The sequence below is a fragment of the Deltaproteobacteria bacterium genome (genome assembly GCA_019912665.1).
Lineage (GTDB): Bacteria > Desulfobacterota > GWC2-55-46 > GWC2-55-46 > GWC2-55-46 > UBA5799.
In genome coordinates, this window is sequence record JAIOIE010000021.1 from 400,293 (window position 1) to 457,963 (window position 57,671).

Consider the following 57,671-nt stretch of genomic DNA (forward strand, 5'->3'; position numbering starts at 1 on the left):
TCATGATGCCCATCACTATGCCGGGGCTAAGAGCGTTAAACCCCGCAAGGCCCGGGATCACCTTCTGCAGGAGCGGAGTCACGAAAAGGAGCGCAAAATAGCCGTAGACCACGGTTGGCACCGCCGCGAGCACCTCAAGGGCCGGCTTGACCGCGGACCTCAGCCTCTCGGGGGCGTATTCGCTCAGGTATACCGCGCTCACAAGCCCGAAAGGCAGCGCCACAAGTATAGCTATGGCCGTGGTCAGGAGTGTGCCCGCAAAAAGTGGCAGTATGCCGAAGTGCTTCTCGGCGAAAAGCGGCGTCCATTGGGTGCCGGTAAAGAACTCCAGTATCGAGACTTCCCTGAAAAAATTGTAGGTCTCGAATATTAGGACCAGGACTATGCCTGCGGTTATGAGGACGGAGAAGAGGGCGCTAAGGAACAGCGCCCTCTCTATCAGCACCTCTTTTATGCGGTTCAGCTTCAATTCAATGCAACTCCGTCTTCCTTATTTTTTCAGGATGTCTTCTATCTTCACACCGACCTGTGCGCCTTTGCCGCCGAATACCGAACCGAGCATCGGCTTCTCGAACCTTTTAAGCGCGAGCTCATACGCCTTTGCCGGCAGCGCGATATAGCCCACTTCCTTCGAAAGCTCGGCGCCTTTTTTCATGTAGAAGGTCACGAAACGCTTGACCTCTGGCTTCTTCGCCGATTCCTTGCTCACGTAGATGAAGATCGGCCTCGCCAGGGGCTGGTATGTGCTCTCAAGAACATTCTCGTAGGTGGGGAGGATTGGGCCCTTGCCGTTAGAGTCGTTCTCGTCGTCTATGGCCACGAGCTTGAGTTTGTCTGCGTTGTGCTCGTAGTAGGCCACCCCGAAAAAGCCGAGCGCGAGCGGGTCGGTCGCTATGCCCTGCACCAGTACGTTATCGTCCTCGCTCGCGGTGAAGTCCCCGCGGCTCGACTGCGACTTTCCGACTATCGCCTCGGTAAAGTAGTCGAATGTGCCCGAATCGACGCCCGGGCCGTAAAGGCGGATCTCCTTGTCAGGCCAGTTCGGGCGCACCTGGCTCCATCTCGTGACCTTTCCCTGGGCCGCAGGCTCCCATATCTTCTTAAGCTCGGCCGGTGTCATGTAGTCGACCCAATCGTTCTTCGGATTGACCATAACGGCCAGACCGTCGTAGGCAACGGGAAGCTCTATGTACTCTATGCCGTTCTTCTTGCAGAGCTCGACCTCGGAGGGCTTTATGGGCCTCGACGCGTCGCTTATGTCGGTCTCGCCGGCGCAGAACTTCTTGAAGCCCCCGCCTGTGCCCGATATCCCGACGGTCACCCTTACCGCGCCCTTTTCTACTTTCTGGAACTCCTCGGCGACCGCCTCGGTTATCGGGTAGACCGTCGACGATCCGTCTACCTTGATCGTCGAGGCCGCGTTGCCTGCCGTGGCTGTGGATATCAATATCGCCGACATCAAAAAAACCGCCATCTTCATTCTTTTCATGACTTTCTCCGTTCTCTTTTTTGTCTTTGTATATTTTATTAACAGTTCTTTTTACTTATTTGCGCCAAATTGGCGTAAATAAGCCGTTAGACAAGAAGGGCGGGAGGGTGGACGCTCCCGCCCTGCCGGATGAAGAGCCCGCTGCTTACGCGGGTATTTACAGGGTGTCTGCGGCCCTGTAAACGCTTTAATTTTTTAGAAGTACATCTGCGCCTGCACCTGGAAGAGGTCCTTGGAATCGGCGTTCGTAAGCTTGCCGCTCGCGTTCTTGTCGAACTCGTGGCGCACCCAGTTCGCCCCCACCTTGAGGCTGTGCCCCTTCCCGTACCAGTTGACGCCTAAGGTCGTTATCTTCTCCTCCTTGTCCGCGGCGTTCGAGTCCTGGTCGTAGACCTCGTACCTGGCCACGGGCTCGATGTTCGGGCCGTCTATGAAGTAGCCTGCCTGCGCGTACCAGCCCCTGGGCTTGGTGGCGCCGACCGCCGGGTCGGACGAGTCGACCTCCCAGGCGTTATACTCGAACTGGGCGGTAAGCCCGTTCAGGTGCCCTGAGATATCGAAGCCCAGGAGGGTTCTGTCCTCCTCGAACCCGTTTTCCTTGTATTCTATGCCGTCCTGGTTGACGATGTTCGCGCCGAGGGTAAGGTGCTGCCCCTTGCCGAGGTGGGCATCGCTCTTGGACTTCTCGACCCATCCTGGTGGGGAGAGCTCGACCCTTGCCGCGTAGAGCGGGGCCGCCTTGAATACCGTCCTGCCGGTCTGTACCGCCTCCCCATTCTGCCATCCGTCGGCCACGGCCACCTCATAGGCGAAGATGCCCTCGACTAGCTTTCCCGATGCCGCGAGCTTCGGCTGGTAGTAGGCGTCGGTCTTACCGAATACCTTCTTTGCGGCCTCTGTGGAGACCGGCCTTTCTATGACGAGCTGCTTGGACGAAGAAACAAGCGATACCCTTGAAAACGGGAGCTTCTCCTTACCGGCAGTCAGGGTGAGGGCGTCATCGGCATTCCATTTGAGGTAAGCGTACTGTATGCCGACCTCGTTGGAGTTTCCGGCCTTGTCCCACTTGTCTGCGGTGAGGGTGACATTGTAGGTCAGGGTCTTCGCGAGGAGGCTTCCGCCGAGCTCAAGCCGCACCCTTCTCAGGTACAGGTCGCTCTGCGACGCGTACGAGCTTCCGTCCTTTGATTTTATGGTGTCGCCGAAGTCGAGCCTGGGCTGGAGCCTGAGCCTAATGGTCATGTCGGACTCGTTCTGTGATAACTTCACGCCCTTTGTCTCGTCGCCGAACACAAAACCTGCGTGGGCCGGGGCCGCGGAGCCTGATACCATACAGGCGCCGAGAGTTGCGAAAGCGAGTGCCAGGATGAGTTTCCTCTTCATCTGTTTGTACGTCCTCCTTTTAGTATGTCCACTCGGGACTTGTTAAGCTATCCTCTTTACGCATTCTTTCCTTCTGCCCGACCTGAGCACATGGCTCACGAGCATCGGGCAGCGGTAGTGGTCTTCGGTGCTGCACCAGGCCTTCTCCTCTTCGATTGAGGGCACCATCATGGTTATTGACGCGCCGCACATGGCCACCCTCCCCTTTTCCAGATACGGACATTCCATCTCTTTTTCTCCTCGTTTTTAAAAAGAGTATAGACGGCCATTGTCAAGGGAGTGTGACGGGAGTGTTATAGTTCCGTTTCCTGGCCCTCCCTTAAGCAGGCGCTCCACCCTGGTGAAAAGCTCCTCGAGGCCGAATGGCTTGGTCATGTAATCGTCTGCGCCCGTCTCCAAGCCCTTTGCCATGTCTCCGGGCAGGCCCTTGGCCGTCAAGATGAGCACACGGACCCCGGCCCTTTCCTTTTTGATGCGCCTGCAGAGCTCCCACCCGTCGATGCCGGGAAGCATGAGATCCAGTATCACCAGCTCCGGCGAGAACGACCTTGCGAGGATTAACCCTTCGCTTCCGTCGAGAGCGCCGCGAGTCGTGTAGCCCTTTCGTGTGAGGTTAAAGTCCACGAGGTCCAGAAGATCCAGCTCGTCCTCGATTATCAGTATCCTTTCCTTTCCCATCCTTTCTCCTTTTTTCGCTTTTTTCTTTTATTATGGAGAAGTCAGGTAAAGCCTGGGTTACGGGCGCGTTAAGGTTTTGCGATCAGGAGAAAAAATGAGGGATCATTGCGAGGGAGGCGGAGCGGGAGATGGGTCTCCGAATCCGGCAGTGTGGAACGCCGCCGTCCGGCTTGAAAAAAAAGCCCGGCGGTTTTGCCGCCGGGCTTTTTCGCTTCCAGTCGATGGATTTTTCTTAGGCAACTTCTAAAAATTCGAAATTTTTAGAGATTGCTGCCCTTATTGGCCTTGCAGTCCCTTAAGATAATCGGCCAGCTGGTTCACCTCGTCCTGTGAAAGCTTCTGCGGGGGCATTCCGGTCGGGAACTGCTGCGGGTATTTCCTGTCAGCGCCCTGGCGGCCCTGGGTTATGGTCTGGGCAATTTCCTCCTTGGAGGCGTCCCGTACGAACTGGTTACTGGCCAGGTTCGGCGCTATGGCCGTGCCCTTTGCCTCCGGGCCGTGGCAGGGCTGGCACCTGGACTTGAAAAGCGACCCCGCGTCAGCCGCCAGGGCCGCTCCTGGAACGGCCAGCGCCAGGGTGAAAACCGCACAGGAAATGGTCCTTTTCATAAGGCCTCCTTTTGGTTTAAAAACAATAAATAAAAGCATATCCGTAAGACTTGCATATTTCAAGTGCGTTTGGGAAAATCATGCAAAGTCCGGCGAGGACTTAAAACCGGTCAGGAGGAGATACCATGTCGGTTCTTCTTGAATTCAGCATGACTCCCATCGGCAGGGGCGAGAGCGTAAGCAAATATGTCGCACGGTCGCTTGAAATCATCGACCGGAGCGGGCTCCCGTACAGGCTCAACCCGATGGGAACTGTCATCGAGGGCGATTGGGACGAGGTCTTCGGGGTCGTGAAAAAGTGCTTTGAGCGGATGAGGAAGGATTGCGGACGAGTCTCGGTCTCCATAAAGGTCGATTACAGGAAAGGGAAGAAGGGGAGGATATCCGCGAAGGTCGAGTCTGTTGAGAAGAGGCTTAAGAAGGAGCTACGGAAATAGCGCCCGCGGCCTCGGCGTAGAGGTCGTAGTCTTCGGCTCCGGTCACAACTGCGGATATTATATCTCCGGGCGCGGCAAAGGTTGCCTTCATGTATACAGCTCCGTCCACGTCCGGCGCCTGGGAAGAGGCCCTGCCCTTAAGCGAGTACATCTCGCCCGGGCCCTCCTCAACGAGCACCTTTATCGTCTTGCCGACAAGCTCCTTGTTCTTCCGGAGTGAAATCTCCCGCTGCGCGCTCATGAGCGCGTCCATTCTCCCGGCCTTTACTTTGGTCGGGACCTGCTTTTTGAAATTGTATGCAGGGGTGCCTTCCTCCCTCGAGTACATGAAAACGCCGAGCCTGTCGAATTGGACGGCCTCGATGAAATCAAGGAGCTCCTCGAAGTCCCTGTCCGTCTCACCGGGGAAGCCTGTTATGATGGAAGTCCTCAAGGTCAGGGCCGGGAGCCTTGAGCGGAGCTTCTCGATAAGCCCCTCCACCTCGGCCCTCGTGTACTGCCTGTTCATTGCCTTCAAGACCGGCGGGCTTATGTGCTGGAGAGGAAGGTCTATGTAGCTTAATACCTTTTTCTCGGCTTCCATTATGGATATGAGCCCGTCGGATATCCTACCGGGATAGAGATAAAGGAGCCGTATCCACTCTATCCCCTTAATGGGGACGAGATTTTTAAGCAGCCCTTCGAGACCCGCGCCCCTGTCCTTCCCGAAGGAGGTAGTGTCCTGCGCGATGAGATTTATCTCCCTTATGCCCTGTTCCGCGAGGGAGGCCGCCTCCCTCACGACCGACTCGACGCTCCTGCTTCTGAAGCCGCCCCTTATGGAAGGGATGCTGCAGTAGCTGCAGTGGTTCGAGCACCCCTCCGCCACCTTTACGTATGCGTAGCGGCCCGGGGTCGAGACGATCCGCGGGGTCGTGTAATCGTGTATGTATGTAGGAAGGCCTACGAGCACCCTCTCCCTGAAGTCCTCCCGTATCACTTCTGCAATCCTGTGGTATTCGCCTGTCCCGATGAAGCAGTCTACCTCAGGGAGGCTATCCGCGAGCTCTTCTTTATAGCGCTGGGTGAGGCACCCCGCGACTATGAGCCTCCTGCACCTTCCGTTCTTCTTCCGCTCGGCAAGGGCCAGGATGGCGTCGATCGACTCCTCCTTCGCGTCCCCGATAAAGCCGCAAGTGTTAACGACGATCACGTCCGCTAGCGCTTCATCTGTCGTAAGCTCAGCCCCTGCCTCCCTGAGGATGCCTAGCATCACCTCGGAATCAACGAGGTTCTTGGGGCAGCCGAGGCTTACGAGGCATACCTTTTCCGCTGTCTTTTGCATAATGGGATATTTTAACTTGAATGAACGGGGGCGAGCAAGGCTAAACGCGCCGTAGGCATGGAATTTATTAAAAGACCGCTCCTTCCGGAATGCTCCGGACGGCGTGGGATGAGATATCGATACCGACCTTGGGTACTAAACAGCTTTCTTGAAGAGCTCCGTGTGTTCGCCCTTCTCCTTATGCGCCTGGAACACCGGGCAGCTCGAATGGAGAAGGGAGTTGCAGAGCGCGTCATAGTCGAAGAGGCTCGGGACCATGCTGCTCAAAGAGGCCTTGCATACGGCCCCGGCGAGATGGATGCACCTGGTTTCCATGCTTTTCCTCCTTTATCTTTCGGACCTGTCACGCCCGTTTACCCTTCTCATCGGAGGCATGGAAGGAAACTTGAATGATTTAAAGAAAATAATAAAAGGATTCGGAATTCAAAATTGAACCGCATGAAATGAAAAAAGCCCTCGCCGGTCGCGGCGAGGGCTTTTGATTTCTTCCGGATAGTTTAACCGAGGAGCATGGATTCGAGCCTCTTTACCCTCTCCTCTATCGGCGGGTGCGTGCTGAAGAGCTTGAAGAAAGCGCCGCCCGAGAGCGGGCTCACGATGAACATATGCGAGGTAGCGGGGCTTGCCTCCATCGGTATCCTCTGCGAGGCCATGTGGAGCTTCCTGAGGGCGTTAGCGAGGTACAGAGGGTTGCCGGCTATCGTTGCCCCGCCCTCGTCCGCCTTGTATTCCCTGGACCTCGATATGGCCATCTGCACGAGCATGGCCGCGAGGGGCCCCACTATCATCATGACGATCGCCGCGATGGGGCTTCCGCCGTCCCTGTCATTGGACCTGCCGCCGAATATCATGGCCCACTGGGCCATCTGAGCGAGATAGCTTATGGCCCCGGCAAAGGAGGCGGCTATAGTGCCGACGAGTATGTCCCTGTGCTTTATGTGCGCGAGCTCGTGCGCGATGACCCCCTCAAGCTCCTCGCGGGAGAGGATCTTCATAAGGCCCGTGGTCACGGCTACCACGCCGTGGGCCGGGTTCCTTCCGGTCGCGAAGGCGTTCGGCTGGGGCTGTTCCATTATGTAGACCCTGGGCATCGGGAGCCCGGCAGCACTTGAAAGCCTTGCCACTATCGAGTAGAGCTCCGGCGCCTCCGCTTCCGAAACCGGCTTTGCGCCGTACATCCTGAGTATAATCTTGTGGCTGAACCAGTAACTGAAGAAGTTCATGCCGAAGGCAAGGACGAGCGCGATGGTCATGCCGCTCTGCCCGCCTATGACCGCCCCGACCGCGACCAGCATGAGCGTTAGCGTCAGCATGAGAACTCCGGTCTTAAGCCCGTTCATTGTAGTTCGCCTCCGTATCCTTTCTGGTTGTTAGGTAACCTAATAAATAAAAAAAACCTTATACCGCGGGAAGCCAAAAGCCCTCCCAAGCGCGGTAAAGGTCTCGCTGTTAGCTCCGCTAACCAATGGCGCCGGGCCGGGTGGCCGTGCTGGCGGCGTTCATTGCAAGCTACTCCCCTTTACGGCAAAAATCTTAACAGAAATAGCCTGCGTTGTCAAGGTAAACGGGGTGCCTTTAATAGAGGGGCGTTCCCGTCCTTTGTCCGGGAACGCCCTTTCCGGCTTTTAGGCAGCCTCTAAAAATTAGAGATATTTCCCGCTTTTCCCGTAACTACCCAGAGTCCGGGGAAAAGACCAATTTTTAGAGGTTGCCTTTATTTCATCGCGTTTATCCTGTACCGGACAGCCGAATCAGCGGACTCGAAATATATCGCCTCGCCCCCCGGTCCTTCGAGTATCACTGCCCGGGCCTTGTCTACCTCCTTGCCGGTGACAGGGTCTACGGCATATCTTACGGTCCGGTCCGACTTGAGCCTTTCAACGCAGCCTGCGCAGCACCCGTAATAAGTCTTCCCCTCAAAGTCGACGGGTATCTGGGGCCTGCCCATCACGGCGTCGTTCACCATGCAGACCCTGTCGGGTTCCGCTTCCTTTATCCCCGCCCTCATGGCTTCGGCTTCCGAATAGGCATGGAGCATCAGTATGCCCAGCACTATGAAAAGGCTTATCTTCAAATGGCTTCCGATACGGGATAGCATAGTAATAAAAATCCTCCCATGGAGTTTTGGATTAAGTCCAGGCCCCATAATATTCTACTGTAAGTAGAATGTCAACCTCTTTTTCTGGAAAATCGTTAAAAATCGTACTCTTATGGGTTTACAACGGAACACGAAATGATTCTGGTTGAGGAAGGGATGGCATGTCGCGCAGGCTAAAGAAGTGAAAGTTCATTCCTGAGCCTCTCAGTAAGACTGGCGAGCGGCTCCATGCAGATTCCGGGAAAGCTCCTTACGACTTCCTCAAGCGGCCTGCCTGAGGGGGTCATTGCGTGCGGGGCAAGCTCATATAGGGGAATTCCGATGAAGGGGCGGGCCTCTATCTCCGGGTCCGGGAGGACAAGGCCACCTTCTTCAATCCTTATATCCTCATAGGAGATGAGGTCCAGGTCGATGGGCCTCGGGGCGTACCTGTCATCTGTGCGCACCCGCCCGAGCGAGGCCTCGATATTCTTGAGCTCGGCCTTGAGCTCAATCGGAAGTCTTGCCGTCCTGAGCCCGGCTACGCAATTAAGGAATTTGGGCTGCTCAGGCCTCTCAAGGGGCTCGGTCCGGTATATGGTCGAGAGGGCGAAGAGCCCCTCTCCTGAAAGGAGCCGCAAGGCCTTCCTGAGGTTCTCTTCAGGGTCCAGGTTCGAGCCGATACCCACGAAGGCCGAAGGCACTAACGCCCCCTTGTTATCTCAACGCCCACGGTCCTTGCGAACCTCAAGGCCGAGGGCTTATCCACCCTCACCCTTACCCTTTGAACGGACGGGTGCTCAAGGCAGAGCCTTGCTATGCCCTCTGCCAGCGCCTCGATAAGATGGAAACTCGAGGACTCGACGAACCCTAAGACCTTTTTCTTGATGTCCCTGTAGTTGACGGCGTCCGCGATATCGTCCGATATGCCAGGGGCCTTCAGGTCGGCATGGAGGTCTATATATATCACGACGTCCTGCCTTTCCCTCCGCTCGTCATGGTTTATGCCGATAATGCAGCGGGCCGAAAGCCCTTCAATCAGGATGCGGTCCCCTGTCGTACTCAATAAGGTGCCTCCCTCCGTCAACGTATATGACCTCTCCGGCCAGGAACTCGGATTTAAGCAGGTAGATTGCCGCCGCCGCTATCTCCTCGGGGTTTCCGCGCTTTTTGAGCGGCACGGTCTTCTTAAGCCTTTCTATATATTCAATGCCTTTTCCGGGCGGCGGAAGTATGAGGCCCGGGGACACCGCGTTTATTACGAGCCCGGGCGCGTACTCGACGGCAGCCATCTTCGTAATCACGGAAAGGAGGTGCTTGCTCAGAATGTACTCCGCGTGGGTCCAGTCGTAGCCCGAAAGTCTCGAATCAAGGAGGTTCACCACCTTTGCATTTTCCGAAAGCCTCGCAAGGTCGCGTATGAGGACAAACGGGGCCCAGGCGTTTACGCGTATGTTCGATGAGAGCCCTTCGAGTGTCATGTCCTGAAGGGTCGATTGCGGAAAGATGGACGCGTTGTTTACGAGGATGTCGACTCCGCCCGTCTCTTTGACGGCCCTTTCGATGAGGCCCTCATACCCCTTCTTGTCGAAATCGGCCTGTACGAGCCAGGACTTTACGCCAATGGACTCAAGGGCGGCTTTAACCCCTTTTGCCTCGGCCTCGGAGCTGCTGTAGTGGATGCATACGTTTGCGCCCTCTTTCGCAAGCGCGATCGCTATTTCCCTTCCTATGCGCTTCGCCCCGCCGGTAACAAGCGCGTTCCTTCCCTTCAATTCCCAGGCCATCCGGCTTCTTCTCCGATTTTATCAGGTAAATCCGACCTTATATTCACCCCGCCTCGCAATCGAGGCTCAATGCGCCTTCATCTCGTCTATCTTGGCCGCGAGTATGAAGTCGTTCCTCGAAAGCCCCCCTATCTTGTGGGTTTCGAGATGCAGGCCGACCTTGTTGTACATGATCGAGATGTCAGGATGATGGTCCTCTGAGGCCGCTAGCCCCGCGACACCGTTAACGAATTCCATTGCTTCGCTGAAGTCCTTGAATTTGAACTCCCTCTCTATCGCCGAGTTCCGCTGCGCCCAACCCGGCACCTCCCTTGTGAGCTCCTGAATCTCGCTCCCGGAAAGGGGGCTCTCCCCCTTCTCAATAGGACGGCAGTTCTCTTCTGAAAGCTTCATGGCTTATCCTCCCTGTTTTCCGCAGGACGCCGACGAAGAGAGACAACCTTTAAATTAGAGATTTTTCCCGCAATCAAGGAAGGCCAGGAATAAAAAGCGGAGCATATATGACAATATGTGAGCATTTTATTCACGGCCTGACGCAGAGTCCGGGGAAAAGACCAATTTTTAGAGGTCGCCTCTATTTTATCCTTCCCTTAAGGTCCGAGTGCGTAAAATGCTTCCCTTTTTTTATGAGCTCCCTCGCCTCGTCAACCTTCTCCCAGATGTTGCAGAGCATTACTCCCCTCACGCGGCCGTCCCTTAAGTAGTATACGACCCCTTTCATGTTCTCTTCCTGCCAGTCGGCGAAGGTCTCAAGAGACGAGCTCACCTCGCCCACTGCCTCGTACCCGAGATCAAAGAGGTCCGAGAAGAAATACGGCATGTGATGGTACGGCTCAGCTCCCCCTGCCATATTGGCGCCCGCGAGCTCCCCCTGCGAGAGGGCGTTGTCCCAGTGCTCCACCCTCATCCTTTTCCCGAGCTCCTTATACGGGAAGTTGGCCACGTCCCCTGCCGCGTATATGTCCGGCCCGGAGGTCATCATGAATTCGTTCACGATTATGCCGTCCTCGACCTTAAGCCCCGCGCCCCTTGCAAGGTCGGTAGCGGGGACTATCCCCGCGCCCACTATAACGGCATCGGCCTGGAAGACCATCTCGCCGGTCGTCCTTACTACCATCTTACCGCCTGACCCTCCGAACGAGGCAGGCGATTCGCTCGCGAATACCTTTATCCCCCTTTTACCGAATTCCGCCTGGACAGCCCTTCCAAGCCCCTCCGGAAAGACCTTGTGGCAGATATAGGGGGAGGGGAAGACCATTGTTACGTCCACCCCGTTCATGTTGAGAGAGGCGGCTATCTCGGAGCCGATGAACCCGCCCCCGACGACGACCGCTGAAGCGCCCTTCCCGGCCCTCTCCCTTAACCGGGTGTAGTCGCCGAGGTCCCTGTAATAGATGACTTCGCCGAGCTCGCCTCCGGGGATGCCGAGCTTTCTCGGGATTCCGCCTGTCGCGATCAAAAGCTTCTCATATCCGAATTCGGCCCCCGTATCGTCGGTTACGGTCTTCTCAACGGGGTCGAGCTTCACCGCCTTTTTCCCGAGGCGGAGTTCCACCCCGTTATCGCCGTAATAGCCGGGCTCGTGGATGAATATGTCCTCGACCTTTTTCTTGCCGAACCAGAGCTTTTTGGTGAGCGGGGGCCTGTCATAGGGCCTCTCGCTCTCCGCTCCGATGAGAAGGACCCCGCCCTTCTTATCGCGCTCCCTTATTCCCTTTATTGCCGAGGCCCCCGCAAGACCGCCCCCGACGATAACGTACTTAAAACCCCTTTTCATTCGGCCTCCGCTGAAAATACGCAAAGACAGTACAGATTCATTTTAGCATATAACAAAAACACCCGCTGATGCCTGCCCCACGCCCTTGCGGGCGGCATAAGGCTTATTCCGTCATTTCTGCTTTCTTCTGGATTTTTTCAGCTGGTTTTTGATGGCCTCGCCGTCCCTTACGAGGTCGGCCATGGTCTTTCCGTCCAGCACCTCCGAAAGCCTCCTCTGCGCTTCCTGCCATACCGGGTGGACCGGGCAGAAGTCGTCCCTGTGGCACTCGCCCTTCCTGATGAGACAGATGTTAAGGTGTATCGGTCCCTCGACAGCCTCGATGGTCTCCTTGAGCGTTATGGTCTCAGCAGACCTTGCGAGGGTAAAGCCGCCGTTAATGCCCCGGCGGGACCTCACGAGCCCCGCGCGCACAAGGTGCTGCATTATCTTCGAGAGATAGCTCTTCGGCACCTCCTGCGATTCGGAAATCTCGGTTATGAGTGCGGGCTTGCCCGGCGGCTGGGATGCGAGGTAAAGGACGGCCCTGACCGCGTATTCGCCGTTCCTGGTGAGTTGAAGCACAAGTCTACTCCTTAAAAAAAGACATTAAGGATGATTTTAGTCCTATTTGGGTCAATGTCAAGCTAAATATGGCTGTTTCCCTGGGGAGGTGGCAATATGCCGCGGATTCAAAGGGGGCCGGCGGCTTACGGCCGGCATCCGCCGGGTCAGTTCTCTATCGCGTTCCGTATTGACCTCAGGAGGTCAGTGACCTCGTAAGGCTTCTGGAGGAAATTGAACCCCCGGTCCCTTATCACCGGCCACTGCGACTCCACGTTCAGGTACCCGCTTGTGATGAGCGCCTTGAAGGCGGAGTTTCTTGCCCGGAGGTCGTCCACGAGGCGCACCCCGTCCTTGTCCTCCAGGACCATGTCGCTGAAGACGAGGTCGAAGAGGCCCTTCTCTTTCTCGAACAGCTCAATAGCCTCCTTTGCCGAGGAGGCCTCGAAGACCCTGTATCCGTTCCGGGCGAGCACAACCGCAACGCTCTTCCGGAGGAGCTTCTCGTCCTCGACGACGAGCACCCTTTCGCCCCTGCCGAGAAGCGGTCCCTTGGGGGGCCGCTTTGCCTCCGCCTCTTCCATCCATTCCATGGCCGGGAGGTAGACTTCGAACCTAGCGCCCGCGCCGGGCTTGCTCTCGACGTCTATCCAGCCCTTGAGCTCTTTCACTATGCCGTGCACGACCGCGAGGCCGAGGCCGGTGCCGCGCGGCCCCTTGGTAGTGAAGAACGGCTCGAAGATGCGCCTTATGACGCCGCCCTCTATCCCGACCCCGTCGTCCTCCACCGTGAGCCGTGCGTATGCGCCGGCCGATAGCGAGGCTGTCCTGGCCGAATCGCTCCCGGAGACCTCGACGTTGTCGGTCCTTATGGTTATGGTCCCGCCCCTCGGTAGCGCGTCCCTCGCGTTTATGACCAGGTTCATTACGATCTGCTCGATATTCACCTTGTCGGCGCGTATCTTCTTTATATGGGAATCGAAAAAGGTCCTTATGCGTATATTCTCCCCTATGAGGCGCTTAAGTATCTTGAGCATGTTGTCGACCTTGGCGTTCAAATTAAGGGGCCTCATCTGGGTGGGCTGCTTGCGGCTGAATATGAGGAGCTGCCTCGTAAGGTTCTCGGCCCTCTCCGAGGCTATGCCTATCTGCTCAAGGAAGGCCCTTATGTCGCCTTTCTGCTGCTCCCGTTTAAGGGCAAGCTCGGCATTGAGCTTTATGACGACCATGAGGTTATTGAAATCGTGGGCTATGCCTCCGGCAAGGGCGCCTATGGCCTCCATCTTCTGCGACTGTATGAGCTGGTCCTGTATCCTGCCCCGTTCCTCTTCCTCGGCCTTCCTCGGCGTTATGTCCCTGTCGACGCCCCTGTACCCGAGGAGGCTGCCGTTGGGGTCCAGTATGGGCGCGCCGCTCGTTTCGATGACGACCGTTCTTCCGTCTTTCCTTACCTTCCGGATCTCTATGAGCGAGAAGGGCTTTTTAATATCGGCAATCTCGTTGAACGCGGCCCTCATGCTTTGCGCCTCGTCCGCTGCCATGAAATCGAACCTGTTTCTCCCGACTACCTCCTCCGGCCTGTAGCCGAGTATTTCGAGTATTTTCGGGCTCGCGTATGTATACACGCCCTCTGAGTCTATCTCCCAGACCCAGTCGCTAGTCGTCTCGACAAGAGCCCTGAAGCGCTCCTCGCTCGCCCTGTGCCTCGAGATCAGCTCCTTGAGCTCACGGGTACTTTCCTCCACCCTGGCATCGAGCTCCCTGCCGGCCTCCTTAGTGAGAGAAAGGTCCTTAAGCACCCGCCATGCGCCGACAAGGACGCCTGAGGGGTCCATTATGGGCAGAATCCTCTGGCTTACCGGGATAATCGAGCCGTCCTTCCGGAGGTACTCGCACTCGCACTCGACGGGCAAGGTTTCCTCCGAGGCTCGCCCTTTCGGCGGCCCGGCTATGCCGGAGATCGAGAGCATCTTCAACTCGTCTCTTGAGTAGCCGAGCATCTCCAGGCAGGCCTGGTTGCAATCGAGGATCGCGCCGTCAAGCGAGGTCTCGATTATCCCTTCGCTTATGGACCCGAAAAGCCCCCTGTGCTTCCTTTCGGAGTCCCTTAGCTTCTCCTCTGCCCTTTTCCTGCGGGTTATGTCCTTGCCGCGCCCGATTACCCCCCTTATTATCCTGGTCCCCTCGTAATATTCAGGCAGAGCATAGAGCTTGAGCCAGCGGACCCCCGAGTCCCTGGAAATGTACCTGACCTCAGAATCAGACTGCCTGCCGGACAATACCGACGCGAGCATGTCCCGGTACTCCCGCGCATCCTCCGGGTGGATGAGCTTCTCAAGGCTCTCTGAGGAGGATATCTCCCAGTTGCCGTACCCCGAGACGTTCTCGAAGGCCTCGGTTATCCACTCCAGGTCCAGCCCGCCGTCCGGCCTTATGGACATCCTGAAGACGATATCCGATGTGAACTCCGTAAGAAGCCTGTAGCGGCGCTCGCTCTCTTTGAGCGCGCTGTCAGAGGCCTTATGCCCGAAGCCCTCTATCGACTTCCATTGCCCGTTGCACTTTATTATCGCGGGCCTGTGGCTCGCGGCCGCTTCCAAAAGCTCGGCGGCCCCGCACCCTTTGACCGGATAGGTGCAGAGAGCGAGCATATTGAGCTTCCGTATTGCGCCGTTGACCGCCTCTTCGTATTCCATGAAGCTCTTCCAGAGCTTCTTTTCGAGCCAGAGCGTGTTGCCTACGATTCTCAGCCCCTCAAAGCCGGCCTTTAATGCCCTGTCGTGCATCTCGGCCCAACCCCGAAGCACCTTTTCGGGCTGGAAGGAGCCCCCGCTCAAGTACCATTCGTCATGGCACAGGAACTCGATATCGCCCCTTGATATGCGCCGATCGAGGTCGTGGACGGCCCCTCCGAGCGCCTTCAGGGCATTTTCATGCTGCTCTCTCCCTGAGGTTATTACCATGCAGCGCTCGTTAGACCTGAGCCCCGCGGCTATGAACGGGACGACCACTTCCATGTGGTCGTCTTCCGTGCCGTAGAACTGGCAGAGATGCGTGCCCCAGGATACCTGCCCGACAAAGTCGATTCCAGAATCCCTGCTCCCCATTCCCTTCACCTCCAAGCGGGGTTTCCGAGCCTTCCCAAATATAACAAGTCTCGTTGAGCTTTTAAATATCTTATTGCGGTCAGCCTAAATGGAAGATTGACCCCCCATAAAGGGCATTGCCTTTATTAAACGGTGCCGATATGGGATTTCCAACGAGGTATTATAGCCTGGATCCGTGCCATCTGCAGGGTTCAGCTCATTTTTTGCTTCCGGACGGAAGGCCCGCTTATCCTTGACAGGGGGCCGTCGCTCTGTTACGTTCAGATTAAAAGGACCGTTTTTTTGCCGGGCCGGCTTACACCGGCACAAAAGGTGGACACATGGCAGAAGAGAGGACATTCAGGTTTTACGAGTGCTTCGCGCTCACGACTCTTACTGGCCGCAAGGCCGCGGACATACTCGACCTCCTCGATATAATGAAAGACGTAAGCCGCGAGTCCATCTTCCACCACATGCACCAGTATTTCCTGAAACCCCATGCGGTCGAGCCCGAGTTCCCGAACGACTTCGCGGTCTGGGTATCGGAATCGCTTGGCGAGCCGCTCCTTGCTGAAGCGCTCGCGAACGTGAACCCGTTCGAATTCGCGAAAATAGAGGACCTCCGCTCCGAACTCATGCGGATAATACACGAGTACCTCGATAATTATCCTCCGCCGAGGCCGGTCCTGCCCGGGCGCGAGTTCATGTTCAACGAAGGGATAACCATCGTGCTGCCGACCTCCATGGAATCCGGACCGCAGCTACATGATTTTCTGCAGAAGCTCCGGGAGGTCGACTTCTCGAGCATATATTTCCATTTCTATGAATCAAGGCTCAGGCTTGGCCGCCCGATAGACGATTTCAGCGAATACCTCTCCACCTCGCTCGGCCGCCCGGGCATAGCGGCCAGGATAAAATCGCTCGATCCTTACATGTATTCGACCGAGGTGCTCCGGGACAAGATAGCCGCGCTTATCGAGGAGGCGCTGTGAGCCTCAAGGACTACGAAGGCATAGCCGAGCCGGGGGACCTCCGCGCAATAGAGAGGATGGCCTCGGTCCTCGCCGGCAGGAAGATGCTTCACGTGAACTCGACCGCGGCCGGGGGCGGGGTGGCGGAGCTCCTCACCAGGATGGTGCCCCTTTTCAAGGACATCGGCCTGGACGTAAGGTGGGAGGTCATGCAGGCGGACCGGCCCTTTTTCGAGGTCACGAAGAACATCCATAATTCCCTGCAGGGCAGAGGCAGGCCCCTCACGAAGGAGATGTGGGAGGAATACGCCAGGGTGAACAGGGAGAACGCGGAACGGATAGACCTTGACGCGGACTTCGTAGTAATCCACGACCCCCAGCCCGCCATGTTCATCGACTACAAAAAAAGGGGCACCTGGATTTGGAGGTGCCATATAGACATCTCCTCGCCTGACAGGGCAGCCTGGCACCAGTTGAAGGACATAGTCGAAAAGTACGACGGCTCCATATTCTCGGTCGCGAACTTCGCCCAGTCGCTCCCCATCCACCAATTTCTCATACAGCCCACGATAGACCCCCTTGCCGAGAAGAACGCCCACATCGAGGACGAGGAGGTGCGTGGCATATACGAACGGCTCGGCGTGCCGCTCGATAAGCCGGTGCTCCTCCAGGTATCGAGGTTCGACCCGTTCAAGGACCCGCTGGGCGTCATAGAGGCGTACAAGCTCGCGAAAAAATACCACGACTGCAGGCTGGTGCTTGCCGGAGGCACCGCAACAGACGACCCCGAGGGCGAAAGGGTGCTCGCGGAGGTCGAGGAAAAGGCGGCAGGCGACCCGGACATACACATATTGCTTCTCCCGCCCTTTAGCGACCGGGAAGTGAACGCGCTCCAGAGGGGGGCCGACATAGTGCTTCAAAAATCGACCCGCGAGGGCTTCGGCCTGGTCGTTGCAGAGGCGCTCTGGAAGAAAAAGCCCGTGATAGCCGGGGACGCGGGCGGCATACCGCTCCAGGTCATAGAAGGCGTCACGGGGTTCCTGGTCCATTCGGTCGAAGGGACCGCGTACAGAATACGGCAGCTCCTTGAAGACCCGGAGCGGGCAGAGAGGATGGGCGAGGCGGGGAGGGAACATATAAGGAGGAACTTCCTTACGACCCGTAATATCAGAAACTACCTCGGGATATGGACAGCCCTTGAAAGAAGGGATGAGAAGGTAATCTATATCTGACGCCCCTTTACCCCGCGAGCCTACCTCCTAACCTCCTGTTTTAGCTTCATAAAGTTTATTAAGGGTTGCATTCCTGCACTTAACAGCTAAAATAGATGCTGGCCTGCTCTCGTGTCCGGGGCAGGCAAAAAGACGCTTATGGAAGGATTCGCCCAAAAAAAAATAATCATCGTCTCGAACCGGGAGCCCTACAGCCTGAAAAAGGGCAGTTTCCAGAAGACAGTGGGCGGGCTGGTTTCCGCTCTCGACCCGCTGATGCAGGCATCAAGGGGCGTCTGGATAGCATCGGCCCCCAAGGGGGACCAGAGAGACGGGCCGCTAAGGGTCCAGGTGCCCCCGGACTCCCCTTCCTATACCCTCCGCCTCGTCCCCTTAAGCTCCAGCGATATCGAAGGCTACTACAACGGCTACTCCAACCGGTTCCTGTGGCCGCTCTGCCATATAACGCTCGACAGGATTTACCTCACCCGCTCTTATTGGCGGAGCTATGCGCGGGTCAACAGCCTCTTTGCAAAGGCCGTTGCCGAGGAGGCCCCCGAAGATTCCATCATATGGCTGCAGGACTACCACCTGGCGCTCGCCGCGGCGGAGATACGGGCGCTACGGCCTGAAGTCTTCATCTCGCTCTTCTGGCACATACCATGGCCGCCTCACGCGGTTTTCAGGATCTGCCCTCAGAAAAAGGAGATCCTCGAAGGGCTCCTCGCGAACGACCTCCTTGGGTTTCAGCTCCCGAGCTTCATGCAGAATTTCATGACCTGCGCTGAAAGGGAATTGGGCGCCGAGGTAGACCCGGTCGAAGGCGCAATAAGGCATAAGGGACGGCTTACGCGCCTCCGGACCTTTCCCATAAGCGTCGACTTCGGCTGGTTCGAGGACGCGGCAGCCTCTCCAGAAGCGGAATCCTTCATAACGAAGTTCCTGAGAAAACGGGAGCTTGGGCATCTCAAGCTGGGCCTTAGCGTAAACAGGCTCGACTACACCAAGGGCGTCATAAAGTGCCTCGAGGCGGTTGAGCTCTTTTTCACCAAATACCCAAAATACAAGAGAAAGTTCACGTTCATAAAAGTGGCAGTCCCCACCCGTAAGGTCGAGCCCTTCTTAAGCTACATGGAACGGGTCGAGCGGAAAGTGGAATCAATTAACAGGCGGTTCGGAAGCGGCGGCTGGAGGCCGATAGAGTACATCACCTCGAACCTTTCCCACACCGAGCTTGCGGCCCTTTACAGGAGGGCCGACCTCGCGGTAATAAGCTCTGTCTACGACGGCATGAACCTCGTTGCCAAGGAGTTCCTCGCCTCTCAGCTCGACCTCTCCGGTAGCATCCTCATAAGCGAGTTCGCTGGCGCCTCGGAGGAGATACCCGGCGTGACGGTCATTAACCCCTATGACACCGAGGCCTGCGTGGACGCTATGAAGGCGGCCCTGGAAACGGACCCCGAGGAAAGGAAGAACAGGCTCTTGAAGGCCAGGGCGCATATCAGAAAGCACGACATCTATCACTGGGTGGAAGACATTTTTTCAACGATGAAAAGGATACAGGATGAGCAGATACCTTCTGAAGTCCGCGGACGAGGCGCGGTCGTGCTTAAAAGGTAGGGACATCTCCCTTTTCCTCGACTACGACGGCACGCTTACCCCCGTGGCCGGCAGGCCCGAGGACGCACGCCTCTCCTTCCATATGAAAGAGCTCGTTAGGATGCTCGCCGGGTCCATGCCCTTGGCCATAGTCTCAGGACGGGGCCTTTCGGACATAGAGTCGCTCGTCGGGGTCGACGGGCTCGCGTACGCCGGGAACCACGGCCTGGAGGCCGCCGCTCCCGATTTCACCATGACATACGACATAGGACGCGCCGCGAGGGAAGAGCTAAACGGGCTCGAGCCAGCGCTCCTCCGCCTTCAGGAGAGGTGGAAGGGCGTGATATTCGAAAACAAGGGCGTCTCGCACACCGTCCATTACAGGCTCCTCGGCTCGCGGCATTTCCCTCTTTTCAAGGAGGAGTTCGACACGACGGTCGCACCTGCCCTTTCACGGGGCCTGGTCCGCCTCACCCAGAGCAAGAGGGCTTTCGAGATACGGGCCAGCGTCAAATGGGATAAGGGCCGGGCAATACTATGGATGCTCGAAAGAAACCGCTTCAGGGGCACGATGCCCGTCTTTATCGGGGACGACGAGACCGACAAGGACGCCTACAGGGCGCTCGGCCCTAAAGGGCTCTCGGTGCATGTGGGGTGCGAGGCCGACGAGGCGGCCTTCCATCTCATCGCGCAGGACGAGGTCAAGGTGTTCCTCAAGCTCATCCTCGATACAAAATTAGGCGGCGTCCTTAATAGTTAACAAAAGCCTTTTGAGGTTCGATTAAAATCGTTCTCTTTTGAAAAGACCTTTCACGCGCTGCCGCGCTTTTCGGCATAAATGCCTATCAGAATTCAAATTGCGTCCTCCAAATATGCTACTCCCGCAAATCCCTTATCTTCCTCAATTCCCGCACTCGTTCGGCCACTGGCGGGTGCGAGTAATGAAACGCGGCATAAAGCGGGTGCGGGTGCAGGTTCGATAGGTTGTCCCTGGATAGCTTTATGAGCGCGGACGCCATCGAAGAAGGATCATTGCTTATCTCGGCTGCGAACCGGTCGGCCCTTTTCTCGCGCCGCCTTGAAAGCCAGGCGAAGAGTGGGCCGAAGGGGACGCCCACCATGGAAGCGAGAAAGCCCAGCAGCACCATGAGCGCGTAAAACGATGCGCCCTCAAAACCGAACGCCCTCTCAAGAAGGCCGCTTTCAATTATCCTGTAGGAGATATAAAGGGCCGCAAGGCTAAGTAGCTCCATGGCCACGAGGCCCTTGAGGAGATGCCTTCCCTTCCAGTGTCCTGCCTCGTGTGCGAGGACCGATATTATCTCCTCCTTCCCGAGCTTCTTTAGAAGCGTGTCGTAGAGCACTATCCTCTTTACGCTTCCTATCCCGGTGAAATAGGCGTTCGTATGCAAGGTGCGCCTGGACGCGTCCACCTTAAGGACCTTCCCCACCCGTATGCCTGCTTTTTTCAGGACCTCCTTTATACCGTCCCGGAGGCCGGGGTCGTCGACCTCATCGAACCTGTTGAAAAGCGGCTCTATAAGGTAAGGCGAGACGTACATCATGAATATCGTAAACCCGAGGAACAGGAGCCATATCCAGAGCCACCATAGCCCGGGGCTTAAGGTGATTATCCAGAGCCCGGCCGATATCAGGAAAAGCGCCAGTACCGACGAGATGGCAAGGGACTTGGCGAAGTCGGCGGCCCATAGCCCCGGGGTCATGGCGCTGAACCCGAACTTCCTCTCTATCCTGAAGACGCGCCAGAAAGCGAACAGCGCACTGACGAGCGTCTCCGCAACGATGAGGAGCATGAAAAAGAGCGCTCCCGAGGCTATGAAGCCGCCCCCGATGGAAGCTATCCACCTGTCATAGGGCTTAAGGAGAAACAGCACGAAAACCAGCACTGTCAATGACCCGGCGAGCTTCTCAATTATTCCGTGCCTTGCGTTCTCGACCGTATAGTCCCTTGAACGCGCCAGGAAATCCCGGTCGATGTGCCCCTCGAAGCCGGGCGGCACCTCGCCCCACCTCTCTTCCAGGTGTCTGATGTTCAGCAATTCGAGCGCCAGCCTGTACCCGGCCGCGGCCAAGTACAGTCCGAGTATGATGACAAGGGCTGGCGAAAGGTCCATTATCGGATTCTACACCGGATTTCCGGGCAGCGGAAAGGGGTATACGTCAGCGCTTCTCCCTTGACAGACAGCCGGGGCCGTGCTAAGGATGACATGTCCCAATCTATCCTGAAACCTGAACGAAAAACGGGCATCCGGCTGCCGGGCCCGTATTCGTATTTTTCAATCCGGAGAAAGGGAGCGGGCCCGTATTTCACTTTGCGCCGCCCGAACGCTGAAGTCGCGCATGGGAGTTCTTTCCAGGTCTATCACTGGCCTTTTCGCGGTCCTTTCCTTTTCGGGCCACGCTTACGGCGACGCCATGTGCAACCACGCGGATGTCGAGAGGCTAGGCCTATACCTGAACAAGGGGCAGGTTGCCGAGAAGGCGGGCCGCACGCTCGATGCGCTCCTTTTTTTCAGGGCAGCGGATTCGTTCTGCGGAAACCGCGCCGAGGCCATGAAGGGCCTTCAGCGCATCGGCGCCAGGATGGGGTCTGCTGCCGAAAAAGAGGGACGGTTATTCTCAGGGAAAAACATACTTTCAAGGGTTCCTGACGAGGACTGCCGGAGATGGGCCCGACACACATCTATATTGCCGAACCCGTACGAGCCGGCCGTGCCGGGGCTGTGCGTGGCCTCCTCCGGCGGAATGAGAGTGGAGATCGAGCGCTCCGCCGGCGCATACGAATGGTACGAGGCCACATATAATTACAGGGAATCCGACTCGCTTGTGATGAAGGGCGTGAAATCCAATTCTTCGGACCTGGGCGCAGCCGATAGGGCCTTCAGGCACTTCAAATCGAGGGAGCGCCTGAATTTCCCAGGCTACTCCATCGACCCGGCCCATCTGGCCCTGCTGAGGGGCGCCTCATCCTCGAACCTGGATTCCATACTGTCAAAAGAGGAGCGGTCGTATGCCGAGACGAGGAACTGCAGGGAGTCCCTCGGTATCCTCGATTCGGCTATGAAATGGGCTGTCCTGATAGGGGAGTCCGGCACGGCGCGGGTCTTCTCCCGCGCGGCGCTCAGGGCCGAGGAGGCGCTTAAGGGGACCTCCGTAAGGGAACTGCACGACGCGATAGAATTCTATGCCTTTGCCGGCGAATCAGAGCCCTTCGCAAAGGTCGCGAGGAGGGCGGATGAGCTCGGGCTTGCCGCAATGAAGGAGAACGAGCCGGAAAAGGCCCTCAATTTCTTCAAACTCTCGCGGAACGAGCAGCTTATCAAAAAAGCGGAATCGCTCGCCGAAAAGGTGCGGAAAGCAAGGTCAAAGGGAAAGAAGAACGAAGGCCCGGCCCGCTCCCTGTAGAGGCGTAGACCGGCCTCTCCCCGCTTGCATCGGCCTCGCCCGGGTCTTTTGTCTTGCCGCCGTACGGCTCAATCCTCCGTATCCTCTCGACCGGGTCCTCCCCCGCAAGCCTCAGGAATTCGGCATAGCTCCTCAATACCCTTTTCGAATAGGCCCTTGTCTCTTCATAGGGAATAGATTCCACGAACTCATCGAGCTCGAATGGCAGGGTCCTGCCCCACCTCTCGGCCGCCTTCGGCCCGGCGTTATAGCCGGATATCGCTAGCGCAAGGTCGCCGTTAAACCTCTCCAGCAGATGCCCCAGGTACCATGACCCGAATCTTATGCTGGTGGCGGGCTCGAAAAGGCTCCCTTCCGCGAAGCTTTCACCGAGCCTGGCCGCTATGCCCTTCCCGGTCGACGGCATTATCTGCATCATCCCGAGCGCGCCCACAGGCGAGACCGCGCCGGGGTTGAAATGGCTCTCTTCGCGCGCGACCGCCGCCACAAGGAACGGGTCGACGGGAATTCCGGATTTCTCCCTGACGGACTCGACAATCCAGAGCGGGAACCCGAGGTGCAGTAGCTCCCTCTCCGCCGAGAGGTGGAGCCTGTATATCCTGAAAGCCCTGTAATAGTCACCGGCCTCATAAAGGAGCATTGCGAGCTCGGCAAGGTCAGCCCGCTTGCCAGAGTGAGCCGACGCAATCCTCTCAAGCTCATTGGCGGCCTCTTCACGTAAGCCCAACGTAAGTAGCTCCCTTGCCGCCCTGTAGCCGGGCTCTCCAGAGAAAACGCTTTCGCCCTGCAATCCTTCCAGGGGAGGCCGCGGGTTTGATTTCAATGCGCTTGCCGGGACCGCCCTCGCATCCGACAGCGCCGATACAGTTTCGTTTTCGAGCCCTCTGGCCCTCGAAGCGGCCATGAGGCAATAGAAGGTATCGGGAGCCTTGGCGCAAACCTCCCCGTAGCCCCCGGCCGCCTCCCCGGCCCTTCCGAGGTTCTCAGCGCTCCTTGCCTTCCAGTAGCGAGACCTTGTGGTGTCCCTGCCGCCGGGCTTCGCTACGAGATAGTGCGAAAAGCCTTCGTAGGCTTCTTCATACCTGCCGGAAGCGTACGAGCCCCATGCAAGGTTCCAGAACGCGTCGTCCGAGACGGGGCTGTTGGCGAAATTCGAGAGTACCTTCTTATAGAGCTTCATCGCACCCTCGGGGTCTTTGTCTTCCTTGAGCTGGCCGAGGAGCATCAATACCCTTACATGCTCGTCGCTTGCCGGAAATTTCACCGAAAGCCTCTTAAGGGCCTCTTCCGCCCCGCCCACACCACCCTGCCTTACCGAGGAGAGCGCGTACCAGTAGAGCGCTTCCGCCTCCATGGCCGGCCTCTCGGCTGAAAGATGCTCTTTAAGGAGCTTCTCGGCCTGGGCATACTTCTTCTGCCTTGAGAGCGCGACCGCGGTCTTGACGGACGCCTTACCTTTGAATTCGGACGAGCCGCTTAAGCTTTTATACTCCTCAATGGCGGCCTCGAAGGAGGCGGATCTTAAAAGCCCCTCTGCCCTCCTGAACCTCTCCTCCGGCGTTAATTTTGCGCCACTCACCCCGGCTGAATCGAGTTCAGCGAGCTTCTTATGGGCCTTTTGGCCGATGGCGGCCGCGGGCTGCCCGATTGCCAGTCCCTTAAGGTGCACGACGGCCTTTTCCGGTGCGCCTGATTTTATGTAGGATTCGGAAAGCAAAAGGGTCGCATCAGTGGAAAGGTGGCTCCGTGGATGCTTTTTAATGAATTTCTCGAATGTTTCAGCTGACTTCTGGAAATCCGCACCCTCGAAAAAGGCAGCGGCGCTGAGATACCCGGCCTTTTCGGCGAGCAAATATGACGGATAGGATAGTATAATGGATTCATAGGCGGTTGCAGCCTCCGCATGGAGGCCCTGCGCGGAAAGGGCCCTGGCCCTGTAAAAAAGCAGATAATCGTCTATGCCTGAAAGGCCTGCGGATTCTTCAAGGAAGGTAAGCGCGCCGGGATCCCCCTCCTCGATTGCAAGGAGGGCCTGTAGAAATGCCGCTCTCGGGGCCCATTCCGAGTCCGGAAAGAGCCTTCGGACCTCCGCAAAGGACCTCCTGGCTTCGGCCCTGTTTCCCTCGTCCTTCATCCTCTGCGCGAACCTGAAAAGCGGCTCAGGCTCGGCCTTACGATATTGGGATTGAGCGGCCTCCGGGGCCGTTACCTGACTGGTTTTTATGAAAAAAGCGTGAGCGGGTCCGGTAAAAAAGAGCTGGAGCGAGAGCGCGGAAACCAGGGCCGGTATATGAAGGCTCCTTTTAATCGAAGCCATCGGGCACCTCCATCGCCGCATTATACCACAAGCCCGCTCTCATTCAAGAGCGGGACCGTATGAACGAGACCCGGAAAAGCTGTAATAAATGCAGGTCCTGGTGTATAATTGCGGTCAATCAAATGTATTTCTATAATATCGGCCGTCAGAATTAAAAAATTAAAAAAGGTTTTATTCTGGCCGGCAGGTGTGAAAGCGGATTTAAGACACTCTTATATATTTTTCAGGGGAACTCATGTCATTACTAGAGGAGCTTACAGCAGAGTCAAAAATAGCCTACTTCTCCATGGAGGTAGGCTTTCGGAACGAAATACCCACTTACAGCGGCGGCCTGGGCGTGCTTGCCGGAGACACAATAAAATCGGCGGCAGACCTCAACCTGCCAATGGTGGCGGTGACGCTCATACACCGGAAGGGGTATTTCAGGCAGGAGCTTGAGGACGGAAAGCAGATAGAGCACCCGGAAAAATGGAACCCGGCCGAGCACATGCAGCTTCTGCCCCAGAGGATACGGGTGACCATAGAGGGGCGGGCGGTCGCTGTCCAGGCCTGGGTCTACTCGATAACGAGCCTTGTCACGCAGTGGAAGGTGCCAATCTTCTTTCTCGATACCGATCTCCCTGAGAACACCCCGGAGGACAGGGCCATAACCGACCACCTCTACGGCGGCGACGACCGCTACAGGCTCAAGCAGGAGGTCGTGCTCGGCCTGGGCGGCGTTCTGATGCTCCGGGCCCTCGGCTTCAGCATAAAAAAATACCACATGAACGAAGGCCATGCGGCGCTTCTTACGCTCGAACTCCTCCAGAGATACAAGCGCGACATCGAGGCTGTCTGGGACGAGCGCGAGGTCTGGGACATAGAGCGCGTCAAGAACCTTTGCGTATTCACAACCCATACCCCGGTCGAGGCCGGGCACGACAAGTTTCCGTACGACCTCGTGCGGGAGGTCCTCGGCGAGGACGTGCCTTTCGACGTCTTGAAGGAGCTTGGCGGCACGAACAAGCTGAACATGACGCTCCTTGCCATGAACCTGAGCCAGTACATGAACGGTGTCGCAAAGAAGCACAGCGAGGTCTCGAAGGTCCTCTTTCCCGGCTACAAGATACAGGCCATCACCAACGGCGTCCATACCTTCACCTGGGTCTCGGACCCCTTCGCGCGCCTCTATGACAAGTACCTGCCCGGCTGGGCTAACGAACCCGAGCTTTTCGTGAGGATAGCCAGGATACCCGAAGAGGAGCTCTGGGGCGCCCACATGGAGGCGAAGAGGAAGCTCATAGACTTCGTGAACCGGGAGACCGGCGTCGGAATGGATTATGACACCCTCACCATAGGATTCGCCCGGAGGGCCACCGCCTACAAGAGGTCGAACCTGCTTCTCTGGGACATCGAGCGCCTCAGGAAAATAGGCAGGAAAAAGGTGCAGGTGATCTTCGCGGGCAAGGCCCACCCCAAGGATACCGAGGGGAAGAGGAATATAGAATACATCGTAAAGACCGCCCGCGAGCTCGCGGACGACATAAAGATAGTTTACCTCAAGAACTACGACATGGACCTCGCCCTCAAGATGGTATCGGGCGTGGACGTGTGGCTCAATACCCCGATGCGGCCCAGGGAGGCCTCGGGCACGAGCGGAATGAAGGCCGCCCATAACGGGGTCTTGAACTTCAGCATCCTTGACGGCTGGTGGATAGAGGGGCACATAGAGGCGTATACCGGATGGTCCATAGGCCCCCAGCCCACGGAAAGCTCGCTTGCGCTCTCGACCGACGAGGCTGACGCCGACGACCTCTACAGGAAGCTCGAAAAGGAGGTCATCCCGACCTTCTACGACAACCGCCGGATATGGATAAAGATGATGGAGAACTCCATAGGCAAGGTCGCCTACTACTTCAACTCGCACAGGATGATGAGGAGGTACGTGACCGAGGCGTATATAAGGTAGGCTTTTACGCTCCCGCGCGTTCTCCCGCCTGCGTTTCAGACAGCTGATTCAGCCGGTGCCCTTCCGAAAAGGCCCAGTTTCTTCCAGCCCACGCTTGCTTGACACAATGGGCAATAGCTGATAGATTTCCATCGTTATTTTCATTTTTTTCTGAGCTGCCGAGTGGCGGGGCGGATAGAATCATGCTCAAGGAGTTCAAGGCGTTCGCGTTAAGAGGGAACGCCATCGACATGGCTGTTGGCATCATCATCGGGGTGGCGTTCAGCGGCATCGTCAACTCCCTTGTAGCCGACATTCTCATGCCTCCAATGGGCCTTCTGGTCGGCTATGATTTCTCCAACCTCTTCATAACGCTCAAGAGCGGGACTGTTGTCGGCCCCTACCCCACGCTCGCCGAAGCCAAAATGGCCGCAGCGGTCACGCTCAATTACGGAATGTTCATAAATACGGTCGTCAATTTCCTGATCGTCGCCTTCTCTATGTTCCTCCTGATAAAAGGCGTAAAGAGCCTCTGGGTTGAAGCCCCGCCGCCGCCCCCTCCGGCGACCAAGGAATGCTCGTATTGCTTTTCCGTTGTGCCCTTAAAGGCCACCCGCTGCCCCAACTGCACCTCCGGCATCGGTTGATAGCCGCTCAGGGTCATTCTTTGCACACATGACCTTCTCTTTTTTTAAGTAGATCACCCTCGAAGCTCTCGAATATAGTGGAGTACGACAGCGAACCATCAGCGGGAGTCAAGTCAACCGACCTGTTCTGGATTCTTGCGCTGCAGTACTCTTTCTGAAGGGGCACAATCCTGATTGACGAAGGCGTATCGAAATGCTCTATTCCCGTAAAGACCTTTGAGGGGCTGTAGGGGGGGGTGGAGATGAAAACATCCGATATATGCGAGGAGTAATTGAAAAGGGCTTTCGGCTACGGCACCCTCCCGCTCTTGAGATAAACCCTGCACTCCTCGCTCCCTATCCAGTCTATCTTCATCATGTTGGTCGCGCCCCTCATGCCGACCTTGCTCCCGGAGACGACCACTATCGTATCCCCGAAATCCGCAAGCCCCCGGTCGAGTAGCGCGGCCTCTCCCCTGCATATCATCTCGTCGGTGTGCTCGCCGAATTCAACGGTGAAGGGAGTGACGCCCCAAAGGAGGGCGGCCCTCCTCCGGATGGCCTCCTGGTTCGTGAACGCGATTACGGGCGTTATCGGCCTGAGCTTTGAAAGGAGCCTTGCGGTCTCCCCGGTCTGGGTAAATACCACGATGGCTTTGGGCCCGACCTCGTCTGAAGCCGCGTGCGCGGCATGGGCCACCGCTTGGGCGAACGAGAACGAGCCTGCCGGCGCCTTCCTCCGCCTTAAAAGGTGCTTGTGCGCGAGCGCGGCCTCCTCGGCCTCTGTCGCTATCCTCACCATTATCTCGACGGCCTTTACGGGCCACCCGCCGACTGCCGTTTCCCCGGAGAGCATTAGCGCGTCAGTGCCGTCGAAGACGGCGTTCGCTACATCCGACGCCTCGGCCCTGGTGGGCCTCGGGTTCTCTATCATCGACTCCATCATCTGCGTGGCGGTTATGACGATCTTCCCGGCCTCGTTTGCCCTGGTTATGAGCTTTTTCTGGAGAACGGGTATCTCTTCGGTCGAGAGCTCCACGCCGAGGTCGCCGCGCGCTATCATGATGCCGTCGGACTCTTCCAGTATGGCGTCGAGGTCCTCGATTGCCTCGGCCTTCTCTATCTTGGCTATCACCGGAATGTCGGCTGAAGCTCCGCCTATTATCCCCTTTATGCGGGCTATGTCGGAGGCGCTCCTTACGAATGAGAGCGCGATATAATCGACCTCATTCTCGATGCCGAAGGCCAGGTCGGCCAGGTCTTTTTCCGAAAGGCAGGGAGCGCTCACGGCGACCCCAGGGAGGTTCATGCCCTTGTTCTCCTTGAGCACCCCTCCGTAGACGACCCTGGCGCGTATTTCATCCCCTTCCACCCCCATTACCGACGCTTCGATCAGGCCATCGTCCATCAATATCCTGTCCCCTGGCTTTACGTCCTTGTAAAGGTCTGCGTAGGTGGTGGATATCATCCTCTCGTCGCCGTCAGGCTCGCTCGCGGATATGGATATCTCCTGGCCTGGGACAAGCTCTACGAAGGGTTTTCTTAACCGGCCCACCCGTATTTTCGGGCCCTGGAGGTCGAGGAGTATGGCTACGGGGAGGTCGAGCTTTCGGGAGACAGCGCGGATCGAGGAGATGACTTTGCCGTGCACCTCCCTTGTGCCGTGGGAAAGGTTAAGCCTCAATACGTCCGCGCCCGCGAGCATGAGTTTTTCAATTACCTCAGGCGAGCTCGATGAGGGACCTATGGTTGCGATAATCCTTGTCTTTCTTTCTGGTATGGGCATCTTTTTCCGTCACGTGCATTATCCCACTCCAAAAGGCCCGAGTCAACAGGTTGCGGCCCTCCTTGACAATCCGCTTCCCGGAGTTTAAATTGGCACCCTGAGGATTCAGACCAGAAATCATTCGGAGCTGAATGGAATTCGGCGGTTTCAGGATATTCTCCTTAAGCGACGGGTCTTTCAGGCTCGACGGCGGCGCCATGTTCGGCGTGGCCCCGAAAGCCATGTGGGAACCCCTCTGCCCTCCGGACGAGAAAAACCGCATACCCCTTTCGATAAGGCCGCTCCTCATACAGACCGGGAGCGAAAATATCCTCGTCGATACCGGCATAGGGGACAAGGGAGATGCGCGCTTCAAATCCATTTACGCGGTGGACAGGGGCCGCACGCTCTCCGGGTCCCTTGAAGCCGTCGGGCTCTCCCCTTCGGATATCGACATCGTCATCAATACGCACCTCCATTTCGACCACGCAGGCGGCAATACGGTTAAGGAGGGCGGTGTCTTGCGGCCCGCATTCCCGAATGCGCGCTATATCGTCCAGCGCGGGGAATGGGAAGCCGCCCTCAACCCGAACGAGAGGACCAGAGGAAGCTATTGTCCTGACGAATTCCTGCCCCTCATGGTGGCCGGGCAACTGGAGCTTATCGAAGGCGGCGGTGAGGTCGTAAGCGGAGTATCCGTCATAAGGACAGGCGGGCACAACCGGGATAACCAGATCGTAAGCGTCTGCTCGGAGGGCTTGACCGCTGTTTTCACGGGAGACCTGATACCGACCACGAGGCATCTCCGCATCCCCTTCATAACAGCCTACGACCTTTTCCCTCTCGACACCCTGAAAGCCAAAAAGGAAATCCTCTCCGAGGCTGCCGAGAAGAGGTGGCTGCTAATATTCGAGCACGATCCGGAGACTGAAATGGGATATGTGCGATTTATGGGCAAGGACCCGGTGCTTGAAAAATTGAACAAACCGGAGCTTAGGTAATTGCCTGAATAGGGCAGGTGCGAATCCACCCGTTCCCCTCCTGGCCTGCTTTTTTCATCTCCTGTGAACCTGATAGCCGGAGGATTTGCGCCATAAAGCAGCACTCCACATCGCGGTCCGCTTATGATATATTCCTTTTCGAGTGGTCCACGGATAGCGGTAACGAAAGCTTATGAAAAAATCCATCGTCATTATTAGCTTTCTTGTGTTCGCGTCTCTTCTTTCGATGATGGCGCGGGACTCGAGCGCGTCGGATGATGCCCTCCGGATAATCAAGCTGGGCGTCGGCTTTGATCTAAGCGTAGGCGACTACGGCGGACGCGAGGCTAGCGACATAGTGCAGGTGCCGGCCACCGCCTCGTACGAAAGCGGCCCGCTCAGATTGAAGCTTATCATTCCCTTCAGGCAGGTAATCGGCCCCGGAAATGTGGTGCCTGCGGGGGTGAACGCAATTCCTGTGGTGGGCAGAAGGTCTGGCAAGCGCCGGAGCGTTTCCGGCCTGGGCGACATGGTCGCCGGGGCGGCTTATAACGTGATGTACCTTCCGGAGCGTCAACTCCTCATCGACCTCGCCGTGAACGTGAAATTCCCGACTGCGGACGAGGCAACGGGCCTCGGCACGGGCGAAACCGATTACTCACTTCAGGTAGACGCGTCAACAGTGCAGAACGAATTATCACTTTTCGGCGCCATCGGATATGAGGCGTTCGGAAGCCCCGATGCCTTCACCTTGAAGAACGCTATTTTCATGAGGGCGGGCGGCAGCTATCCTTTGGCCGCTGATTCGGTCGTTGGCTTGATATTAGAGTGGCGGCAGTCCGCCTCGCCCGGACTCCCCTCGCCCCTGGAGACGACCGTATCCGTGAGACGCAGGCTGTCCCCTGTGTTTGACCTGCACGGATACATCCTGAAAGGATGGTCCAAAGGCAGCCCCGACCTCGGGTTCGGCGTAAGTATCTCGCGTAGGATGTAGAAGAGCACGCGGCAGGCCTGCAATCCCTGGCGAAACTCCGGCCCTGCAGCCCGCCTTCACACGATTCCGCCCCTTCCTCTGGCTTCTTTTTTCTGGTCATGCTCCCCTCCTATGAGCTATAATTAGTAGTTAAATCAAGCTTAAAGACGGCTATAAAGGCATGGCGAGAAAAAAGACAGGGAAGGCCGAGGCCATCTCCTTCGAGGCCCCGCTCCCCCTTGACAGGGACGAGCTGGTGATTGAGGGGCTGAAGCAGAACAATCTCAAGAACATCTCGGTCCGCATCCCGCATAACCTCATAACGACCATAGTTGGCCCGAGCGGGTCCGGGAAGTCCTCGCTCGCCTTCGATACCCTTTTCGCGGAGGGGCGCTGGAGGTTCATAGAATCGCTCTCCACATATACGAGGCTCTTCCTCGAAAGGATGGACAGGCCGGACGTGGACGCCATAAGGAACATCCGGCCCGCGATCGCGGTCGAACAGAAAAACCCTGTCCGCGGAAGCCGCTCGACAGTCGGCACATCGACCGAGCTTAACGACTACCTGCGCCTCCTTTTTTCCAGGGCCGGCAGGCTCCACTGCCCCATCTGCGGGCATCCTGTCAGCCCAGGCGGCCCGGGCCATGCCGCTGACGAGCTCCTTTCCAAATACGAAGGCGAGCGCGCCTACATAGGTTTCAACCTCCCCCTGAACGGCAGGACGCCCGAGGAGGCCGCCTCCATGCTCCTCCAGAAGGGCTTCATACGCGTTAGAACGGGCTCGGAGATAATCGACATATCCGAAGGGATTCCAGGCGGGCTCAAGGGCCGCCTGGGGGTGGTGGCGGACAGGCTCGTACTTAAGGAAGCCGAGAGGCAAAGGCTCACCGAGGCCCTTGAGACCGCCTTCAGGGAAGGAAACGGCTCTGCCTGGGCCCTTTTGCCTGAAAAAGGCGAGGAGGCGTTTTCAAAAGAGCCTTGCTGCCGTAACTGCGGGGCCAGGGTGGAGAGGCCCACGCCCATCTCCCTCTCCTTCAACCACCCGGTGGGCGCCTGCCCGGAGTGCAAGGGCTTCGGAAATGTGCTCCGCTTTGACGAGGCCAAGGTCGTGCCTGATAAGTCCCTTACGCTCCGCGAAGGCGCTATCGAGCCCTGGACAAAGCCGTCATACAGGTGGTGGCACGAGGAGCTTATAAAGCACGCGCCGCGCCACGGTGTCGATATCGACAAGCCTTTCGGGAAGCTTACGGCCGGGGAGCGGGATATCGTCTTTGGCGGCGCGACAGGCTTCGAGGGGATAGAGGAGTTCTTTGATTACCTGGAGAGCAAGAAATACAAGCTCCACATAAAGGTCTTCAGCTCCCGCTACAAGGGGCAGGTCACCTGTTCCGCCTGCAAGGGAACGAGGCTCAAGAAAGAGGCGCTCTCATTGAAGGTCGGGGGGCTCGACATTGCGGAGGCGAGCGCCCTGACCATAAAGGAAGCCCTCTCGTTCTTTTCATCCCTCGAGCTTGCCCCCTTCGAGGCGTCGGTCTCGGAGGAGGTCCTAAGGCAGATACGGACCAAGCTCGAATTCCTCAGCCAGACCGGGCTCGGCTACATAACCCTGGACAGGCTCACCAAGACCCTCTCCGGCGGGGAGGCGCAGAGGGTTACCATCGCTACCCAGCTCGCATCCTCGCTCTCCGGGGTCCTTTACATACTCGACGAGCCATCCATAGGGCTCCACCCGGTCGACATAGACCTGCTTACAAATCAGTTGAAGCGGCTTTCCTCGATGGGGAATACCGTCGTCACGGTCGAGCACGACCCATCTATGATAATAAAATCCGACCATATAATAGAGCTCGGCCCCGGCGCGGGCGAAAAAGGCGGGCGCGTGGTCTGGGCCGGCCCCACGGGAGAATTCCTCAAAGAGGCGCGCACCCTTACAGCCGATTACCTCTCGGGCCGGGAGACCATACATGTGCCCAGATGGAGGAGGAAGGGGAGCGGCAGGTCGCTCGTCATCAGGGGCGCATCGGGCAATAACCTGAAATCCGTTGACCTCACAATGCCTCTAAAGACCCTGACCTGCGTTACCGGGGTTTCAGGCTCAGGAAAGAGCACGCTCATAGTGGACACGCTCTACGCGGTGCTCGCCGCGCACTTCGGCGAGAAGTCAGAGCCGCCGCTACCGTACTCGTCCGTGCAGGGCCTCGACAGGATTTCGGGCGTTAAGCTCATCGACCAGAGCCCCATAGGGAGGACCCCGCGCTCGAACCCTCTCACCTACATCGGGGGCTTCGACGATATACGTAAGATATTCGCCGGCCTCTCCTCTGCCCGCGCAATGGGCCTTTCACCCGGCGACTTCTCCTTCAACGTCCCCGGCGGCAGGTGCGAATCGTGCAAGGGAGAGGGGGTGGAAAAGCTTGAGATGTACTTCCTCCCTGACGTATACGTGAAATGCGCGGTATGCCGGGGCAGGAGGTACAAGGGCCACGTCCTCGATGTGAAATACAGGGGAAAAAGCATATACGATGTACTTGAGGCCACGTTCGAAGACGCTATGGGCCTTTTCCCGAACGAGCCCGCGCTCCAGAGGAAGTTTTCGGTCCTGAAGGAAGTGGGGCTCGGATACCTGAAGCTCGGCCAGAGCGCGACCACCCTTTCCGGAGGCGAGGCCCAGCGACTGAAAATCGCCAGGGAGCTTGTAGAGGAGTCCTCGGGTGACGTCCTTTACATCCTGGATGAGCCGACCACCGGCCTCCATATGGACGATGTGAAGAAGCTCCTTGCCGTGCTCGGAAGGCTCGTGGATTCCGGAAACTCCGTCCTCATGATAGAGCATAATCTCGACTGCATGAAGACGGCCGACCATATAATTGACCTCGGTCCGGCAGGAGGAGAGGCAGGGGGCCAGGTAGTGGCTGCCGGCTCGCCCGAGGAGGTCGCAATTCAATCCCGTAGCATCACAGCGAAATACCTGAGAAAGGCCCTGCAGAAGAACGCACCCTTTTAAAGCCCGTGCGGCTCAAGTCCGTCCCGAAAATTCCGATGTAAAACAAGGCCCCCGGTTTCGTTTCCATATTCATCCGGAATCCGTGCCTCAACTCACATACTCCTTTCACAAATGTGCGTATGCTGTTATTCCGAAAGGGGTGGCAGATTCGGCCAGAGCAGCCGGATTTTTCTGCAAAAACCGGGAATTCAGGCGTTTTTCAGAGGCGAGCCGGGCAGGCATTTTCCTTGACAGTGCGATTGTACGCGGGTAAGATGAATGGCATTCATGTGGAAAAGGACTACTTCTAATGCGAAAAATCGTCTTCATCGAGCCTAACCCGCCGGATTTCCACATTTTTACGAGAATGCCCCTTCCGAGGCTAGGCACGGTGCTCCTCGGTACCAGGCTCCGGCAAAGCGGCTATGAGGTGAAAAGCTACGTCGAATCCGTCGGAGAGCTCGATCTCAAGGACGTCCTGAGCGCCGACCTGGTCTGTATTTCCACCATCACTTCGACATCCAGCAGGTCTTACGAAATAGCCAAGCTCGTGAGGAAAGCCGGGATACCCGTTGCCATGGGCGGCCCCCATGTCACATACCTCCCGGAGGAGGCCCTCCAGTACGCTGATTACGTGCTCCGCGGCGAGGCTGACGACGTCATAGTTGACTTCATAAAGGCGCTCGAGACCGGAAAAGGGCTCGACAAGATAGCCGGGCTTTCGTATTACAAGGACGGCGCCATAAAGCACAACTCTACCGCGCCCTTCTGCAAGGACCTCGACACGCTCCCTGCCCCGGACTTCAGCCTCATAAGCGGCATGGAGACGGAGAACATAAGGAAGCTCACCATAGCGCCGATCATGACTTCGAGGGGTTGCCCTTATGATTGCAGCTTCTGCTCGGTCACCGGCATGTTCGGCCAGAAATACAGGTTCAGGAGCAAGGAACGGGTCATAGAGGAGCTCGAGAACCACAGGAAGTACGGCGGGAACTGGGTCTTCTTCTACGACGACAACTTCTGCGCCCACAAGAAGAGGACCAAGGAACTCCTCTCGACTATGATCGAAAAAAGACTCACGCCCAATTGGACGGCCCAGGTGCGTGTGGAGATAGCGAAGGACCAGGAGCTACTGGACCTCATGCGGAAATCGAAATGCCACACCGTCTACATAGGGCTCGAGTCCATAAACCCGCAGACCCTCAAGCTCTACAATAAGCAGCAGTCGGTCGAGGACATTACGAACTGCATAAGGACGCTCCACAAGAACGGCATAAGGATACACGGCATGTTCGTCTTCGGCTCGGACCAGGACACGACCGACACCATCGCCGAGACAGTGAGGTTCGCGAAGAAGAACGACCTCGAATCGGTCCAGTTCCTTATACTTACGCCGCTACCCGGCACTAAATGCTACAGGGATCTCGAGAGCGAGGGGCGCATCATCAGCAAGGACTGGAGCCTCTATGACGCGCACCACGTTGTCTTCGAGCCCAAGCTCATGAGCTACTACGAGCTTCAGACCGAGACCATGAGGGCGACGAAGGAATTCTATTCGCTCTGGCAGATAGCGAGGAGGGCCGCGCGTTTCGACCTCTTCAACGTCGGCATAAAGACCTACGGCCACAGCCTCACCAAGAAGTGGATAAAGAACAACCAGTACTTCGTCGAGTACACCAGGGCCCTCACCAGCGCGGGCAAGAAGATAGAGCTTGCGGCCAAAAAGACCGCAGAGGACGTAAAAGAGAAGTTCCGGCAGATAGAGCTTGCCGGCGGCGTCCCCGGACAGAGCGCCGGGTCCCCGTACAACCGCTGAAGGTGCCATGATAAGACCGACTCTCCTTGCCGCCGCGCTCTCGTTGACGTTCTTCGCCGCCCCCTCGTCGGCTTCGACCCCGGACGCAGGCTTGCAGGCCGTGACCGAAGGGGAATCGCAATTCGCTTCCCTTATCCAGGATACATCCCAGCCGCTCTCAAATGAGGCGCTCTCCGCGCGCGCCGGGCAGAATTTCCAGAGCATCGCCCCCTTAAGGTATGCTTACGCGCTGCCCTCTTGCGGCACCGGCTCTGAAGCAGGGATAATCCATTATGATTACACCGATTCCGCGCCCGAGGTGAAAGCGCCCTCTTGCCAGGCGGCCGGCCCGGTTGCCGCCGGCCACGCCCTGCCCCCGTTCCTCGTGGCCGAGGCCTCGATAGAGGAGGCGATGGAAGCCGGAGAAGTGCCCGGCCTTCCGGAAATCCCCATCGTGGTCAACAAGAACGTCGAATCCTTCATAAGATACTTTCAGACGAACGGGCGGAAGCACTTTGAAAAATGGCTCGACCGGAGCGCGGAGTACATGCACATGCTCCAGGGGATACTCCGCGAGAACGGCCTCCCCGAAGACCTCTCCTACATAGCATTGATAGAGAGCGGGCTAAACCCGACCGTAAGGTCCCACGCGAACGCCGTGGGCATGTGGCAGTTCATAAAGGGCACGGCCGTAAGGTACGGCCTCAGGGTGGACTGGTGGATAGACGAGAGGAGGGACCCTGAGAAGGCCACATACGCGGCGGCCAGCTATCTTAAGAACCTTTACGGTATGTTCGGCTCGTGGTACCTCGCGGCTGCAAGCTACAATGCCGGAGAGGGAAGGGTCGCCAGGGCCATAAAGAAGCAGGGCACAGAAGACTTCTGGGAGCTCGCCAGCAGGAAAAAGGCCCTTCACAGGGAGACGAGGGAATACGTGCCCAAGTACCTTGCCGCCCTTACGATAGCCAAGGACCCGGAACTCTACGGCTTCAGCCCGGTCGTCTTCACGGAAGGGCTCCGTTATGACAAGGTCCCGGTGAAACAGGCAACCGACCTCCGTGTAATCGCCTCAGCGGCCGGCACGACTGTCGAGGAGATAAGGGAGCTGAACCCCGAGCTTCTACGCTGGTTCACCCCGCCCGACTACCCCGGCTACCAGGTAAAGATACCTGCGGGCAGTGCCGAGATGTTCATGGAGAACATGAAGAAGGTCCCGCCTGCCAAGAGGGTCTCTTTCGTACGGCATAAGATAAAGCGCGGCGAAACGCTTGGCAGGATAGCAGCCAAATACAGGACCGAGATAAAGCCCATAATTCACCTTAACGAGAACCTCAACCCAAAGAGGCTCAGGCCCGGCACAGTTATAATGATACCGGTCAGGGCCGACCGCAGCGCGTCGATTGACAGCCCCTTTGCGGCAATCGAAGCGGTAACCGTTACGGAGCCGCAGGGCTGATTTTCGTTCCCGGCCTTTCGTGAGTCAACCGAAGCGCTCTCTTCTCCCTTCAGACAGGTTATATCTTCACACTTCCGCACCTCTTCCCCATTTACATGAAAGCCTTATGGTGATATGTTTTACACTATAATAAAGTTGAGGCAACCTCTAAAAATTAGAGATTTTTTCCCGCGATCAAGGAAGGCCGGGGAAAAGATCAATTTTTAGAGATTGCCTTGAAAGGGTGTATCATGATCTCCGTAAGAGAAGCCCTCGAAACCATACTCAGGGAAATAAGGCCGCTCGGAGTTGAGAGCGTCCCGGTTGAGCAGGCGCTCGGCAGGGTGCTCGGTGAGGACATCAAGGCCAGGGGCGGCAACCCTCCCTGGGACAACTCCGCCATGGACGGCTACGCGCTACGCGCTGCCGACACTGCCGGCGCTTCGCCGGAAAAGCCGGTCAGGCTTAAGGTGCTCTACGACCTGCCGGCAGGCCAGACGCCCAGGGGGCCTGTCGCGGGAGGGGCCGCTGTCCGCATCATGACCGGCGCGCCCGTGCCACAGGGGGCCGATTCGGTTGTAATGGTCGAGAGGACCCAGCCGGGCGACGGATTCGTGCTCGTAAAGGCGCAGGCGAGGCCAGGCGATAACATAAGACGCCAGGGCGAGGACTTCAAGGCTGGCGAGACAGTAATGGGGAAAGGCGCGCTCATACGCCCCTCAGAGGTGAGCATGCTCGCTACGGTCGGCGTGCCGTTCGTCTTCGTGCACAAAAGGCCCCGCGTAGCCGTCATATCTACCGGCGACGAGCTCTCGGACATATTCGAGGCCCCGGGCTTCGGAAAGATAACTAACAGCAACGGCTACGCGCTCTCCGCGCTCGTGACGGCTGTCGGCGCCGCGCCTGTACAACTTGGCATTGCGAGGGACACGAGGGAAAGCCTCCGCGAAAAGCTCGAGCTCGCGATGGCTGCCGACTGCATCGTATCCTCGGGCGGCGTTTCGGTCGGCGACTACGATTTCGTGAAGGACGTACTCAAGGAAATGGGCTCGTCAATGATCTTCTGGAAGGTGGCCATGAAGCCCGGGAAACCCCTCGCCTTCGGCGTTATCGGCGGAAAGCCCGCGTTCGGCCTTCCGGGTAATCCTGTATCCTCGATGGTGGCTTTCGAGCAGTTCGTAAGGCCGTCGTTACTCAAGATGTGCGGAAGGAAGGACCTCTTCAGGCGGGCGTTCGAGGCGCGCATAACAAAAGACCTGAAGATCAAGCCCGGCAGGATGAACTTCATAAGGGCCGAGCTATCCCTCGAGGACGGAGCCTTTATTGCCACCCCGCTTGACGGCCAGGGCTCGGGCATGATATCCACCATGGTCAGGGCCAACTCCTTCATAATAGTGCCTGAGGGCTCCGAGGGATTCAGGGCCGGAGAGACTGTAAAGGTACAGCCCTTTGACGAGGCCGTCCTCGGAAGCGCGCTCCCCGCCTGTTGATACAACAGATTACATGGAACTCAAATCACATTCAGGCTGCTTAAAAAGCTCAAGATGCAAGGAGTCGAAAAACGAGGAATGAGGCGTACTTTTATTGTACGCCGGAGTGTCCAATTTTGAAGACGACGCAGCAGATTGGGTTTTTTCATCCGCCTGCATACGGAGAATGAGATGTTCAAGACAGTGGAATGGAAGGACAATACCGTGGTGATGATTGACCAGCGGCTCCTGCCCGGAAAAGAGGTCTACAGGAGGTACCGGTCGCATAAGGACGTGGCCGGGGCCATAAAGGACATGGTAGTCCGGGGCGCCCCCGCGATAGGCGTTGCCGCAGCAATGGGTGCGGCCCTCGGTGCCCTCAGGATAAAGGCCAGGGACTCGAAGGCCTTCAGGAAGGAGTTCGACAAGGTAACCGCGCTTATAGCCTCGGCCCGGCCCACGGCCGTTAACCTCTTCTGGGCTGTCGAGCGGATGAGGGGGGTCGTCGAATCCTCCCCAGGCCTCGATATTCCCGCCCTTAAGAAGAAGCTCGTCGGCGAGGCCTTGAGGATGCACAAGGAGGATATAGAGATAAACCGCCTTATCGGCAAGCACGGGGGGAAGCTCTTAAAGAGCGGCTCGGCCGTCCTTACGCACTGCAATGCCGGGGCGCTGGCCACCGCCGGATATGGAACCGCGCTCGGCGTCATAAGGGGCGCGATCGAGCAGAAGAAAAGGATTAAGGTCTATGCGGACGAGACCAGGCCTTTTCTGCAGGGCGCAAGACTCACGGCATGGGAGCTTAAGAAGGACGGGATAGACGTGACCCTCATAACCGACAACATGGCAGGCTACATGATGAAAAAGGGGCTCATAGGCTCGGTCGTGGTCGGCGCTGACAGGATCGCGGCGAACGGGGATGTGGCAAACAAAATAGGAACCTATACGGTCGCTGTCCTCGCGAGGGAGCACGGGATCCCGTTCTATGTGGCGGCCCCGCTCTCTACAATTGACCTCAAGACACCGCACGGCGACCTCATCCCCATCGAGGAGAGGGACCCTTCGGAGGTAACGCACATACAGAAGAGGCGGATAGCCCCCAAGGGCGTAGGCGTAAGGAACCCGGCCTTCGACGTCACGCCCGCAAGGCTCGTGACCGGCATAATAACCGAGAAGGGAGTCGTGCGGGCCCCTTATAAAAAGGGCCTCAAGGCGCTCTTCAAAAAATGAAAGGCCGTTTATGTCGATAACCGGTTTTATGATAACGGTAGGCGTGGTCGTCGCCATGATACTCGTCTACAAGTACGCCGACCGGTTGGTGAAGAAGATGGACCCGGGTACGGTCAAGACCCTCAACTGGATAGGTTTCATAGTTGGCGTGGCGGGCGGCATACTATGGTATGCCACTTCAAACGGCATATTCATGTTCATAACCCTCGCCGGGGTCCTGGCCTATTTCCTTTTTTACGGATATGACAGCATGGAAGAGAAGGAAAAACACGGCAATCCGTAAGCACTCCCCTTGACGCCCTCCGATGCTGGTATATACTTTTTTATATGCGGCATAAAAACCAGCAACTTAAAAAGAGGGGGGCAGAAATGAGGAAAAGCAACTTCTTCCGACTGGCTGCAGCTTTTGGCTTGTTATTCGCCGTTGCCGCACCTTCCGCCTATGCTGCCGGCGAGAGGACCGGCGCAGGAGCGGACGTCGAGAAGTTCAAGACGCAGATACAGGAAGATACCGATCTCTCCCAGTCCGATATCGACGCGATAGAGCCTCAGCTCAACGAGTTCGCCCAGCGCGATGCGGACCCCCAGGCGGTATCCGACCTGGCCAAGACGGCCGTTGACAACGACTGCACCGGCCCCTGCCTGAGGGACGTGCTCGCCAGCATGAGCTCCGCGATGCAAAGAGGGCTCTCTGACAGCGACGCTCATGACATGGTCTCACAGACGCTCCGCGACCAGGTACAGGCCCGCGAGGGCGAGGTGACCGACCCTGCCGACCTCGGCAGTGACATACGCGCGAGCGTGGATTCGCAGCTTGCTGGCATGCCCGGCGGTGAGCCCGGCGCCGGTGCGATGGGCGGCGGCACCACTGGCGGAGGCACCATGAGCGGCGATGCCGGACAGACCGGCCAGGCTTACTGACCGGCAGGACGGATTATCTATCCGTAGTGCGGACTGCGAGACCGAAAGGGCCGGAAACGGGCTGATCGAAATATGCGGTAACCCATTGCGGAAAGGCGGCATCGGGACCTTTCCGCGCACCGCTAAGCGAGCGCCTCGGAAGGACTAATTGGAACTTGCCCCGCCTTTAAGGCGGGGCTTTTTATTTTCGCGAGAGAATTTTTGCGGTGGAAACTTCGAGTAATCACACGGAGGGAATCATCACCCCTTGCACGTCAAGGGGGTTCCCTGCTCTCAATTTTTAAACCTTTTTCGCAAAACCACCAGACCTGCCAGCCCGGAGCCCAAAAGCAGCATCGTGCCAGGTTCAGGTACGGTGCTTGACGGAGGTGTAAGGGAAAACTGGTTTACATTGAAATAACTCGCATACTGCCAGGTCGGATCGATTGTGATAACGGGGTCTGCAAATGCAGACGCATATCCATATTTTGCGTTATAGAAATCCGAATACAATCTAATGCTGGTATATGCATATAACTCAATTTCATAAATGCTATCCAACTGAGACTCTTTCAGGAACAGGCTGATTGTATCTTCCTTCTGGAGGGAGCCTGGGGTGGAATGACTTCTGCTAATCCCGTCAGTAAATGAACTGGTCGGGCATGAGCAATCCAGTCTGGCTACAGCATACCAGGTCGAGTTCGAATCGCCTGAAACACTTAAAGAATACGCCATGAGCAAGGGAACTTCAAAGCCGCTCCCGATTAGCGACTCCGGAATGTTTCCATCAGTTGCCGTGACTAAAAAACCATATATATTGCGAGCCATGCCAATCGCAGCCACACTCGATCCGGAGGCGGAATAGTATGCGTCCATGTTGATGGACACATTAGTAAGGGCAGCGGGGCTTGTTCCGCCATAAGCCTCTGACTCGATGTATGCGGATGCTGAAGAACCATTTGCCTGGACCTGCGTACCCCCGCCGTTTATACTCACGGCCTCTAACTCCGAGGTTATCCGTTCAGAACCCCCGACCAAACCCAAGCCATAATTGTACGTAACTTCAGCATAGGGTAGACAATATGCGACCGTAGGTGCTGAAATAGCTAAAAAAACAATGGCTGGGACAAAAAGAATCCAGTTCACGGGCGAAACGATCCATTGCTTTACTCTTGACCGCTCTTTCGAATCTGACATTGAGAACCTCTCCTTTAAACCAGCTGATTTTTATTCCCTTTCCGTTTGGAGGAACTTTTCTAAACCGGTTTTTGAACACATGAAAATCGAAAATTTTCTCATTTGGGATTTATTTTTCCCACAACTAAATATTAAAAATTGATGCAATAATAATGCCAAGTCACTAGAAACATTGTTTTTTCATGCTTGGTTTTCAAATTCAAAGTTGTCCTGTAAAATAAGTCGACATTTTTTTTGAAATAAATATGTAGAAGATGTAAAAGAATCTGACACGGAAGGGCCGGGAAAAACTACAAAGACGGCCCTCTCATAAAAACAGCTCCTCAAGGTCTTCCAGGGCCAGGCGCATGTTCGGGACGAGCGGGCCCTCTTTTGACAGCCTCTTCAGGTCTTCAAGGGAATACCACCCGAATGAGGGTATTTTTTCCGGCTCCATTACCCTGGGCTCCCCTGAAGCGATATCGCATAGGTACATCCTTACCATGAAATCACCCTCGGGCGAATGGGTCCTGTATTCGCCGAAAAGTCCTTTTACCCGCACCTCCACCCCGAGCTCTTCTCGTATTTCCCTTGCGACAGATTCCTCCCACCCCTCGCCAGACAGTTTTTTACCGCCCGGAGGCTCGACCCTCAGCCCGTGCTTCATGTTATGGACGAGGAGCACCTTCTTATCCTTTATTATTATTCCGGCAGACATCTCGCGCATGGAGACATTATGCTTTCCGCCGGACAGGAAAACAACCCCTATTGCATCCATTCCCCTATCACCCTGTTTTCCGTTGCGTTTACAACGCGGGCCTGCTATTATTGCCTAATAAATAGGCAGAGTGAGCGTGACCACCCCCCCATCCCAGCTTTCCTTTGAGGACATACTCGAAAGCCTTGCCGAGGGCGTAATAGCCGTCGGCCCGGATATGCGGATTTCCGTCTTCAACCAATCGGCTGAAAAAATGACGGAGCTTTCGAGGTCCTTTGTGCTCGGCAAATCGCTAGAGGCCTGTTTCAAGCGGAACCCGCGCATAGCCGAGATGCTGAGGGAAACAATGGACAAAGGCCGCATCTTCGCCGAGTACGAGGAGAAGCTCTGGAGAAGGATTACAGGCGATGCCCTGCCCGTGAGCGTGACGACAAGCCTTGTCTTCGACCCCGAAGGCAGCGTGAGGGGGGCTGTTGCGTTATTAAAAGACCTCTCAGGCATAAAGCCCCTCGAAGCGAGCGCGCTCCGGAAGGAGCGGCTCGCTTACATAGGCGCGTTCGCCGCGAACCTTGCGCACGAGATACGGAACCCTCTTAGCGGAATAAGGGGCGCGGCCCAGCTCCTATCTAGGAAGGCCTCTGACAAGGGCCTCAACGAATACATGGAAGTGATCATAAAAGAGGCCGACCGCCTGAACAGCATACTTAACGAGATGCTCGACTTCGCCAGGCCCGCCAGGCTCGTAAAAAAGCCGGTCAACATACACCAGGTGCTCGATTCGGTGGTCCTCCTCCTCGGGGATGGGGCAGGGCGCTGCGCTTTCGTAAAAAGCTACGACCCGAGCATCCCGGAGGTGGCGGGTGATGAAAACCAGCTCAAGCAGGTATTCCTGAACCTCGTAAAGAACGCAATCGAGGCCATGCCCGAGAGCGGGATCGTGAGCGTTTCTACAAGGGTCATAACCGAATTTCACATGGGCGAGGGCGGCACGGGCCGCATGGTCTCCATAGAGGTCCGGGACACCGGGTGCGGGATAAAACCCGAGGACCTTGAAAACGTCTTCACGCCTTTTTTCACCACCAAGCCCAGGGGGAGCGGTCTTGGCATGGCTATCACCCTCAAAATAGTAAAGGAGCACGGCGGTCTCTTGAAAATAGATTCAGAACCGGGAGAAGGCACCTCGGTCCTTGTCTATCTCCCGGTGGAGGACAGGGGGATGTCATGAGCGCGGAAAGGGTGCTCGTCGCGGACGACGACGAGAGCGTACTATGGGTGCTTGACAGGTTCCTCCGGGAAAAGGGGCTCGATGTGGTCAGGGCATCTGATGGCGACGAGGCCTGGAGGATTCTTTCAGGCCAGGCCGTCTCGCTCGCCCTCCTGGATATAAACATGCCCGGAAAAGACGGCCTCAAGCTCCTTACAGAGGCGCGGGAAGCCGGCCTCAACGCGTCCTTCATCATAATGACAGCCGAGACGAGCATGAAAAACACCCTCGAGGCCATGAAGCTCGGCGCCTTCGATTACATAACCAAGCCCTTTGACCTCGGCGAGGTGGAGCTCACGATCGAGCGCGCAATCGAGAATTCGCGGCTCAGGGAAAAGGTCTCAACCCTCAAGGAAAGACTACTACAGAAACTCTCGGACGAGACGGTCTTTATCGGGAAGAGCAGGTCCGTTGAAGAGGTCTTCAAGAAGGCCGGGAAGGTCGCGGCAAGGGACGTTACGGTCCTCGTACTCGGCGAGAGCGGCACAGGCAAGGAGCTCCTCGCCAGGCTCATCCACATGAATAGCCCCAGGGCCGAAGGCCCCTTCGTCGCCGTCAATACCGCGGCCGTGCCCAGGGACCTGATGGAGAGCGAGCTCTTCGGCTTCGAAAAGGGTGCCTTTACCGGCGCAATCGAATCGAAAAAAGGGAAATTCGAGCTTGCCGACGGAGGCACCCTTTTCCTGGACGAGGTCGGTGACATGAGCCCGGACCTCCAGGCGCGGCTTTTGCGAGTGATACAGGAGAGGGAGTTCTACCGCGTAGGCGGAAGGGAGCCCGTCCGGGTGGATGTGCGGATAATCGCGGCCACGAACCAGGATCTTGAAAAGGCCGTTGCCGGGGGAAGCTTCAGGGAGGACCTCCTATTCAGGCTTAACGGCATAACATTAACGCTACCGCCGCTACGTGACCGTAAAGGAGATGTCGCCGTGCTGTCGCAGTATTTCCTCGAAAAATTCAGCAGGGAGTTCAACTGCGGACCGAGGTCGTTCGACAAATCCGCCCTCGAGGCGCTGGAATCCTATCAGTGGCCTGGTAACGTCCGCGAGCTTGAGAATACCGTAAGGCGGGCCGTTCTCATGTCGCGGAACGTGAATATCGCGGCCGAGGACCTTGCCTTACCTGAGAAGCGGGCAAGGCGGGAGGAATCCATAGAAGACCTCATAGCCGCGCGTTTGAGGCCGATCATCGAAAAGGCAAACAACCACTCAAGGCAGGAGCTCTATTCCTTCATCATGCCGTACATGGAAAGGCCCCTCATAAGGCTCGTTCTCGAAAAGACCAGGGGCAACCAGGTGCAGGCCGCGGAGATGCTGGGCATAAACAGGAATACCCTGAGAAAAAAAATACGGGAGCTCGACATAAACATGGGAAAGCTCAAGGGATGAAGAACTCTCATCCGACGTTCATCTCGGGCCTGTACGCCATCGTCGATTCGGCCTACGCGAGCCTTGAAAGGGCGGGCGAATGCGCGGATGAGCTCGCCTCCGGCGGCGCGAGGATTGTCCAGCTCCGGGCAAAGGGGGAAGGCAGCGCCGCCATGCTCAGGGCGGCGCTCGACATGAGAAAGGCCCTTGCGGGAAGGGCCATCTTCATCGTAAACGACAGGATCGACATAGCCCTCATAACCGGCGCCGAGGGGGTGCACCTTGGGCAGGACGACATACCTCTAAAGGACGCAAGGAGGCTCCTCCCCTCTTCAGTAATAGGCGTATCCACCCACGATATCCAGGAGGCGAAAAGGGCGGAGGCCGGAGGAGCGGACTATATCTCCTTCGGCCCCATATTCCCCACCAGGACGAAAAAGGACGCGGACACGCCAAAGGGCTTATCGAGGCTTGAGGAGATCTCCGCGAGCGTACGCATCCCGGTGGTCGCAATCGGCGGCATAACCGAAGAGACAATCCTATCTGTCCTGGAATCCGGCGCGTCTTCAGCCGCGCTTATATCTGATATCCTCCTTGCGCCGAGCATAAAGGCGAAAGCGGCCTCGATATCGGCGCTCATAAAAAAAAGACCGCAACCACGGCTGAGCTTCAAGCCCCCTTCATAAGCACGGGTTCCGTATCGGCGGCCCAGTGCTCCTTTTCCGCCCTTGCCGCGGCTTCAAGCTTTTCTGCCAAGGCCTTTCTTTTTTTCTCGTCACAGAGGGCCTCTTCCCTTATCCTCCCGATGCCCTTTCGGACGACCCACCTGAACGTCCTCTCTCCGTAGTCCGCGTCCTCCCTGTAGAGCTGGAGAAAGGCGGCGGCCGCCTCGATAATCTCGTCTTGTGTCTTGAAATGGCCAAGCTTCTCTCCTCCCTTAAGCTCTATGCCGCCGCACCCGCCCGCGTAGATCTCCCATCCGCCTAAGACACCCACGACCCCCAGGTCTTTAATGCCGCTCTCCGCGCAGTTCCTCGGGCACCCGCTTACCGCGAGCTTGACCTTGGCCGGCATGGGTATGCCGCCGAACCTCTTCTCCATCTCGATGCCGAGCGAGACCGAGTCCTGCGTCCCGTACCTGCAGAACCTGTCGCCCACGCAGGTCTTTGCGGTCCTTACTGCCTTGGCATACGCGTGGCCAGAGGGCATATCGAGCTCCTTCCAGACCTCTTGGAGCCCCTCTCTCGGGACGCCTATGAGCGCTATCCTCTGGCCTCCCGTGAGCTTAAGGAGCGGAACGTTATGCCTCTCGGCCACCTCCGCTATCTTTTTGAGCTCCCTGGCGGTCGTAACCCCGCCGTGCATCCTCGGCACCACGGAAAAAGTGCCGTCCTTCTGCACGTTGGCGCGAGCCCGCTCGTTTATGAGCCTTGATGTAAGGTCGTCTCTGGCGCTTTCCGGCCAGGCCATCATGACATAGTAATTGATAGCCGGCCTGCATGTATCGCACCCGACCCCCTCCCACCCGAGCGCGGCCATGACCTCCGCAACAGACTTAAGCCCCTTCTCCCTTATATTCCGGAGCACGTCCTCCCTCGCGTAATTGGTGCAGCCGCAGAGGGCCCGCCTGAAAGAGGGCTGGAAGCCCGCGCCGAGCGTCTCCTCTATCACCCTCTCCACAAGCGGCGCGCAGCCGCCGCAGGAGGAGGACGCCCCGGTCTCCCGCTTTACGTCCTCCCTCGTGAAAAGCCCCTTTGACCTTACGGCCTCCGCTATGGCCCCCTTTGTGACGCCCTTGCACCCGCACACGACCGCATCGTCGGGGATGCGGGCCGCCTCCTCCGCCTTCCGCTCTCCGAAAAGGAGGTCCTGCCTCCTGTGGCTTACGTCCGTGCCGGACAAAAGGAGCTCGAAGAGGGAGGGGCCCAGCGAACTCTCCCCGAAGAGCACTACCCCTGCAATCCTCCCGTCCTCGAGCGCCACCTTCTTGTATACCCTGGACCTCCTGTCGAAATACTCTATGGAGTCCTCAACCGAGGATACGCGGCCCGCGGAGTAAAGGTCAATGCCCTTCACCTTGAGCCTCGCGGAGACAGGGGAATTCCTGAAAGACCTCCTGCCGTCGCCCACGAGCTGGTTTGCGGCCACCCGGGCCTGCTCGAAGACGGGTGCTACGAGGCCGAAGGTCTCGCCCCTGTGCTGCACGCATTCGCCTATGGCGTAGACGCTCGGGTCGAATGTCTGCATGGTGTCGGTCACCACCACCCCTTTTTCCGAGTAGATGCCCGCTTCCAGCGCAAGCTCGATATTGGGGCGGACGCCTATAGAGACCACGGCCAGGCCCGCCTCAATCGCCGAGCCGTCCCTGAACCTCACGCGCTCAAGCTTTCCATGCCCCTCGAAGGCGATGGCCTCTTTTTTAAGGAGCACCCCTATGCCCATCTCCTCGAGCGCGTCCATTAGGAGCCCTGCGGAGCACCCATCTAGCTGCCTTTCCATGAGCCTGTCCATTATGTGCACAACGAGAACCTCCATTCCGAGGGAGCGGAGCGCGCCGGCGGCCTCCAGCCCCAGGAGGCCGCCCCCGATCACGACCGCGCGCCTGCCCTCCCGGGCATGGGCCAGTATCCTTTCGCAGTCGTCAAGGTCCCTGAAGCTCACGACCCCTGGAAGATCCCTCCCCTCGATACCAGGCACAACCGGGAGCGAGCCTGTTGCGAGTACGAGCTTATCATATCCCGCCTCAAGCCCCCGCTCGGTTACGACCTTCCGGCTCCCCCTTTTGATGGAGACGATCTTTTCGGACTGGCGGACCTCGGCCCCGTTTTCCGCATACCACTCCGGGTCATGCATGGCGAGGCTCCCCGGTTCCTTTTCGCCCGTAAGGACCTGTGAAAGAAGGACCCTGTTGTAACCCGGGCGGCCTTCCTTTCCGAATACGGTTATGCTGTACTTTTCCGGGCCGGCCTTCAACACCTCTTCGATAAAGGCGTTCGCGGCCATGCCATTCCCGACGACCACAAGACGCTCTCTCTTGTTTCCGGCCATATATGAGCCTCCCTTGAAAGGCAAAGGCGCCCTGAGAGGCGCCGTTGCCTTGAGTTTTTTCGTTGCAGGACCGTTTAAAGGTAATCTCTAAAAATTTGAGATTTTTCCCGCAATCAAGGAAGGGCGGGAATAAAAAGCGGAGCATATATGTGAATATGTGAGCATTTTTATTCACGTAACCTACGCAGGGTCCGGGGAAAAGATCAATTTTTAGAGCTTGCCTAAAGCGAATATCCGCTCTCGCTGTGCTGGGTAATGTCGAGCCCCTGCACCTCGTCCTCGTCCGCGACCCTCAGGCCGATCGTCCAGTCGATCGCCTTGAGGATTATGAAGGTGAGGACAAATGCGTAAATCGCGCTCGCGCCTACGGCTATGAGCTGCTTCCAGAGGAGCCCGGCCCCTCCGAAAAAGAGGCCGTCTGCCCCGCCCGCGTTTATCGCGGTCGAGGCGAAAAGGCCGGTCCCGACCGCACCCCAGACGCCGCCGACCCCGTGGATGCCGAAGGCGTCGAGCGAGTCGTCATATCCGAGGAGCGGCTTAAGCCACGCAACCGCAATATAGCAGACCACGCCTGCGATTAATCCCAGGAGTATGGCCGATACAGGGCCCACAAAGCCGGCTGCCGGCGTGATCGCCACGAGCCCGGCGACTATGCCGGAGGCGAGGCCCAGGAGCGTGGGTTTTTCCCTGTGGAGCCACTCGACCGCAATCCAGGAGAGGGCCGCCGCTGCCGCCGCCGTGTTCGTGACCATGAAGGCTGTCGCGGCAAGCCCGTTCGCGCCGAGCGCGCTACCGGCGTTGAAGCCGAACCAGCCGAACCACAGGAGCCCAGCGCCGATGAGCGTCAACGGGAGATTATGCGGGAGCATGAGATCGTTCCCGTAGCCCCTTCTCCTTCCTGTAACTATCGCCGCGGCAAGCGCCGCCACCCCTGAGCTTATGTGCACGACCGTGCCCCCGGCAAAGTCCAGCGCCCCCATCTTCCCTATCCAGCCGCCGCCCCATACCCAGTGGGCGAGCGGGTCATAGACGAACGTCGTCCAGAGGATTCCGAAGGCTATGAAGGCCGAAAATTTCATCCTCTCCGCGACCGCGCCGGTTATTATAGCGACGGTTATGACCGCGAACATCATCTGGAAGACCATGAACGCCTGATGGGGTATGGTAGCCGCGTAGCCGCCCGGCTCCGGGCCCACGCCGTTGAGGCCCACGAACTCGAGCCCGCCTATGAGCCCTCCGCGGTCCGGGCCGAAGGCGAGGCTGTAGCCCCAGAGCACCCACTGGATGCTCACTATCGAGAGCGCGGCAAAGCTCTGCATGATGGTAGAGAGGACGTTTTTCCTCCTCACGAGTCCCGAGTAGAAAAGCGCAAGCCCCGGCGCGGTCATGAGGAGCACGAAGGCGGTGGACACGAGCACCCATGCCGTGTCTCCCGTATCAATTGCGGGCGCCTCCTCAGCGGCGGCGCCGAGCGGCAACAAAAAAAGAACTATAAGCGCGTATATGACGGTTTTCATTCTTTTCCTCCTCAAAGTTCATTTAGTGCACCATTTCTTTACTCATCAAAGGGCATCGCTCCCGCGCTCGCCCGTCCTTATCCTCACCCCGTCCTCTATCGGGCTTATGAAGATCTTGCCGTCGCCTATCTTCCCGGTCTTTGCAGCAGCCATGATGGCCTCCACCACCTTTGGCGTAAGCTCGTCGGTGGTAACCACCTCCACCTTTACCTTGGGGAGGAAATCGAGGGTGTACTCGGCGCCCCGGTAGAACTCGGAATGGCCCTTCTGCCTCCCGAAGCCCTTGACCTCCGAGACGGTCATGCCCTCGATATTTATATCCCCGAGAGCCTTTTTCACGTCGTCCAGCTTGAAAGGCTTTATTATGGCCTCCACCTTTTTCATCTTTCGCCTCCTTGAAAAAAATTAGGGCGCCCCTGGATGCGGACCTAAAGCCTGCTCCCAAAGGCGCCCTTGCCTTTTGTCCCGGCACAGCCCTGTGCCGGATCTTTTTTTTTCTTCAGGGTGCATCTAAAACTGGATGCACCCCTTCGACTTAAAGACAACCTCTAAGAACTAGAGATTTTTCCCGCTTTCCCTTAACTACTCAGAGTCCGTGGAAAAGATCAATTTTTAGAGCTTGCCTAACGGCTTGCTTAAAAACTCCGTTTTTATTCAGGCTGCTCAAGCTCCAGATGCGAGGCGTCGAGAAGCGAGAAATGAGGCGTACTTTTCGTGTACGCCGGAGTGTCCAGCGACGATGACAACGAAGCAGATGGACTTTTCAGCAGCCTGCTAAAGCGAGTACCCCCTTTCCTCGTGCTGCGTAAGGTCCAGCCCCTGTATCTCCTCTTCCTTTGTTACCCTTATCCCGACCGTATGGTCTACTATCTGCAGTATCAAAAGTGTGCCAACGACCGAGAGCGCGATTGTCACGCCCGCCCCTATTGCCTGGGCCATAAGCTGCGCCGGGTTGCCGTAGAGGAGGCCCGTTGCGCCTATCGAGGCGAAGAGCCCGGTCGCCAGTGTCCCCCATGTGCCTGCCACCCCGTGTATGCCGAAGACGTCAAGGGTGTCGTCATACCCGAACCGGGGCTTGAGCATTATGACCGCCCAATAGCAGAGTACGCCCCCGACAAGGCCTATCAAGAGGGCCGCCATCGGGGTAACGAAACCTGCTGCCGGGGTTATGGAGCCGAGGCCAGCGACAGTGCCAGAGACCGCGCCTAGCATGGTCGGCTTTCCCCTGTGCGCCCATTCGATGAAGGCCCAGACGAGGGTCCCGGCAGCCGCCGCGATATTGGTGGCCACAAAGGCCGTTACCGCGCTCCCGTCGCTTGCGAGAGCGCTCCCCGCGTTAAAGCCGAACCAGCCGAACCAGAGTATGCCCATGCCTATGGCCGTGAGCGTCAAGTTGTGCGGCGGCATCAGCTCCCTCGGCCAGCCCCGCCTTTTGCCGATATACAGGGCAGCGACTAGCGCCGAGACCCCGGAGCTTATGTGGACCACTATGCCTCCCGCGAAGTCCAGAACGCCGAGGGACTGGAGCCACCCTCCTCCCCAGACCCAGTGTGCGAGCGGGTCATAGACCAGGAACGCCCAGAGGAGGCTAAAGAGGACGACCGCGGAAAATTTTATCCTCTCGGCAAAGGCCCCGGTTATGAGCGCGACCGTTATCGCCGCGAACATGCCCTGGAAGGCCATGAAGAGGAGGTGCGGTATGGTCCCTTTCGGCTCATTCCCCACACCCGAGAGGCCGATATAGTCGAGCCCGCCTATGGGCCAGCCGCTTCCCGGCCCGAATGAGAGGCTGTACCCGATTACGACCCACTGGACCGTTATAAGGCAGAGTATGAAGAAGCTCTGCATGATGGTCGACAGTACGTTCTTTTGCCTTGTCATGCCAGCGTAGAAGACCGCGAGCCCCGGGACCATGAACATCACGAGGGCCGTTGATACGAGTACCCACGCGGTATCGGCCTTGTCTATCGCTGCTTCCGCGGCAGCCGCTTCTCCCGCTATCGCAAGGAACACGAGGAGCGCGGTCCCCATGCACATCAATGTCTTCAAATGGCTCTTCATCTTCACTCCTCCTGATCCTCTTTGATCTTCGAAGCCCCCTTGCGGGCGCGGGCGTCTTTGCCGGCCTCCTTCTGGCTTAGAAATGGAATATCGCGTTTACGCCCACCGTGTCCTGGCGCTTGGAACTCCCGCTGTCAAAGACCGCCTTATCGGATGAGTCGTGGCGATACTCGGCCCTGACGACAAGGTTTTCGTTCACGATGTACTCGGGGGTGACTGTAAACTCCCAGAGGTCCTGGGCAGTGCCTGTTCTCGCCCCGTCGTCGTCGGAAAAGAGCTCGGCGCGGGCGTTGAGGAAGAACTTCTCGCCGAGCGGATAACGGACGTACCCGGCGATCCCGCTCCAGGTGCTGTCTCCAATGCCGGGCACGTCCTCCTCTTTACCATAGACGAGGTCGGCCATGACTAGCGCCTTGCCGAGCGCCGTCGAGAGGTTGAGGTTAAAAAGGTGCCTCCAGTTCCCGGTATCGTCATCCTGCTCGGGCCCGGCCATGTATTTGACGTTGACCGCGCTCTCGTTCGAGAGGGAGAGCGCCGCGTGGAGGTGGAGCGACTTCGCGGTATTATTGTCCTTCACGTTGTCCCAGCCGTTTACGACCGCGCCGGAGAGGATTATCCTGTCGTCTACCGCGTATGTTGCCCTGAGCCCCGTGTGCGTGAAGGGAATGGTGAAAAAGAAAAGGAATGAACGCGAGTAATTCCAGTTCCAGCCCTCGTAGCCCTCGATGACCTCGAGGCCGTGGTCCGTCACGAACTTGCCGAAGTCGAGCTTGAGGCCCTTCCCCACCGGGGCCATGTAAGAGACATAGGCCTGGCGGATGTCGAAATCGTCTGAGCTGTTCGCGCCGGTTGAATGTATGGCCGCCGGAACGGTGTAGCCGAAGTTGAGGTCAAGCCTGAACCCGGCGCTCCCCGTCTCTTCCGCGTCCCTGTGGAATACGAGCTGGGCCAATTCGAGTGAGAAGCTGTCGTGGGTGTCGTTGAAGGGCCGGAGGTCTATGGCCCTGTCCGCGGGGGTATTGAAGTTGTAGTTATAACCGGCGGAAAGGAAACCATTCAGCTCCGTACCCGTCAGGATGTCCGCGGCCGTGAGCTTCTCATCGGCCCACGCAGGCAGGGGAACCAGTAGTATTGCTCCGAGAAGAAATTTCATTAACACCTTTCCCATCTCTTAAGGACCTCCATTTAAATTTTTTTGCGCCAAATAAAAAACGGCGCCTTTCCGTAAGAAGGCGCCGTTGCCTTTTTTCCCTGATGGCCACTCCCTTGTAGCCGTTTTATTTTTTATATAGGTATGGCTATGCCTTTAACATTTTTCCGCCAAGCGGAGGAATCTCGAAAAGAGATTGTTGCCGAGCATGTTGACCTCTCCTATCATGGAGGGCGTCTCTTTCAGAACGGCCCCGGCGTCCACCCTTGCCTCGGCCACCTCGTCGCGATTAATTCCCAGCCACTCCCTTACCATCTCATCCGTGACCTCGAAGTGGAACTGCACTCCGTACGCGTTAGGCCCGACCTTTATCACCTGGTTGGGGAAGAGCCCGGAGGAGGCGAGCCTTACGGCGCCATGCGGCACGTCGAAGGTATCGCCGTGCCACTGGAATACGGTGAACTCGTCGGGGAAACCCATGAAGAGCCGGTCAAAAATCGCCTCATCTTCGAGGGCGACCCTGTGCCAGCCTATCTCCTTGGCGCTTCCCTTATAGACCCTGGCCCCGGAGGCCCGCGCAAGGAGCTGCGCGCCCAGGCAGACCCCCAGGACAGGGACCCTCTTCTTAAGGGCTGATTCGATGAGCCTCAGCTCTTTTTTCATGAAAGGGTACTTCTCTTCCTCGTATACGCCCATGGGCCCGCCCATGACGATAAGTGCATCAAAGCCGTCTATCCGGGGCGGAAGGACCGCGCCCCTGTGCATATCGAGGCGCTCGACAATAAAATTCCTCTCAAGAGGCCTCCTGAAAGTGCCGAGCCCCTCGTGTGCTACATGCGTTATGACAAGCGCCCTCTTCATCCCTGGATTTTCCCGCCCTTCTCAAGCGCCATGATGAGCACCTCGGCTATCTCCGCCATGCTCTTTCTCTTGTCCATGCTTATCTTCCTTAGCCGGGCGAATGCCTCTCTTTCGCTAAGGCCCTCTTTTTCCATGAGGAGCCCCGTTGCCTTCGCGATTATCTTCCTGGCCTCAAGCGCTTTTTTGAGGTTATCGTTCTCTTCCTTGAGCGCCTTCAGTTCGTTGAAGTTCGTGATGGCTACCTCTACTATCGGCGCTATCTCCTCGGCCCTCACCGGCTTCATTAGATATCCCATGACTCCGGCTTCCGCTGCCCTCCTCGCGGTATCGGAGTCCTCGTCAGCAGTCAGGAGCACTATGGGAGTCGGGTAGAATCGGCTTATCTCTTCCGCGGCCTTGATGCCGTCCTTTACAGGCATGCGGAGGTCCATCATCAGGAGGTCTGGCCGCCTCTCCCTGCATATTTCCACCGCTTCAACCCCGTTTGCCCCCTCGCCATCGAACGCGAATCCGGCCGCTTCGATGAAGCCCTTAAGGACAAGCCTTTCGGAGGCGTTATCATCCACGACGGCTATCCTTTTCATGACCAGAGTTTAAAGCAATTTGGGTGCCATGAAGGTTTCGGAGGCGGGCGGGCGCTTATTCGCGGGTCTTCATAAAGGCGGGGTTCGGATGTGCGCGTTTTTGAGGCTTGATGTGATTAAGATTTGTGCAGCCTGGCCTTTGCGGTATTGTAGGCCTCCAGGTATTTGGCTGCCGCATCGTCCCAGGAGAAGTTCTCGGCCATGCCGTTCCTCTGGAGCGCTGTCCATTCCTTTTTACGGGAATATACATCGACCGCCTCGGCCACCTTCTGAATGAGGGCGGAAGCCGAATACTCCTTGAACTTGAAACCGTTCCCGCCCTCCTCCGAGTAGTCGCGGACGGTGTCGTCAAGGCCGCCGGTTGCGCGGACTATGGGGACCGTACCGTATTTCAGGCTGTAGATCTGGTTAAGGCCGCACGGCTCGTATCTCGAAGGCATGAGGAACGCGTCAGCGCCTGACTCGACGAGGTGAGAAAGTCCGCTATCGAAGGCTATCTTCACGGAGAGCCTTTCCGGGTAGCGGGCGGACAGCTCCTTAAGGTTCTCCTGATGCCTCCTGTCGCCTGAGCCCAGGATGACCAGCGCTATATCCATATTCATGAGCTCGGGCATTGCCTCTGAGAGTATGTCGAGGCCCTTCTGGTCCGCGAGCCTCGTTATCATGCCTATGAGGAGCGTTTTCGCCTTTATCCCCTTGAGGCCAAAGGCCTTGAGGAGCTTTTTCCTGCAGGCCGACTTGCCCTTCAAGTCAGCCGTGGAATAGTTCTGCGGGATTGCGGGGTCGGTCTCCGGATCCCATTCAGAATAATCGACTCCGTTAAGTATGCCGAAGACAGAGTCCTTGCGCTTACGGAGCACGCCGTCGAGGCCGTAGCCGTACTCTGGCTTCTGTATCTCGCGGCTGTACGCCTTGCTCACTGTCGTTATGACCTCCGAGAAGACGAGGCCGGCCTTGAGGAGGTTTATGCTCCCCCAGAACTCGACCCCCTCAGGGTTAAAAAGCTGGAACGAGAGGCCAGTGGCGTCGTAGAGGTTTGCCGGGAACTGCCCCTGGTAGGCGATGTTATGGACCGTAAAGACCGTGGCTGTTTTCTGGAATATCGGCTCGCCCCGGTACATGTCTTTAAGATAGGCCGGGATCAGGCCGGTCTGCCAGTCGTTCGAGTGGATTATGTCCGGGGAAAGATTCCGCGCCTTTATCACCTCGAGGACCGCCCTTGAGAAGAAGGCGTACCTTTCGAGGTTGTCGAAGTAGTCGCCCTCGGGCGTCCCGTAGAGATAGGTCCTGTCAAAGAACTCGTCCCTTTTTATGAAATAGACCGGCACCCCCTGATGATGGCCGAGGAGGGCCTCCGCCCGGACGACCCTTCTTCCCATTGGGACCGCCACCTCGATGCCGGTGGGCTCGAGCTCAAAGCCCTTTTCCGCTATCTGCCTGTAAAATGGCATAAAAAGGACGACCCTCAAGCCCAGGCGCGAGAGCGCCGCGGGCAACGACCCTGCGACGTCCGCAAGCCCGCCTGTCTTGGCAAAAGGGACGGCCTCAGGGGCCGCGATAACCACATTTAGCGCCATGATTGATTGAACTTAGCAGAAAAACGGCTGGTTTTCAAGGGAGTAGCCCTCTTTCTTACGCTACAGGCATGCAAAAACGTCTTTCTTCCCATTGCCCTCCCCCCGCCTTTGTGTTAATTTGAAATCATATAATAGCCAAGCTCAATCCTGAGATGTTTCGCTTCGCTCGGAATGACTAAAGGCAATATCTAAAAATTTGAGATTTTTCCCGCTTTTCCCGGAAGGCCGGGAATAAAAACGGCGCATATATGAATAATATGTGAGCATTTTTATTCACGTAACCTACGCAGAGTCCGGGGAAAAGATCAATTTTTAACGGCCCCTTATGCCCTTTTTAAAATCCCTCAATCCCACCCAGCTCGAAGCCGTGACCTTCGGTGACGGGCCGCTCCTCATACTCGCCGGGGCAGGGAGCGGAAAAACCCGCGTCCTTACCTCGAGGATAGCCTATCTTATCGCCAAGATGAATGTCACCCCGGAGAACATTCTGGCCGTGACCTTCACGAACAAGGCCGCCGGAGAGATGCGCGAGCGCCTTGAGAGGACAATAGGCGGAAGCGCCCGCTCGGTATGGCTCGGAACCTTCCATTCATTGGGGCTCCGGCTCCTCAGGCGCGAGAGCAGGGCCGCCGGGCTCGCCTCCGAGCTCACGGTCTATAACGATGACGACCAGCTGGCCCTTATAAAAGAGGTCCTCAAGGAACTCAACCTGAACGAGAAGGTCATGCCCCCGAAATCCGTCCTTGCCCGCATAAACCAGGCAAAAAACGAGAACATCGGGCCAGCTGAGTACGCCTCGCACGTGAACGACTTCTTCTCCGAGAGAATCGCCAAGGTCTACGCCCGTTATCAGAAGAAGCTACGCGGGATGGGCTGCCTGGATTTCGGCGACCTCATCTGCGAGCCCATTAACCTCTTCCGCCAAAACGAACCGGTGCTGGACTCCTATAGAAACCGCTTCCGCTACATACTCGTTGACGAGTACCAGGACACGAACAGGGCCCAGTACACGCTCACAGGCCTCCTGGCCTCGGGCTCGCGTAACCTCCTTGCCGTAGGCGACCCGGACCAGTCCATATACGGCTGGCGCGGGGCGGACATATCGAACATACTGGATTTTGAGAAGGACTACCCGGATTCCACCGTCCTCCGGCTCGAGCAGAACTACCGCTCTACCGCGAACATCCTCTCTGCCGCCAACTCGGTAATAGAGCGGAACCAGCGGAGGATGGAAAAGACCCTCTGGACAGAAAACCGCGAAGGCCACCCGCTCGTACACGAGGAGGCGAAAGACGAGTACGACGAGGCCCGGCGGGTGCTCTCGCGCTTGAAATCCAGGATGAACGAGGACCGGGGCATTTCCTACAGGGACGCGGCTGTATTCTACAGGACGAACGCCCAATCCAGGGTATTTGAGGAGCTTCTTATAAGGGAGGGCATCCCCTACACCATAGTAGGCGGGACGAGGTTCTACGACAGGATGGAGATACGGGACGCGCTCGCGTACATACGGGTGATAGCCAACCCCGGCGACTCCATAAGCCTTCAGAG

At 57.4% G+C, this 57,671-nt stretch carries 51 protein-coding genes (2 of these 51 cut by a window edge); 21 read left to right on the top strand and 30 right to left on the bottom strand.

Going from position 1 to position 57,671, the window contains the following annotated elements; genetic code table 11:
* From pstC to K8I01_11290, 6 genes are all read right to left on the bottom strand, one after another.
* Positions 1–463, bottom strand: partial view of a phosphate ABC transporter permease subunit PstC gene (pstC, locus tag K8I01_11265; GenBank protein MBZ0220995.1) — the 5' portion only. The gene continues 416 nt to the left of window position 1, outside the view; only the first 463 of its 879 coding nucleotides appear in the window; the start codon lies at positions 461–463; its stop codon lies off the left edge, out of view.
* Between the two features lie 27 nt (positions 464–490).
* On the bottom strand, positions 491–1,489 hold the full coding sequence (locus K8I01_11270; GenBank protein MBZ0220996.1) for a PstS family phosphate ABC transporter substrate-binding protein: 999 nt from the start codon (positions 1,487–1,489) through the stop codon (positions 491–493).
* Positions 1,490–1,684: 195 nt separating this feature from the next.
* A complete protein-coding gene (locus tag K8I01_11275; GenBank protein ID MBZ0220997.1) occupies positions 1,685–2,872 on the bottom strand; it encodes an OprO/OprP family phosphate-selective porin in 1,188 nt (395 codons plus the stop codon).
* Positions 2,873–2,914: 42 nt separating this feature from the next.
* Positions 2,915–3,100: a hypothetical protein gene (locus tag K8I01_11280; protein MBZ0220998.1), complete on the bottom strand. Its 186-nt coding sequence runs from the start codon at positions 3,098–3,100 to the stop codon at positions 2,915–2,917.
* Positions 3,101–3,118: 18 nt separating this feature from the next.
* Positions 3,119–3,550 carry a response regulator gene (locus K8I01_11285; GenBank protein ID MBZ0220999.1) on the bottom strand — a complete coding sequence of 144 codons (432 nt, stop codon included), beginning with the start codon at positions 3,548–3,550 and terminating at the stop codon, positions 3,119–3,121.
* A gap of 276 nt (positions 3,551–3,826) precedes the next feature.
* Complete coding sequence (locus tag K8I01_11290; GenBank protein ID MBZ0221000.1) at positions 3,827–4,159, bottom strand: cytochrome c; 333 nt, start codon at positions 4,157–4,159, stop codon at positions 3,827–3,829.
* 125 nt (positions 4,160–4,284) lie between these two features.
* Here K8I01_11290 and K8I01_11295 point away from each other — a divergent pair, with 125 nt between their 5' ends.
* Entirely contained in the window at positions 4,285–4,596 is a 312-nt protein-coding gene (locus K8I01_11295; GenBank protein ID MBZ0221001.1) for an MTH1187 family thiamine-binding protein, read from the top strand.
* Here K8I01_11295 and rimO read toward each other — a convergent pair.
* The 11 genes from rimO to K8I01_11350 form a co-directional block, all read right to left on the bottom strand.
* Positions 4,574–5,920 carry a 30S ribosomal protein S12 methylthiotransferase RimO gene (gene rimO, locus K8I01_11300; protein ID MBZ0221002.1) on the bottom strand — a complete coding sequence of 449 codons (1,347 nt, stop codon included), beginning with the start codon at positions 5,918–5,920 and terminating at the stop codon, positions 4,574–4,576. The genes K8I01_11295 and rimO overlap by 23 nt on opposite strands.
* Before the next feature lie 135 nt (positions 5,921–6,055).
* Positions 6,056–6,235 carry a hypothetical protein gene (locus K8I01_11305; protein ID MBZ0221003.1) on the bottom strand — a complete coding sequence of 60 codons (180 nt, stop codon included), beginning with the start codon at positions 6,233–6,235 and terminating at the stop codon, positions 6,056–6,058.
* Between the two features lie 182 nt (positions 6,236–6,417).
* Complete coding sequence (htpX, locus tag K8I01_11310) at positions 6,418–7,260, bottom strand: zinc metalloprotease HtpX (GenBank protein MBZ0221004.1); 843 nt, start codon at positions 7,258–7,260, stop codon at positions 6,418–6,420.
* 374 nt (positions 7,261–7,634) lie between these two features.
* Positions 7,635–7,994, bottom strand: coding sequence for a hypothetical protein (locus tag K8I01_11315; protein ID MBZ0221005.1), 360 nt, complete (start codon positions 7,992–7,994; stop codon positions 7,635–7,637).
* 197 nt (positions 7,995–8,191) lie between these two features.
* Positions 8,192–8,701, bottom strand: coding sequence for a 2-amino-4-hydroxy-6-hydroxymethyldihydropteridine diphosphokinase (gene folK, locus K8I01_11320; protein MBZ0221006.1), 510 nt, complete (start codon positions 8,699–8,701; stop codon positions 8,192–8,194).
* Positions 8,701–9,063: a dihydroneopterin aldolase gene (folB, locus tag K8I01_11325; GenBank protein MBZ0221007.1), complete on the bottom strand. Its 363-nt coding sequence runs from the start codon at positions 9,061–9,063 to the stop codon at positions 8,701–8,703. The genes folK and folB overlap by 1 nt, the downstream gene beginning before the upstream one ends.
* Positions 9,032–9,784: an SDR family oxidoreductase gene (locus K8I01_11330; protein MBZ0221008.1), complete on the bottom strand. Its 753-nt coding sequence runs from the start codon at positions 9,782–9,784 to the stop codon at positions 9,032–9,034. The genes folB and K8I01_11330 overlap by 32 nt, the downstream gene beginning before the upstream one ends.
* Before the next feature lie 66 nt (positions 9,785–9,850).
* Positions 9,851–10,177 carry a 4a-hydroxytetrahydrobiopterin dehydratase gene (locus K8I01_11335; protein ID MBZ0221009.1) on the bottom strand — a complete coding sequence of 109 codons (327 nt, stop codon included), beginning with the start codon at positions 10,175–10,177 and terminating at the stop codon, positions 9,851–9,853.
* Between the two features lie 181 nt (positions 10,178–10,358).
* Positions 10,359–11,561, bottom strand: a complete 1,203-nt coding sequence (locus K8I01_11340) for an FAD-dependent oxidoreductase (GenBank protein ID MBZ0221010.1) — start codon at positions 11,559–11,561, stop codon at positions 10,359–10,361.
* Between the two features lie 111 nt (positions 11,562–11,672).
* On the bottom strand, positions 11,673–12,125 hold the full coding sequence (locus tag K8I01_11345; GenBank protein MBZ0221011.1) for an Rrf2 family transcriptional regulator: 453 nt from the start codon (positions 12,123–12,125) through the stop codon (positions 11,673–11,675).
* 146 nt (positions 12,126–12,271) lie between these two features.
* On the bottom strand, positions 12,272–15,211 hold the full coding sequence (locus K8I01_11350) for a PAS domain S-box protein (GenBank protein MBZ0221012.1): 2,940 nt from the start codon (positions 15,209–15,211) through the stop codon (positions 12,272–12,274).
* A 320-nt stretch (positions 15,212–15,531) separates the two neighbouring features.
* Here K8I01_11350 and K8I01_11355 point away from each other — a divergent pair, with 320 nt between their 5' ends.
* The 4 genes from K8I01_11355 to otsB all read left to right on the top strand — a co-directional run bounded on the left by K8I01_11355 (position 15,532) and on the right by otsB (position 19,731).
* The gene (locus K8I01_11355) at positions 15,532–16,182 is read left to right on the top strand and encodes a DUF5752 family protein (GenBank protein ID MBZ0221013.1); all 651 of its coding nucleotides are present in this window, start codon (positions 15,532–15,534) and stop codon (positions 16,180–16,182) included.
* Between the two features lie 56 nt (positions 16,183–16,238).
* Positions 16,239–17,393 (top strand): glycosyltransferase, encoded by a 1,155-nt coding sequence (locus K8I01_11360; GenBank protein ID MBZ0221014.1) that lies wholly within the window; start codon positions 16,239–16,241, stop codon positions 17,391–17,393.
* Between the two features lie 138 nt (positions 17,394–17,531).
* Positions 17,532–18,992 carry a trehalose-6-phosphate synthase gene (locus K8I01_11365; protein ID MBZ0221015.1) on the top strand — a complete coding sequence of 487 codons (1,461 nt, stop codon included), beginning with the start codon at positions 17,532–17,534 and terminating at the stop codon, positions 18,990–18,992.
* The gene (gene otsB / locus K8I01_11370) at positions 18,937–19,731 is read left to right on the top strand and encodes a trehalose-phosphatase (GenBank protein ID MBZ0221016.1); all 795 of its coding nucleotides are present in this window, start codon (positions 18,937–18,939) and stop codon (positions 19,729–19,731) included. The genes K8I01_11365 and otsB overlap by 56 nt, the downstream gene beginning before the upstream one ends.
* 115 nt (positions 19,732–19,846) lie before the next feature.
* Here the strand turns inward: otsB and K8I01_11375 are convergent, their stop codons facing one another.
* Positions 19,847–21,106: a M48 family metallopeptidase gene (locus K8I01_11375; GenBank protein ID MBZ0221017.1), complete on the bottom strand. Its 1,260-nt coding sequence runs from the start codon at positions 21,104–21,106 to the stop codon at positions 19,847–19,849.
* A 226-nt stretch (positions 21,107–21,332) separates the two neighbouring features.
* Between K8I01_11375 and K8I01_11380 the strand changes: the two genes are divergently transcribed.
* Positions 21,333–22,397: a hypothetical protein gene (locus tag K8I01_11380; protein MBZ0221018.1), complete on the top strand. Its 1,065-nt coding sequence runs from the start codon at positions 21,333–21,335 to the stop codon at positions 22,395–22,397.
* Here the strand turns inward: K8I01_11380 and K8I01_11385 are convergent.
* A complete protein-coding gene (locus K8I01_11385) occupies positions 22,312–24,714 on the bottom strand; it encodes a transglycosylase SLT domain-containing protein (protein MBZ0221019.1) in 2,403 nt (800 codons plus the stop codon). The genes K8I01_11380 and K8I01_11385 overlap by 86 nt on opposite strands.
* A gap of 235 nt (positions 24,715–24,949) precedes the next feature.
* Between K8I01_11385 and glgP the strand changes: the two genes are divergently transcribed.
* Entirely contained in the window at positions 24,950–26,662 is a 1,713-nt protein-coding gene (glgP, locus tag K8I01_11390; GenBank protein MBZ0221020.1) for an alpha-glucan family phosphorylase, read from the top strand.
* 182 nt (positions 26,663–26,844) lie between these two features.
* Positions 26,845–27,288 carry a large conductance mechanosensitive channel protein MscL gene (gene mscL, locus K8I01_11395; protein ID MBZ0221021.1) on the top strand — a complete coding sequence of 148 codons (444 nt, stop codon included), beginning with the start codon at positions 26,845–26,847 and terminating at the stop codon, positions 27,286–27,288.
* A gap of 289 nt (positions 27,289–27,577) precedes the next feature.
* Here mscL and pyk read toward each other — a convergent pair whose 3' ends face one another.
* A complete protein-coding gene (pyk, locus tag K8I01_11400) occupies positions 27,578–29,053 on the bottom strand; it encodes a pyruvate kinase (protein MBZ0221022.1) in 1,476 nt (491 codons plus the stop codon).
* Positions 29,054–29,184: 131 nt separating this feature from the next.
* Between pyk and K8I01_11405 the strand changes: the two genes are divergently transcribed.
* From K8I01_11405 to K8I01_11445, 9 genes are all read left to right on the top strand, one after another.
* Positions 29,185–30,033 (top strand): MBL fold metallo-hydrolase, encoded by an 849-nt coding sequence (locus K8I01_11405; GenBank protein ID MBZ0221023.1) that lies wholly within the window; start codon positions 29,185–29,187, stop codon positions 30,031–30,033.
* 172 nt (positions 30,034–30,205) lie between these two features.
* Positions 30,206–31,006: a hypothetical protein gene (locus K8I01_11410; GenBank protein MBZ0221024.1), complete on the top strand. Its 801-nt coding sequence runs from the start codon at positions 30,206–30,208 to the stop codon at positions 31,004–31,006.
* 160 nt (positions 31,007–31,166) lie between these two features.
* Positions 31,167–33,989: an excinuclease ABC subunit UvrA gene (gene uvrA / locus K8I01_11415; GenBank protein MBZ0221025.1), complete on the top strand. Its 2,823-nt coding sequence runs from the start codon at positions 31,167–31,169 to the stop codon at positions 33,987–33,989.
* Positions 33,990–34,278: 289 nt separating this feature from the next.
* Complete coding sequence (locus K8I01_11420) at positions 34,279–35,784, top strand: radical SAM protein (protein ID MBZ0221026.1); 1,506 nt, start codon at positions 34,279–34,281, stop codon at positions 35,782–35,784.
* Positions 35,785–35,791: 7 nt separating this feature from the next.
* Complete coding sequence (locus K8I01_11425) at positions 35,792–37,219, top strand: transglycosylase SLT domain-containing protein (GenBank protein ID MBZ0221027.1); 1,428 nt, start codon at positions 35,792–35,794, stop codon at positions 37,217–37,219.
* Between the two features lie 230 nt (positions 37,220–37,449).
* Positions 37,450–38,688: a molybdopterin molybdotransferase MoeA gene (locus K8I01_11430; GenBank protein ID MBZ0221028.1), complete on the top strand. Its 1,239-nt coding sequence runs from the start codon at positions 37,450–37,452 to the stop codon at positions 38,686–38,688.
* Between the two features lie 171 nt (positions 38,689–38,859).
* Complete coding sequence (gene mtnA / locus K8I01_11435) at positions 38,860–39,897, top strand: S-methyl-5-thioribose-1-phosphate isomerase (GenBank protein MBZ0221029.1); 1,038 nt, start codon at positions 38,860–38,862, stop codon at positions 39,895–39,897.
* A 10-nt stretch (positions 39,898–39,907) separates the two neighbouring features.
* Positions 39,908–40,180 (top strand): hypothetical protein, encoded by a 273-nt coding sequence (locus K8I01_11440; protein MBZ0221030.1) that lies wholly within the window; start codon positions 39,908–39,910, stop codon positions 40,178–40,180.
* Between the two features lie 86 nt (positions 40,181–40,266).
* Positions 40,267–40,818: a hypothetical protein gene (locus tag K8I01_11445; protein ID MBZ0221031.1), complete on the top strand. Its 552-nt coding sequence runs from the start codon at positions 40,267–40,269 to the stop codon at positions 40,816–40,818.
* A gap of 273 nt (positions 40,819–41,091) precedes the next feature.
* On the opposite strand, the gene K8I01_11450 is transcribed toward K8I01_11445, so the two are convergent.
* Together K8I01_11450 and K8I01_11455 are read right to left on the bottom strand one after the other, a co-directional pair.
* The gene (locus K8I01_11450) at positions 41,092–41,994 is read right to left on the bottom strand and encodes a PEP-CTERM sorting domain-containing protein (protein MBZ0221032.1); all 903 of its coding nucleotides are present in this window, start codon (positions 41,992–41,994) and stop codon (positions 41,092–41,094) included.
* Between the two features lie 307 nt (positions 41,995–42,301).
* Complete coding sequence (locus K8I01_11455; protein ID MBZ0221033.1) at positions 42,302–42,751, bottom strand: NUDIX hydrolase; 450 nt, start codon at positions 42,749–42,751, stop codon at positions 42,302–42,304.
* A gap of 70 nt (positions 42,752–42,821) precedes the next feature.
* On the opposite strand from K8I01_11455, the gene K8I01_11460 reads away from it, so the two are divergent.
* The 3 genes from K8I01_11460 to thiE are packed head-to-tail and all read left to right on the top strand — an operon-like array spanning position 42,822 to position 46,008.
* Positions 42,822–43,916: a PAS domain-containing protein gene (locus K8I01_11460; protein MBZ0221034.1), complete on the top strand. Its 1,095-nt coding sequence runs from the start codon at positions 42,822–42,824 to the stop codon at positions 43,914–43,916.
* On the top strand, positions 43,913–45,343 hold the full coding sequence (locus K8I01_11465; protein ID MBZ0221035.1) for a sigma-54 dependent transcriptional regulator: 1,431 nt from the start codon (positions 43,913–43,915) through the stop codon (positions 45,341–45,343). The genes K8I01_11460 and K8I01_11465 overlap by 4 nt, the downstream gene beginning before the upstream one ends.
* Positions 45,340–46,008, top strand: coding sequence for a thiamine phosphate synthase (gene thiE, locus K8I01_11470; protein MBZ0221036.1), 669 nt, complete (start codon positions 45,340–45,342; stop codon positions 46,006–46,008). The genes K8I01_11465 and thiE overlap by 4 nt, the downstream gene beginning before the upstream one ends.
* Here thiE and nirB read toward each other — a convergent pair.
* From nirB to glgA, 8 genes are all read right to left on the bottom strand, one after another.
* Positions 45,992–48,370 (bottom strand): nitrite reductase large subunit NirB, encoded by a 2,379-nt coding sequence (gene nirB / locus K8I01_11475; GenBank protein ID MBZ0221037.1) that lies wholly within the window; start codon positions 48,368–48,370, stop codon positions 45,992–45,994. The two genes, thiE and nirB, sit on opposite strands and share 17 nt — an antisense overlap.
* Positions 48,371–48,591: 221 nt before the next feature.
* Positions 48,592–49,887, bottom strand: a complete 1,296-nt coding sequence (locus K8I01_11480; protein ID MBZ0221038.1) for an ammonium transporter — start codon at positions 49,885–49,887, stop codon at positions 48,592–48,594.
* Between the two features lie 45 nt (positions 49,888–49,932).
* Positions 49,933–50,271, bottom strand: coding sequence for a P-II family nitrogen regulator (locus K8I01_11485; protein MBZ0221039.1), 339 nt, complete (start codon positions 50,269–50,271; stop codon positions 49,933–49,935).
* Between the two features lie 390 nt (positions 50,272–50,661).
* Positions 50,662–51,948, bottom strand: a complete 1,287-nt coding sequence (locus tag K8I01_11490) for an ammonium transporter (GenBank protein ID MBZ0221040.1) — start codon at positions 51,946–51,948, stop codon at positions 50,662–50,664.
* A 76-nt stretch (positions 51,949–52,024) separates the two neighbouring features.
* Positions 52,025–53,101, bottom strand: a complete 1,077-nt coding sequence (locus tag K8I01_11495) for a porin (protein MBZ0221041.1) — start codon at positions 53,099–53,101, stop codon at positions 52,025–52,027.
* A gap of 153 nt (positions 53,102–53,254) precedes the next feature.
* On the bottom strand, positions 53,255–53,959 hold the full coding sequence (locus K8I01_11500) for a gamma-glutamyl-gamma-aminobutyrate hydrolase family protein (GenBank protein MBZ0221042.1): 705 nt from the start codon (positions 53,957–53,959) through the stop codon (positions 53,255–53,257).
* Positions 53,956–54,543: a response regulator gene (locus K8I01_11505; protein ID MBZ0221043.1), complete on the bottom strand. Its 588-nt coding sequence runs from the start codon at positions 54,541–54,543 to the stop codon at positions 53,956–53,958. The genes K8I01_11500 and K8I01_11505 overlap by 4 nt, the downstream gene beginning before the upstream one ends.
* Positions 54,544–54,659: 116 nt before the next feature.
* The gene (glgA, locus tag K8I01_11510) at positions 54,660–56,120 is read right to left on the bottom strand and encodes a glycogen synthase GlgA (GenBank protein ID MBZ0221044.1); all 1,461 of its coding nucleotides are present in this window, start codon (positions 56,118–56,120) and stop codon (positions 54,660–54,662) included.
* A 325-nt stretch (positions 56,121–56,445) separates the two neighbouring features.
* On the opposite strand from glgA, the gene K8I01_11515 reads away from it, so the two are divergent.
* A protein-coding gene (locus K8I01_11515; GenBank protein ID MBZ0221045.1) for a UvrD-helicase domain-containing protein crosses the window boundary here: on the top strand, positions 56,446–57,671 show its 5' portion. 955 nt of this gene lie beyond the right edge of the window; only the first 1,226 of its 2,181 coding nucleotides appear in the window; its start codon is at positions 56,446–56,448; the stop codon falls past the right edge of the window.

Coding starts and splice junctions, on each gene's coding strand:
- K8I01_11270 (MBZ0220996.1), bottom strand. CDS start 1,489: ATGAAAAGAATGAAGATGGCGGTTTTTTTGATGTCGGCGATATTGATA.
- K8I01_11275 (MBZ0220997.1), bottom strand. CDS start 2,872: ATGAAGAGGAAACTCATCCTGGCACTCGCTTTCGCAACTCTCGGCGCC.
- K8I01_11280 (MBZ0220998.1), bottom strand. CDS start 3,100: ATGGAATGTCCGTATCTGGAAAAGGGGAGGGTGGCCATGTGCGGCGCG.
- K8I01_11285 (MBZ0220999.1), bottom strand. CDS start 3,550: ATGGGAAAGGAAAGGATACTGATAATCGAGGACGAGCTGGATCTTCTG.
- K8I01_11290 (MBZ0221000.1), bottom strand. CDS start 4,159: ATGAAAAGGACCATTTCCTGTGCGGTTTTCACCCTGGCGCTGGCCGTT.
- K8I01_11295 (MBZ0221001.1), top strand. CDS start 4,285: ATGTCGGTTCTTCTTGAATTCAGCATGACTCCCATCGGCAGGGGCGAG.
- rimO (MBZ0221002.1), bottom strand. CDS start 5,920: ATGCAAAAGACAGCGGAAAAGGTATGCCTCGTAAGCCTCGGCTGCCCC.
- K8I01_11305 (MBZ0221003.1), bottom strand. CDS start 6,235: ATGGAAACCAGGTGCATCCATCTCGCCGGGGCCGTATGCAAGGCCTCT.
- htpX (MBZ0221004.1), bottom strand. CDS start 7,260: ATGAACGGGCTTAAGACCGGAGTTCTCATGCTGACGCTAACGCTCATG.
- K8I01_11330 (MBZ0221008.1), bottom strand. CDS start 9,784: ATGGCCTGGGAATTGAAGGGAAGGAACGCGCTTGTTACCGGCGGGGCG.
- K8I01_11335 (MBZ0221009.1), bottom strand. CDS start 10,177: ATGAAGCTTTCAGAAGAGAACTGCCGTCCTATTGAGAAGGGGGAGAGC.
- K8I01_11340 (MBZ0221010.1), bottom strand. CDS start 11,561: ATGAAAAGGGGTTTTAAGTACGTTATCGTCGGGGGCGGTCTTGCGGGG.
- K8I01_11350 (MBZ0221012.1), bottom strand. CDS start 15,211: ATGGGGAGCAGGGATTCTGGAATCGACTTTGTCGGGCAGGTATCCTGG.
- K8I01_11355 (MBZ0221013.1), top strand. CDS start 15,532: ATGGCAGAAGAGAGGACATTCAGGTTTTACGAGTGCTTCGCGCTCACG.
- K8I01_11360 (MBZ0221014.1), top strand. CDS start 16,239: ATGGCCTCGGTCCTCGCCGGCAGGAAGATGCTTCACGTGAACTCGACC.
- K8I01_11365 (MBZ0221015.1), top strand. CDS start 17,532: ATGGAAGGATTCGCCCAAAAAAAAATAATCATCGTCTCGAACCGGGAG.
- otsB (MBZ0221016.1), top strand. CDS start 18,937: ATGAGCAGATACCTTCTGAAGTCCGCGGACGAGGCGCGGTCGTGCTTA.
- K8I01_11375 (MBZ0221017.1), bottom strand. CDS start 21,106: ATGGACCTTTCGCCAGCCCTTGTCATCATACTCGGACTGTACTTGGCC.
- K8I01_11380 (MBZ0221018.1), top strand. CDS start 21,333: ATGGGAGTTCTTTCCAGGTCTATCACTGGCCTTTTCGCGGTCCTTTCC.
- K8I01_11385 (MBZ0221019.1), bottom strand. CDS start 24,714: ATGGCTTCGATTAAAAGGAGCCTTCATATACCGGCCCTGGTTTCCGCG.
- glgP (MBZ0221020.1), top strand. CDS start 24,950: ATGTCATTACTAGAGGAGCTTACAGCAGAGTCAAAAATAGCCTACTTC.
- mscL (MBZ0221021.1), top strand. CDS start 26,845: ATGCTCAAGGAGTTCAAGGCGTTCGCGTTAAGAGGGAACGCCATCGAC.
- pyk (MBZ0221022.1), bottom strand. CDS start 29,053: ATGCCCATACCAGAAAGAAAGACAAGGATTATCGCAACCATAGGTCCC.
- K8I01_11405 (MBZ0221023.1), top strand. CDS start 29,185: ATGGAATTCGGCGGTTTCAGGATATTCTCCTTAAGCGACGGGTCTTTC.
- K8I01_11410 (MBZ0221024.1), top strand. CDS start 30,206: ATGAAAAAATCCATCGTCATTATTAGCTTTCTTGTGTTCGCGTCTCTT.
- uvrA (MBZ0221025.1), top strand. CDS start 31,167: ATGGCGAGAAAAAAGACAGGGAAGGCCGAGGCCATCTCCTTCGAGGCC.
- K8I01_11420 (MBZ0221026.1), top strand. CDS start 34,279: ATGCGAAAAATCGTCTTCATCGAGCCTAACCCGCCGGATTTCCACATT.
- K8I01_11425 (MBZ0221027.1), top strand. CDS start 35,792: ATGATAAGACCGACTCTCCTTGCCGCCGCGCTCTCGTTGACGTTCTTC.
- K8I01_11430 (MBZ0221028.1), top strand. CDS start 37,450: ATGATCTCCGTAAGAGAAGCCCTCGAAACCATACTCAGGGAAATAAGG.
- mtnA (MBZ0221029.1), top strand. CDS start 38,860: ATGTTCAAGACAGTGGAATGGAAGGACAATACCGTGGTGATGATTGAC.
- K8I01_11440 (MBZ0221030.1), top strand. CDS start 39,908: ATGTCGATAACCGGTTTTATGATAACGGTAGGCGTGGTCGTCGCCATG.
- K8I01_11445 (MBZ0221031.1), top strand. CDS start 40,267: ATGAGGAAAAGCAACTTCTTCCGACTGGCTGCAGCTTTTGGCTTGTTA.
- K8I01_11450 (MBZ0221032.1), bottom strand. CDS start 41,994: ATGTCAGATTCGAAAGAGCGGTCAAGAGTAAAGCAATGGATCGTTTCG.
- K8I01_11455 (MBZ0221033.1), bottom strand. CDS start 42,751: ATGGATGCAATAGGGGTTGTTTTCCTGTCCGGCGGAAAGCATAATGTC.
- K8I01_11465 (MBZ0221035.1), top strand. CDS start 43,913: ATGAGCGCGGAAAGGGTGCTCGTCGCGGACGACGACGAGAGCGTACTA.
- thiE (MBZ0221036.1), top strand. CDS start 45,340: ATGAAGAACTCTCATCCGACGTTCATCTCGGGCCTGTACGCCATCGTC.
- nirB (MBZ0221037.1), bottom strand. CDS start 48,370: ATGGCCGGAAACAAGAGAGAGCGTCTTGTGGTCGTCGGGAATGGCATG.
- K8I01_11480 (MBZ0221038.1), bottom strand. CDS start 49,887: ATGAAAACCGTCATATACGCGCTTATAGTTCTTTTTTTGTTGCCGCTC.
- K8I01_11485 (MBZ0221039.1), bottom strand. CDS start 50,271: ATGAAAAAGGTGGAGGCCATAATAAAGCCTTTCAAGCTGGACGACGTG.
- K8I01_11490 (MBZ0221040.1), bottom strand. CDS start 51,948: ATGAAGAGCCATTTGAAGACATTGATGTGCATGGGGACCGCGCTCCTC.
- K8I01_11495 (MBZ0221041.1), bottom strand. CDS start 53,101: ATGAAATTTCTTCTCGGAGCAATACTACTGGTTCCCCTGCCTGCGTGG.
- K8I01_11500 (MBZ0221042.1), bottom strand. CDS start 53,959: ATGAAGAGGGCGCTTGTCATAACGCATGTAGCACACGAGGGGCTCGGC.
- K8I01_11505 (MBZ0221043.1), bottom strand. CDS start 54,543: ATGAAAAGGATAGCCGTCGTGGATGATAACGCCTCCGAAAGGCTTGTC.
- glgA (MBZ0221044.1), bottom strand. CDS start 56,120: ATGGCGCTAAATGTGGTTATCGCGGCCCCTGAGGCCGTCCCTTTTGCC.